Annotated in this window: 51 protein-coding genes (1 of these 51 running past the window's edge); 16 read left to right on the forward strand and 35 right to left on the reverse strand. The window is 61.5% G+C overall.

Features of this window, described 5'->3' with window-relative positions:
• Positions 1-1,601, reverse strand: a 1,601-nt coding sequence (gene tkt / locus ACJ8OK_RS17935; RefSeq protein ID WP_442530779.1) for a transketolase, incomplete at its 3' end; no start/stop codon positions are given.
• Positions 1,602-1,839: 238 nt separating this feature from the next.
• Between tkt and ACJ8OK_RS17940 the strand changes: the two genes are divergently transcribed.
• Positions 1,840-2,592, forward strand: coding sequence for a M48 family metallopeptidase (locus ACJ8OK_RS17940; RefSeq protein ID WP_004937650.1), 753 nt, complete (start codon positions 1,840-1,842; stop codon positions 2,590-2,592).
• 41 nt (positions 2,593-2,633) lie between these two features.
• Here the strand turns inward: ACJ8OK_RS17940 and ACJ8OK_RS17945 are convergent, their stop codons facing one another.
• The 14 genes from ACJ8OK_RS17945 to ACJ8OK_RS18010 all read right to left on the reverse strand — a co-directional run bounded on the left by ACJ8OK_RS17945 (position 2,634) and on the right by ACJ8OK_RS18010 (position 15,604).
• Positions 2,634-4,274, reverse strand: a complete 1,641-nt coding sequence (locus tag ACJ8OK_RS17945) for a thiamine pyrophosphate-binding protein (RefSeq protein WP_021504733.1) — start codon at positions 4,272-4,274, stop codon at positions 2,634-2,636.
• Positions 4,275-4,326: 52 nt separating this feature from the next.
• Positions 4,327-5,796 (reverse strand): aldehyde dehydrogenase, encoded by a 1,470-nt coding sequence (locus tag ACJ8OK_RS17950; protein WP_442530780.1) that lies wholly within the window; start codon positions 5,794-5,796, stop codon positions 4,327-4,329.
• 16 nt (positions 5,797-5,812) lie between these two features.
• Positions 5,813-6,607, reverse strand: a complete 795-nt coding sequence (locus tag ACJ8OK_RS17955) for an aspartate dehydrogenase (RefSeq protein ID WP_033632125.1) — start codon at positions 6,605-6,607, stop codon at positions 5,813-5,815.
• A 15-nt stretch (positions 6,608-6,622) separates the two neighbouring features.
• Positions 6,623-7,417 carry an SDR family oxidoreductase gene (locus ACJ8OK_RS17960; protein WP_004937639.1) on the reverse strand — a complete coding sequence of 265 codons (795 nt, stop codon included), beginning with the start codon at positions 7,415-7,417 and terminating at the stop codon, positions 6,623-6,625.
• Complete coding sequence (locus ACJ8OK_RS17965) at positions 7,414-8,232, reverse strand: alpha/beta fold hydrolase (RefSeq protein ID WP_060560212.1); 819 nt, start codon at positions 8,230-8,232, stop codon at positions 7,414-7,416. Before ACJ8OK_RS17965 ends, ACJ8OK_RS17960 begins: the two co-directional genes overlap by 4 nt.
• Entirely contained in the window at positions 8,232-8,756 is a 525-nt protein-coding gene (locus tag ACJ8OK_RS17970) for a cupin domain-containing protein (RefSeq protein ID WP_004937634.1), read from the reverse strand. The genes ACJ8OK_RS17965 and ACJ8OK_RS17970 overlap by 1 nt, the downstream gene beginning before the upstream one ends.
• Positions 8,757-8,788: 32 nt before the next feature.
• Positions 8,789-10,045, reverse strand: coding sequence for an MFS transporter (locus tag ACJ8OK_RS17975; protein ID WP_015379009.1), 1,257 nt, complete (start codon positions 10,043-10,045; stop codon positions 8,789-8,791).
• Between the two features lie 23 nt (positions 10,046-10,068).
• Positions 10,069-11,280 (reverse strand): NAD(P)/FAD-dependent oxidoreductase, encoded by a 1,212-nt coding sequence (locus tag ACJ8OK_RS17980; protein ID WP_060560214.1) that lies wholly within the window; start codon positions 11,278-11,280, stop codon positions 10,069-10,071.
• Positions 11,277-12,218: a VOC family protein gene (locus tag ACJ8OK_RS17985; protein ID WP_033632122.1), complete on the reverse strand. Its 942-nt coding sequence runs from the start codon at positions 12,216-12,218 to the stop codon at positions 11,277-11,279. Before ACJ8OK_RS17985 ends, ACJ8OK_RS17980 begins: the two co-directional genes overlap by 4 nt.
• Before the next feature lie 109 nt (positions 12,219-12,327).
• Positions 12,328-13,122 carry an IclR family transcriptional regulator gene (locus ACJ8OK_RS17990; RefSeq protein ID WP_004937625.1) on the reverse strand — a complete coding sequence of 265 codons (795 nt, stop codon included), beginning with the start codon at positions 13,120-13,122 and terminating at the stop codon, positions 12,328-12,330.
• 37 nt (positions 13,123-13,159) lie between these two features.
• Entirely contained in the window at positions 13,160-13,915 is a 756-nt protein-coding gene (locus ACJ8OK_RS17995) for an SDR family oxidoreductase (RefSeq protein ID WP_015379012.1), read from the reverse strand.
• Complete coding sequence (locus ACJ8OK_RS18000) at positions 13,912-14,955, reverse strand: aromatic ring-hydroxylating oxygenase subunit alpha (RefSeq protein ID WP_033632121.1); 1,044 nt, start codon at positions 14,953-14,955, stop codon at positions 13,912-13,914. Before ACJ8OK_RS18000 ends, ACJ8OK_RS17995 begins: the two co-directional genes overlap by 4 nt.
• 20 nt (positions 14,956-14,975) lie before the next feature.
• Positions 14,976-15,284: a recombinase-like helix-turn-helix domain-containing protein gene (locus ACJ8OK_RS18005; protein WP_004937617.1), complete on the reverse strand. Its 309-nt coding sequence runs from the start codon at positions 15,282-15,284 to the stop codon at positions 14,976-14,978.
• A gap of 2 nt (positions 15,285-15,286) precedes the next feature.
• Positions 15,287-15,604: a non-heme iron oxygenase ferredoxin subunit gene (locus tag ACJ8OK_RS18010; protein ID WP_033632120.1), complete on the reverse strand. Its 318-nt coding sequence runs from the start codon at positions 15,602-15,604 to the stop codon at positions 15,287-15,289.
• Positions 15,605-16,001: 397 nt separating this feature from the next.
• On the opposite strand from ACJ8OK_RS18010, the gene ACJ8OK_RS18015 reads away from it, so the two are divergent.
• Positions 16,002-17,243, forward strand: coding sequence for an MFS transporter (locus ACJ8OK_RS18015; RefSeq protein WP_033632119.1), 1,242 nt, complete (start codon positions 16,002-16,004; stop codon positions 17,241-17,243).
• Between the two features lie 110 nt (positions 17,244-17,353).
• Here the strand turns inward: ACJ8OK_RS18015 and ACJ8OK_RS18020 are convergent, their stop codons facing one another.
• From ACJ8OK_RS18020 to speA, 3 genes are all read right to left on the reverse strand, one after another.
• Positions 17,354-17,506, reverse strand: coding sequence for a Hok/Gef family protein (locus ACJ8OK_RS18020; protein WP_033633582.1), 153 nt, complete (start codon positions 17,504-17,506; stop codon positions 17,354-17,356).
• A gap of 336 nt (positions 17,507-17,842) precedes the next feature.
• Positions 17,843-18,763: an agmatinase gene (gene speB, locus ACJ8OK_RS18025; protein ID WP_004937606.1), complete on the reverse strand. Its 921-nt coding sequence runs from the start codon at positions 18,761-18,763 to the stop codon at positions 17,843-17,845.
• Between the two features lie 193 nt (positions 18,764-18,956).
• A complete protein-coding gene (gene speA, locus ACJ8OK_RS18030; protein ID WP_004937600.1) occupies positions 18,957-20,933 on the reverse strand; it encodes a biosynthetic arginine decarboxylase in 1,977 nt (658 codons plus the stop codon).
• An 897-nt stretch (positions 20,934-21,830) separates the two neighbouring features.
• Between speA and metK the strand changes: the two genes are divergently transcribed.
• Positions 21,831-22,985, forward strand: coding sequence for a methionine adenosyltransferase (metK, locus tag ACJ8OK_RS18035; RefSeq protein WP_004937596.1), 1,155 nt, complete (start codon positions 21,831-21,833; stop codon positions 22,983-22,985).
• Between the two features lie 124 nt (positions 22,986-23,109).
• On the opposite strand, the gene ACJ8OK_RS18040 is transcribed toward metK, so the two are convergent.
• The 7 genes from ACJ8OK_RS18040 to hrpB all read right to left on the reverse strand — a co-directional run bounded on the left by ACJ8OK_RS18040 (position 23,110) and on the right by hrpB (position 34,815).
• Positions 23,110-23,262, reverse strand: coding sequence for a Hok/Gef family protein (locus ACJ8OK_RS18040; protein WP_004937610.1), 153 nt, complete (start codon positions 23,260-23,262; stop codon positions 23,110-23,112).
• Positions 23,263-23,574: 312 nt separating this feature from the next.
• On the reverse strand, positions 23,575-25,563 hold the full coding sequence (fhuB, locus tag ACJ8OK_RS18045; RefSeq protein WP_033632118.1) for a Fe(3+)-hydroxamate ABC transporter permease FhuB: 1,989 nt from the start codon (positions 25,561-25,563) through the stop codon (positions 23,575-23,577).
• Positions 25,560-26,468: a Fe(3+)-hydroxamate ABC transporter substrate-binding protein FhuD gene (gene fhuD, locus ACJ8OK_RS18050; RefSeq protein ID WP_021504740.1), complete on the reverse strand. Its 909-nt coding sequence runs from the start codon at positions 26,466-26,468 to the stop codon at positions 25,560-25,562. Before fhuD ends, fhuB begins: the two co-directional genes overlap by 4 nt.
• A complete protein-coding gene (gene fhuC / locus ACJ8OK_RS18055) occupies positions 26,468-27,265 on the reverse strand; it encodes a Fe3+-hydroxamate ABC transporter ATP-binding protein FhuC (protein WP_033632117.1) in 798 nt (265 codons plus the stop codon). Before fhuC ends, fhuD begins: the two co-directional genes overlap by 1 nt.
• Before the next feature lie 47 nt (positions 27,266-27,312).
• Entirely contained in the window at positions 27,313-29,505 is a 2,193-nt protein-coding gene (gene fhuA, locus ACJ8OK_RS18060) for a ferrichrome porin FhuA (RefSeq protein WP_048325337.1), read from the reverse strand.
• 251 nt (positions 29,506-29,756) lie between these two features.
• Positions 29,757-32,258, reverse strand: a complete 2,502-nt coding sequence (mrcB, locus tag ACJ8OK_RS18065) for a bifunctional glycosyl transferase/transpeptidase (RefSeq protein WP_060560219.1) — start codon at positions 32,256-32,258, stop codon at positions 29,757-29,759.
• A 118-nt stretch (positions 32,259-32,376) separates the two neighbouring features.
• The gene (gene hrpB, locus ACJ8OK_RS18070) at positions 32,377-34,815 is read right to left on the reverse strand and encodes an ATP-dependent helicase HrpB (protein ID WP_180994921.1); all 2,439 of its coding nucleotides are present in this window, start codon (positions 34,813-34,815) and stop codon (positions 32,377-32,379) included.
• Positions 34,816-35,004: 189 nt separating this feature from the next.
• On the opposite strand from hrpB, the gene thpR reads away from it, so the two are divergent.
• The 6 genes from thpR to folK all read left to right on the forward strand — a co-directional run bounded on the left by thpR (position 35,005) and on the right by folK (position 39,983).
• Complete coding sequence (gene thpR, locus ACJ8OK_RS18075; protein WP_060560221.1) at positions 35,005-35,547, forward strand: RNA 2',3'-cyclic phosphodiesterase; 543 nt, start codon at positions 35,005-35,007, stop codon at positions 35,545-35,547.
• Complete coding sequence (gene sfsA / locus ACJ8OK_RS18080; RefSeq protein ID WP_004937572.1) at positions 35,544-36,251, forward strand: DNA/RNA nuclease SfsA; 708 nt, start codon at positions 35,544-35,546, stop codon at positions 36,249-36,251. The genes thpR and sfsA overlap by 4 nt, the downstream gene beginning before the upstream one ends.
• 183 nt (positions 36,252-36,434) lie before the next feature.
• Complete coding sequence (gene dksA, locus ACJ8OK_RS18085) at positions 36,435-36,890, forward strand: RNA polymerase-binding protein DksA (RefSeq protein WP_004937569.1); 456 nt, start codon at positions 36,435-36,437, stop codon at positions 36,888-36,890.
• 72 nt (positions 36,891-36,962) lie between these two features.
• The gene (gene gluQRS, locus ACJ8OK_RS18090; RefSeq protein ID WP_004937564.1) at positions 36,963-37,874 is read left to right on the forward strand and encodes a tRNA glutamyl-Q(34) synthetase GluQRS; all 912 of its coding nucleotides are present in this window, start codon (positions 36,963-36,965) and stop codon (positions 37,872-37,874) included.
• A gap of 61 nt (positions 37,875-37,935) precedes the next feature.
• The gene (gene pcnB / locus ACJ8OK_RS18095; RefSeq protein WP_071591451.1) at positions 37,936-39,483 is read left to right on the forward strand and encodes a polynucleotide adenylyltransferase PcnB; all 1,548 of its coding nucleotides are present in this window, start codon (positions 37,936-37,938) and stop codon (positions 39,481-39,483) included.
• Entirely contained in the window at positions 39,483-39,983 is a 501-nt protein-coding gene (folK, locus tag ACJ8OK_RS18100; RefSeq protein ID WP_085058861.1) for a 2-amino-4-hydroxy-6-hydroxymethyldihydropteridine diphosphokinase, read from the forward strand. The genes pcnB and folK overlap by 1 nt, the downstream gene beginning before the upstream one ends.
• Positions 39,984-39,988: 5 nt before the next feature.
• Here the strand turns inward: folK and qseC are convergent, their stop codons facing one another.
• Both qseC and qseB read right to left on the reverse strand, forming a co-directional pair.
• On the reverse strand, positions 39,989-41,347 hold the full coding sequence (gene qseC / locus ACJ8OK_RS18105; RefSeq protein ID WP_033632111.1) for a quorum sensing histidine kinase QseC: 1,359 nt from the start codon (positions 41,345-41,347) through the stop codon (positions 39,989-39,991).
• Entirely contained in the window at positions 41,344-42,006 is a 663-nt protein-coding gene (gene qseB / locus ACJ8OK_RS18110) for a quorum sensing response regulator transcription factor QseB (protein WP_004937550.1), read from the reverse strand. Before qseB ends, qseC begins: the two co-directional genes overlap by 4 nt.
• A 166-nt stretch (positions 42,007-42,172) precedes the next feature.
• On the opposite strand from qseB, the gene panB reads away from it, so the two are divergent.
• The 3 genes from panB to panD all read left to right on the forward strand — a co-directional run bounded on the left by panB (position 42,173) and on the right by panD (position 44,371).
• Complete coding sequence (panB, locus tag ACJ8OK_RS18115) at positions 42,173-42,967, forward strand: 3-methyl-2-oxobutanoate hydroxymethyltransferase (protein WP_004937548.1); 795 nt, start codon at positions 42,173-42,175, stop codon at positions 42,965-42,967.
• A gap of 23 nt (positions 42,968-42,990) precedes the next feature.
• Positions 42,991-43,845, forward strand: a complete 855-nt coding sequence (panC, locus tag ACJ8OK_RS18120; protein ID WP_015379028.1) for a pantoate--beta-alanine ligase — start codon at positions 42,991-42,993, stop codon at positions 43,843-43,845.
• A gap of 145 nt (positions 43,846-43,990) precedes the next feature.
• Positions 43,991-44,371 (forward strand): aspartate 1-decarboxylase, encoded by a 381-nt coding sequence (panD, locus tag ACJ8OK_RS18125; protein WP_004937544.1) that lies wholly within the window; start codon positions 43,991-43,993, stop codon positions 44,369-44,371.
• 34 nt (positions 44,372-44,405) lie between these two features.
• On the opposite strand, the gene ACJ8OK_RS18130 is transcribed toward panD, so the two are convergent.
• The 3 genes from ACJ8OK_RS18130 to ACJ8OK_RS18140 form a co-directional block, all read right to left on the reverse strand.
• Complete coding sequence (locus tag ACJ8OK_RS18130) at positions 44,406-45,686, reverse strand: polysaccharide deacetylase family protein (protein ID WP_060560223.1); 1,281 nt, start codon at positions 45,684-45,686, stop codon at positions 44,406-44,408.
• A gap of 177 nt (positions 45,687-45,863) precedes the next feature.
• Entirely contained in the window at positions 45,864-46,634 is a 771-nt protein-coding gene (locus ACJ8OK_RS18135; protein ID WP_004937535.1) for an ABC transporter permease, read from the reverse strand.
• Positions 46,631-47,554, reverse strand: a complete 924-nt coding sequence (locus ACJ8OK_RS18140) for an ABC transporter ATP-binding protein (protein WP_021504747.1) — start codon at positions 47,552-47,554, stop codon at positions 46,631-46,633. The genes ACJ8OK_RS18135 and ACJ8OK_RS18140 overlap by 4 nt, the downstream gene beginning before the upstream one ends.
• Positions 47,555-47,764: 210 nt before the next feature.
• Here ACJ8OK_RS18140 and can point away from each other — a divergent pair, with 210 nt between their 5' ends.
• Entirely contained in the window at positions 47,765-48,421 is a 657-nt protein-coding gene (can, locus tag ACJ8OK_RS18145; protein ID WP_015379031.1) for a carbonate dehydratase, read from the forward strand.
• A gap of 38 nt (positions 48,422-48,459) precedes the next feature.
• Here the strand turns inward: can and hpt are convergent, their stop codons facing one another.
• Positions 48,460-48,996 carry a hypoxanthine phosphoribosyltransferase gene (gene hpt / locus ACJ8OK_RS18150; protein WP_004937527.1) on the reverse strand — a complete coding sequence of 179 codons (537 nt, stop codon included), beginning with the start codon at positions 48,994-48,996 and terminating at the stop codon, positions 48,460-48,462.
• A gap of 98 nt (positions 48,997-49,094) precedes the next feature.
• Entirely contained in the window at positions 49,095-50,762 is a 1,668-nt protein-coding gene (cueO, locus tag ACJ8OK_RS18155; protein ID WP_442530787.1) for a multicopper oxidase CueO, read from the reverse strand.
• A gap of 217 nt (positions 50,763-50,979) precedes the next feature.
• Here cueO and ACJ8OK_RS18160 point away from each other — a divergent pair, with 217 nt between their 5' ends.
• The 3 genes from ACJ8OK_RS18160 to speD all read left to right on the forward strand — a co-directional run bounded on the left by ACJ8OK_RS18160 (position 50,980) and on the right by speD (position 53,138).
• Positions 50,980-51,327: a YacC family pilotin-like protein gene (locus tag ACJ8OK_RS18160; protein ID WP_004937515.1), complete on the forward strand. Its 348-nt coding sequence runs from the start codon at positions 50,980-50,982 to the stop codon at positions 51,325-51,327.
• Positions 51,328-51,452: 125 nt separating this feature from the next.
• On the forward strand, positions 51,453-52,316 hold the full coding sequence (gene speE, locus ACJ8OK_RS18165) for a polyamine aminopropyltransferase (protein ID WP_442530788.1): 864 nt from the start codon (positions 51,453-51,455) through the stop codon (positions 52,314-52,316).
• 27 nt (positions 52,317-52,343) lie between these two features.
• Positions 52,344-53,138, forward strand: a complete 795-nt coding sequence (gene speD / locus ACJ8OK_RS18170) for an adenosylmethionine decarboxylase (protein ID WP_033632106.1) — start codon at positions 52,344-52,346, stop codon at positions 53,136-53,138.
• A 32-nt stretch (positions 53,139-53,170) separates the two neighbouring features.
• Here the strand turns inward: speD and yacL are convergent, their stop codons facing one another.
• The 3 genes from yacL to lpdA form a co-directional block, all read right to left on the reverse strand.
• Positions 53,171-53,533, reverse strand: a complete 363-nt coding sequence (yacL, locus tag ACJ8OK_RS18175) for a protein YacL (RefSeq protein WP_048325353.1) — start codon at positions 53,531-53,533, stop codon at positions 53,171-53,173.
• A gap of 139 nt (positions 53,534-53,672) precedes the next feature.
• Complete coding sequence (gene acnB, locus ACJ8OK_RS18180) at positions 53,673-56,270, reverse strand: bifunctional aconitate hydratase 2/2-methylisocitrate dehydratase (protein WP_004937504.1); 2,598 nt, start codon at positions 56,268-56,270, stop codon at positions 53,673-53,675.
• Between the two features lie 513 nt (positions 56,271-56,783).
• Positions 56,784-57,671, reverse strand: partial view of a dihydrolipoyl dehydrogenase gene (gene lpdA, locus ACJ8OK_RS18185; RefSeq protein WP_004937500.1) — the 3' portion only. Its footprint extends 537 nt past the window's final position; 888 of the gene's 1,425 nt are visible here — the last part of the coding sequence; its start codon lies beyond the right edge, outside the window; the stop codon is at positions 56,784-56,786.

The raw sequence follows: 57,671 nt of genomic DNA on the forward strand, positions 1-57,671 counted from the left end.
GCCAGCTGCTCTGCGGTGCGCGGCTGCTGGGTCAGGTTCTGGCGCGAGAACACCAGGGTGGTCGGGCCGTCGTTACGCTCGATGCCGTACTGCCACGCCACCGCCGATTCCACCTGGTCACACGGGCGCCAGGTGCTCATGTTCGGGGTCACGCGCAGGCTCGCCAACTGCTCCACCGGCTGGTGGGTCGGGCCGTCTTCGCCCAGACCGATGGAGTCGTGGGTGTAGACGAACACGTTGCGCAGCTTCATCAGCGCCGCCATGCGCACCGCGTTGCGGGCGTATTCCACGAACATCAGGAAAGTCGCCGAGTACGGCAGGAAGCCGCCGTGCAGCGCGATGCCGTTGGTGATGGCGGTCATGCCGAACTCGCGCACGCCGTAATGAATGTAGTTGCCCGCCGGGTCAACGTTCAGCGCTTTCGAGCCGGACCACATGGTCAGGTTGCTCGGCGCCAGGTCGGCGGAGCCGCCCAGGAACTCCGGCAGCACCTTGCCGAACGCTTCCAGCGCGTTCTGCGACGCCTTGCGGCTGGCGATGTTGGCCGGGTTGGCCTGCAGTTTTTCCACGAACGCCTTGGCGTCGGCTTTCCAGTCGGCCGGCAGCTCGCCGTTCATGCGGCGCTTGAACTCGGCGGCCAGTTCCGGGAAGGCCCTGGCGTAGGCGGCGAACTTGTCGTTCCAGGCCGCTTCTTTGGCCTGACCGGCTTCTTTGGCGTCCCACTGGGCGTAGATGTCCTGCGGGATTTCAAAGGCGGCGTATTTCCAGCCCAGTGCTTCGCGGGTGGCGGCCACTTCGGCGGCGCCCAGCGCGGCGCCGTGCACGTCATGGGTGCCGGCCTTGTTCGGCGAACCGAAGCCGATAACGGTCTTGCACATCAGCAGCGACGGCTTGTCGGTCACCTTGCGGGCTTCTTCAATCGCCGCCTTGATGGCGTCCGGGTTGTGGCCGTCGACGTTGCGCACCACGTGCCAGCCGTAGGCTTCGAAACGCAGGGCGGTGTCGTCGGTGAACCAGCCGTCGACGTGGCCGTCGATGGAGATGCCGTTGTCATCGTAGAAGGCGGTCAGTTTGCCGAGCTTGAGGGTGCCGGCCAGAGAGCAGACTTCGTGCGAGATGCCTTCCATCATGCAGCCGTCGCCCATGAAGGCGTAGGTGTGGTGGTCGACAATGTCATGGCCGGGGCGGTTGAACTGCGCCGCCAGGGTGCGTTCGGCGATGGCGAAGCCGACGGCGTTGGCGATGCCCTGGCCCAGCGGGCCGGTGGTGGTTTCAACGCCCGGGGTGTAGCCGTACTCCGGGTGGCCCGGGGTTTTGGAATGCAGCTGACGGAAGTTTTCCAGCTCGCGCATCGGCAGGTCATAGCCGGTGAGGTGCAGGAGGCTGTAAATCAACATGGAGCCGTGGCCGTTGGAGAGCACGAAACGGTCGCGGTCAGCCCAGTGCGGGTTAGTCGGGTTGTGGTTGAGGTAGTCACGCCACAGGACTTCGGCGATGTCCGCCATGCCCATAGGGGCCCCCGGGTGGCCGGAATTTGCTTTTTGTACGGCGTCCATGCTGAGTGCGCGGATAGCGTTGGCAAGCTCTTTACGAGAGGACATGTTTTACTCCAGGTCGGATAAAAAAAGCAGTCAAGTTCCCTATTTTCTCAGACTCCACATCACAACGGCAATCCCTAATGCCAAATGAGAGCGAGTTCACCACTTATTAGCACGATTGGTCGCTTTTTCGGAATAACACTATTCTCGCTCCGGCTGGCGTACACTAGGCTCTTGCGACAAGATTTCCTCCAGGCAAAATGACTCTTTTACCTTGTTACCTTCACAGGAAGATGGCGTTATGAAAATTCGTACCTCTTTGATTGCGTTGGGCATTGCCACCCTGGCAACCGGCTGTCAAAACCTGAATACCGAAACCCTGATGCAGTCCGGCGCGCAGGCGTTCCAGGCGGCGACCCTGAGCAACAACGACGTTAAGGCCCTGAGTGATAAATCCTGCGCCGAGATGGACAGCAAGGCACAAATCGCGCCGGCCGACAGCACCTATGCCAAGCGCCTCAACAAAATCGCTGCGGCGCTGGGCGACAACATCAACGGCACCCCGGCCAACTACAAGGTCTACGTGACCAAAGACGTCAACGCCTGGGCGATGGCCAACGGCTGCATTCGCGTCTACAGCGGCCTGATGGACATCATGAACGACAACGAAGTGGAAGGCGTGTTGGGCCACGAAATGGGCCACGTGGCGCTGGGCCACACCCGTAAAGCGATGCAGGTGGCTTACGGCACCGTGGCGCTGCGCACCGCGGCGTCCTCCGCCGGCGGCGTCATCGGCTCGCTGTCGCAGTCGCAGCTGGCGGATATCGGCGAGAAGCTGGTCAGCGCCCAGTTCTCGCAGAAGCAGGAAAGCGAAGCGGATGATTACTCGTTCGATCTGCTGAAAAAACGCGGTATCGATCCGAACGGCCTGGCCACCAGCTTCGAAAAACTGGCCCAAATGGAAGCCGGTCGTCAGAGCAGCATGTTCGACGATCACCCGTCTTCCCAAGCGCGCGCACAGCACATTCGCGATCGCATCGCGGCAGAGAAATAACCACGAGAACGCCCGGCAATCGCCGGGCGTTTTTTATCGTCTCAATACAGCGTTTTCTGCGGCGGCCCGGCGAAGGTCAGCGGCCCGACCTGCTTCATGTCCACCTCGACCACCGACGGCCCCGGGTAATTGATCGCCTCGGCCAGCACGCCGTTGAACTGCGACGCCGCGTCCACCTTCCAGGCTTTCAACCCCATCGCTTCGGCGATCTGGGTAAAGGCAGGCGTATGCAGCTCGTTGTAATACTGGCGCCCGGCGAAATACTTGTCCTGAATGCCACGCATTACGCCATAACCGCCATCGTTCATGATCAGCAGAGTGATGTTCACCTGTTCCTGCGCCATGGTCGCCAGCTCCCCCAGGCCCAGCGCCAAACCGCCATCGCCCACCAGCCCCACCACCTTGCGCTGCGGGTTGGCAATCGCGGTGCCGATCGCCATCGGCAGCCCCATGCCGATAGCGCCGGCCAGCGAGTGAATGTTGCACAGCGGCGAGATCGCACGGAATAGACGGCTGCCCCAGACGCTGCCGGAAACGGTGATATCGCGCACCAACAGCCCGTCCTGCGGCAGTGCGGCGTCGATGGCGTCATTGAGTTTGGCGTATTCACCGGACTGCTGGCGCAGCGCGCTCTCCGCCTGCTGCACCGCCCCCGCGATTTCGGCATCCCACTCGGCGTTGACCTTTTCGCCGGGGGCCAACCGCGCCGCCAGCGCCGCCAGCAGCGCCGCGCAGTCGCCGTTGATCTGCTCATCGGCCAGGTAGTTGCGGTTGGCCGCCGCCGGATCGATGTCAATCTGCACCAGCGGGCGCGGCAGCGGCAGCGTCCAGGTGCGGGTTTCATTACTGCGCAGGCGCGAACCGGCCACCAGCGTCAGATCGCACTGCGTCAGGATCGCCTCGATGCTCGGCGAGTTGTGGAACGCCCGCAGGCTGCGCGGATGGCTGTCCGGCAGAATGCCGCGCCCGTGGGTGCTGGAGATCACCGCCACGCCGGCGTCCGCCAGCTTGCGCACCGCATCGCCGCAGGCCAAGGCGCCGCCGCCTAACCAAAGCAGCGGACGCTTGGCCTGTTTCAGCCGCTGATGCAGCCGTTCCACCGCCGCATCGTCCGCCTTCGGCAATGGCGCCGGCGCCAACGGCTCGGTCAGCACCGAACGGGACACCAGGCTGCTTTGAATATCGATCGGGATCTCGACCGCCACCGGGCCGCAGGGCACGGTTTGCGCATCCAGGATCGCTCGCTGGATCACCGCCACCGCCTGCTCCGGCGAATTGACACGGTAAGCGCGCTTGGAGCAGGCGCGCAGGAAGCCGAGCTGATCGCGGGTTTCATGAATAAAACCGGCGTCGGCATCCAGATAGGCTTTTTCCACCTGGCCGGTGATATGCAACAGCGGCGTGTTGGCGTTGAGCGCCTCAATCATCGCCCCCACCGCGTTGCCGGCGCCGGCGCCGGTGCTGGTCAACGCTACGCCCAGGCCGGAGAAGCGCCCGTGCGCGTCGGCCATGGTGACCGCCCCCGCTTCGCCGCGCGCCGGCACGAAGCGAATTTTATCGCGCTGCCCCACCGCATCGGCGATCGGCAGATTATGAATCGAAATGATGCCGTACATCGCCGACACCGCGTACTGTTCCAGAGTCCGGGCTATCGCCTCGCCAACCGTGATTTTATCGCTCATCATCTGCCTTCTTAGGGTAATCGTTATTAGGGTTATGCGTAGAGGTGTCGGCCTAGTCGCTCCAGCGGTTCACCTGATGGCTCAGCGCCAGATACACGCTTTTCTGCTGCATGTAGGCCTTGATGCCGTTCAGGCCCTTTTCGCGGCCCAACCCGCTCTCCTTGAAACCGCCGAACGGCGTGGAAATCGAGAACGTTTTGTAGGTATTGACCCAGACGGTGCCGGTTTCCAGCCGCTCCGCCAGCGCCATCGCGCGAGGGAAGTCGCGGCTCCAGATGCCGGCCGCCAGGCCATACACCGAGTCGTTGGCCTGCTCGATCAGCTGTTGCTCGTCGTCGAACGGCAGCGCCACCAGCACCGGGCCGAAGATCTCTTCCTGGCACACGCGGGCGTCGTTGTTCAAGCCTTCAATAATGGTCGGCAGGTAATAGCTGCCGCTCGCCAGTTGCGGATCGGCCGGCGCTTCGCCGCCGATGACCACCCGGCCGCCCTCCTGCCGCGCCAGCGCCACGTAGTCCGCCACGCTTTGCCGATGTTTGGCGCTGATCAGCGGGCCAAGATGCACGCCCGGCACCAGCGGGTTGCCGATACGCAGCCCCGCCGTCAGTTCGGTCAAGCGCGCCAGCAGCAGCTGATACAGCGAACGGTGTACGAACAGGCGCGAGCCGGCGATGCACGCCTGGCCGGCGGAGCTGAAAATGCCGTAGCAGATGCCGCGCGCCGCCTGTTCCAGATCGGCGTCCTCCAGCACTATGGTCGGCGATTTGCCCCCCAGCTCCAGCGAGGTGGGGATCAGCTTATCGGCGGCGATGTGCGCCAAATGACGCCCGGTGCTGGTCCCGCCGGTAAAGGAAATCTTCTTCACCAGCGGATGGCGCGCCAACGCCTCGCCGATCACCGAACCTTTGCCCGGCAACACGCTGAGCAGCCCGGCCGGCAGCCCCGCCTGTTCGAACAACTCGGCCAGCTTCAGCGCCATCAGCGGCGTGGCTTCGGCCGGTTTGAGCACCACCGCGTTGCCCGCCGCCAGCGCCGGCGCCACCTTCTGCATTTCGCTGGCGATCGGTGAGTTCCACGGCGTAATGGCGGCGATCACTCCCATCGGTTGATACTGGCTGAGGGTCATCACCTCGGCGCTGCGCGGGGTCGGCAGCTCGCCTTCCAACACCTCGCAGGCGGCGGCGAAATAGCGCGCGGTCGCCGCCGCGCTGGCCACCAGGCCGCGGGTTTCCGCCAGCGGTTTGCCGTTGTCGCGAGTCTGTAGCTCGGCCAGCTGTTCCTGCTGCGCCAGGATCAGGTTGCTGACGCGGTAGAGAATCGAGGCGCGTTGGTGCGGCACCAGCCCGCGCCACTCCGGCGCGCGCCAGGCGCGTTCCGCCGCTTCCACCGCCTCGTTCACGTCCTCGACGTTAGCGGCGCGCAGCCGCGCGTTGACGCTGCCATCGGCCGGGAATACCGAAGCCATCTCTTCGCCACGCCCTTCACGCCAGCGCCCGGCGACAAAAATATTCAATCGTTCCATGCTCCGCTCCTGCCGTTCAGGCAATAAAACCGCCGTCCACCAGACGGCGGCAGGCTTGTACCGCGCTCAGCGCCGCCAGGGTTGATGTTTTGGGATTGCTCGCCAGCGGGTTACCGCTCAGCTCAATGTGAAACTCGCCAAAGTCGCCGCACACCTGCAGGCGATGGGTATTGCGCCGGGTGGCGGGATCGACCAGCAGACGCACCCGGGTGGCGTCCATACCCAGACCGTTGAGCGCAACAGTGGCCGCCACGTTGGCATTGGCCGGGAACAAACGCGCCGCTTCGCGCGCCGAGCCTTCAAAAAATACCTGCGCCTCGCGCACCGCATCGAGGTCGATCAGTTGCTCCGCCGGGCTGCCGCGCCAGCTGGCCGGGCTCTTGCTGGCCTGATAGGTCACGCTCTCCAACCCGCCTTCACGCGCCGACGCCAGCCCGTCCATCCCCGCCACCGCGCCGGACAGCACGATCAGTTGCCCGTGATGGCTGCGGCAAACCTGCTGCAGCCGCTGTTGCAATGCGGCGTCCGCCAGCGCGCCGGTCGAGATCACCGCCAGCGGCCAACCGCGCTGCAGCACCGCCTCGCCAAACTCCGCCACCGCCTGCTGGCTGGCGCACTCCAGCACCAAATCCGGCCGCTGCGAACACTGCTCCGGATGGGTCAGCGCCTGCACCCGCCCGCCAAAGGCCTCGGCGATCGCCGCATGATGAGCTGCACGCGCCAGGATCCAGCCAACCTCCACGCCTTCCGGCAGACGGGCGATCACTTCCTTCGCCATTGCGCCGTAGCCAATCATCATGATCTTCTTCATCTTTCTCGGCCCCTGCTACACATGGCGGTTAAAGCCGCCGGAAACGTCCAACGCCGCGCCGGTGGTAAAGGAAGCCAGCGGCGAAGCGAGGAACAACAGCGCCTGCGCCGGCTCCTGCGGCTTGCCGAGGCGTTTCATCGGGATGCCGCGGCGTTCGGCGATCGCCGCCGTCCACTGCTCCCAGCTTTGATCTTTGTCGCTGCGATCGTCGAAACGGCGGCGCCACTGGCCCGACTCCACCATCCCCAGCAAGATCGAGTTAACGCGAATACCTTTGCCCACCAGCTCTTTCGACAGCGTCAGCGTCATGTTGAGCAGCGCGGCACGCGCCGCCGAGGTGGCGATCATGTGCTCTTCCGGCTGCAGCGCCAGCAGCGAGTTGACGCAGGTGATAGACGCGATCGCCGATCGTTCCAGCGCCGGTAAGAACGCCTGCACCGGGTTGATGACGCCGAACAGCTTCAGCTCGGCCTCATGCAGCCAGGCCTCGCGCGGCGTCTGGTCAAAATGGGCGACGAAGCCCTGACCGGCGTTGTTGATCAGCAGATCCACGCCGCCGAAATGCGCCGTCACCTGAGCGGCGAACTGCGCCACCTGCTGCGCGTCCAGTACGTCACAGCGCAGCGCCAGGATATCCGCCTGCGGGAAGTCCGCGCGCAGGCTGGCTGCTGCGCCGGCCAGTTTGTCCGGATCGCGGCCGCAGAACGCCACTTTCGCCCCTTCGGCCAGCAGCAGCTTCAGGGTTTCGAAACCGATGCCCGACGAGCCGCCGGTCACCACCGCCACCCGATCCTCAAGCTGAAAATTCATCGTTGGATTGCTCCCGTAAAGTCCCGCAGATAGCGGTTGAAACACGCCGGCGCATCGAGGTAGCTGGCATGACCCGCGGCGGCGATCAGACGCAGCGCCGCGTCCTGCTCACCCGCCAGCTCGGCCGCCTTCTCCGGTGGCGTAATGCGATCCTGTTCGCCGCACCACACCTCCAGCGGGCCGCGATAGCGCGCCAGATAGCGGCCGATATCATCGTTGGCCAGCATCCAGGCGGCACTCAGAAAACCGTCGGGATCGAGCTGCTGCATGCCATTGCGCACCCAGGCGATATCCTGCGGATCCGCCCCTTCACGCAGCAAGGCCGCCGCCCGCTGCTCGCCGTAGCCCACCGGCCCCAGCGTCTCTATCATCTGCTGGCGCTGGCCGTACACCTGCCGACGCTTTTCCTCCGGCGCCGTGGCATAGCCCTGCGCCGGATCCGCCAACACCAGCCCGCACAGCCCATCCGGATAGCCGGCGGCATAGGCGCTGCCGATCAGCGCCCCCAGCGAATGGCCGACGATCAGCGGCTGCACCAGCTGCAGCTCATCAATCAGCGCCGCCAACGCCGCCGCATAACCGGCGGCATCGGCCTGCGGCTCCGCCAACGGCAGGCTGCCGCCGTAGCCCGGCGCGTCCCATGCCAACAGACGGTGGCCGTCCGTCAGGCCGTTATCGTTGAACTGCTTGATCCACGAGGCGGATCCGGAGCTGATGCCATGCAGCAACACCACCGGCCGCCCCTGCCCGGCCTCGCGCCAGCTCAGGGTGTACGCCCCGCAGCGCGCCCGTTGGCGTTGCGCCAGGCCGTTCATCAGTTGCGCTTCACTTTGGACAGCGGGTGATCCGCCGGATAGGTCGGGATCTCCGGCTTGGCGGTGCCGAGCATCACGCACATCAGCGCCTCTTCCTCGCCGTGGTTGAACAGGCCGCGATACACCCCCGCCGGCACCGAGATTAGATCGCGCTCTTTCAGCCTGGTTTCGTAATACTCTTCGCCATCCTGAATCATCAGCGTGATGCTGCCTTTCAGCATGAAGAACACTTCTTCCACGTCATCATGCAGGTGCAGCGGGCCCTCGCACTTCGAAGGCAGCACCATGGTGGAGAAGGTGAAGTTGCCTGCCGGAATGGTGTTGGCATCGCTGGCCACGCCGGTGGCGCCGGTGCCGATGTAGCGCATCTGCGCACGGCGGTATTTCGGGTCGAAGTCGGCCTGGAATTTCAGCGCGTTCCAGTCATATTTGCGGCCCTCGAAACGGGCGATGCGCGACTCCACCCAGTTTTCCATCGACAGATCCTGCGGCTTGACGCCGGCTTTGTTCTCAACCTGAGACATGTTGTCACTCCTCTGTTGAATCGATTGATTAATCAGTACTTTCTCAGCAACGGCAGCAGAATGAGGCAGCCGACGAAAGCCATCACCACCAGGAACAGCAGGCCGTTATCCATATTGCCAGTGGCGGCGATCAGCGCCCCCATCAGCACCGGCGCCAGCGCACCGGCAAAATTGCCCAACCCGTTGAAGATGCCGCCGGCGGTGGCGCTCACCTTGCTGCTGGTGGCCTTCGCCAACAGCGCGAAAATATTCGGCGCGCCGGCGCCCCACATAAAGGTGCTGAAGGCCATGGCGGCGATCACGCTGTAGGTGCCCTGCAGGTGCAACACCACCGCCAGACCAAGGCCGGCGCCGCACAGCGACAGGAAGCAGGCCAGCGCGCGGCGATCCAGCTTGTCCGACAGCCAGGCGCCCAGCACTTCGCCGAGCAGCATGGCGATGAACGGCAGCGAAGAAAGGTAACCGGCATGTTCCAGATGAATGCCTTTGCCCTTGATCAGGTAGCTCGGCAGCCAGCCGTTCATGCCCCACAGGTAGGTCAGGAAGGCGATGTTGAACAGGCAAATCATCCAGAAATGCGGGCTGCGCAGCAGCTCGCGGCGATGCTGTTTGCGTTCGGACACCGCCGGCTTGGCCGCCGCCGCCGGACGCGCGACGTTCAGGTGGCGCATGCCGAACAGCACCAGCAACATCACCGGCAGCGTCAGAAACGCCATAAAGAAGAAGGTGGCCTGCCAGTCGAAGGTATTGAGGATGTACAGGGTGACCGGGAAGCCGAGCGCGGCCCCCAGCGGCGTGCCGAGCAACCACAGCATGGTGGCGCGCGCCTGCAGCTGCGGCGGGAAAGCCTGACGAATAATGGCGTAGGCCATCGGCAGCAGCGGCCCTTCGGCGATGCCGAGCAGGATGCGCAGCGTCATCATGGCGTGATAGGAACGCACCAGCCCCATCAACACCATCAGCACGCCCCATACCACCATCATGCCAATCAATACCTTGACCGGATTAAGCCGATCGCCGATGCCGCTGAGCAGCATGGAGGAAATGCCGTAGGAGAACAGAAACGCGCTCATCAGCAAGCCCAGCCGCGCCGGGTCAAAACCGATGCCCAACGCCTGCTGAAACTCGGCGTCGGAAAACAGCGCCGCGATGCTGATCTTGTCGAAAAACGCCAGCAGCACGCAGGCAAACAGCGCGATCGGCACCGACCAGCGCACCCGCTGCTGCGGATTTTCGGCAACGGTTTCCCCCGCCCGTCCAGCGCGGGCGTCAATGTCTTGCGTAGTCATAAAACGCTCCCGAGGTTCGGGCGTTATTTCAACGCCATCAAAGAAAACTCCGCATCCGCCAGTTGCTGCGGATCCAGCACCCGGCCACTCGCCAACCAACGCTTGCCGAGCTTGATGGCGCGCGCGTCGTTGAACGCCACCATCTGCACCAGCTGCCGATCGGCGTTCAGCGTGAAGAACACCTGCGACTGCGGCGTGCGGCGCACCACATGGTGCACACCGCCGCTCGGCACGCCGAGGATCTGGATATTGACGTCATATTGATCCGACCACAGCCAGGCCACGTCGTCATACGGGGCGGCGAAGGCGTCGAGCATCGCGCAGGCGGTGCTGATGGCCTGATTTTGCGCGTAGGCCCAGGACTGCAGGCACAGGCCAAGCGTCGGGTGACGCGCCACATCGCCCGCGGCGAAGATCGCCGGATGGCTGGTGCGCCCCTGGCCGTCGACCACAATGCCGGACTCGATCGCCAGCCCTGCGCTGCGCGCCAGTTCGAGATTCAGCTCGACGCCGATCCCCACCACTACCAGATCGAAGGCTTGCGGATCGCTGACTTCGCTGCCGATCCAGGCGGCGCCGTCGCGATCTTCCAGCGAGATCTCACCGCAGCCGCACAGCACCGTGACGCCCTGCCGGCGATGCAGTTCGAGCAACGCCTGTGAGACATCGGCGCCGACGCTGCGCATGCACAGCGCGGGTTGGCGTTCAAACACCGTCACCTCGGCGCCGAGACGGCGCGCGGAAGCGGCGATCTCCAGCCCGATCCAACCGCCGCCGACGATAGCCAGGCGACGGCAGCCCTGCAGCCCCTGCCGCAACCGGGCCGCATCGTCCCAGGAACGCAGCGTCATCACGCGCGGGTGCTGCGCCCAGGCGGCGCTCGGCAAACGCGGCCGCCCGCCGGTGGCGATCAGCAACTGCTCGAACTGCAGCCGCTGCCCGTCGCTGAGCGTAACGATTTGCTGTTCAGCGTCGATGGACTCGGCGCGCAGCGGGCGGCGCCAGTCGATATTCAGCTCCGCCACCGTCTGTTCGCTGAACAGCCGGCTGAGGGGCGCCGCGGCATCCAGCAACGCCGCTTTCGACAGCGGCGGCCGCTCGTAAAAATCGTAGGGTTCGTCGCTGACAACCGTCAGCCGGCCGCTGTAACCGCGGTCGCGCAGCGTCTTGGCCGCCCAGCCGCCGGCCTGGCCGCCACCGACGATGACGATGCCCGCCTGTTCAGCCCGGTTCATAACGCCTCCGCCTTTTTATGCTGGCGGCGCGTGTCGTGATCGATGCCGCCCTCTACCGCCCATTCGGTGAAGGAGACCAGCGAATGTTCCAGCTCGCGCGGCTGCCAGTTTTCCGTCAGATAATCGTCGTTGGTGTAGTACTCGAACGCGCCGCCGGTCGGGCTGTTGACGTACCAGAAATAGGCCGAGGAGATCGGGTGGCGGCCGGGGCCGATAAAGGTGCTCCACTGCTCTTTGTTCATGGCGATGCCGCCGCCGATCACTTCGTGGATATCGCGCACGGTGAACGCCACGTGATTCAGGCCGCGTGGGCGGTTCGGCAACTTCAGCAGGAACAGGTTATGATGGCCGCCGCGCGCCTGGGTACGCAGGAAGACGGCGCGATCGATATAGCGATCGGAAACCTGGAAATCCAACAACTCGCGGTAGAAACGCTCAGTCGCCGCCAGATCGTCGACGAAGAACACCACGTGGCCGATGTTGATCGGCTGCGCCTGCGAATAGACCGGGCTGGGTTGATCGATACGGCGCACGTCGCCCCACTGGTTGATCGGCGTGACCGGCACCTCGACCGCCTGCTGGCGGCTGACGACGAAGCGCAGCGTCATACCGTTGGGATCGAGGCACTCCAGCTCTTCTCCCACCTGGCGGAAGCCGGGCATCAGCGCCAAACGCGGCTGCAGGCGCGCCAGATCGGCGGGCGAGGCCACGCCCCAGGTCATGCGGCGTAGGGTGGAACCGCCTTCAAACGCCGCAGGCAGCGCCGCGCTTTGCAGCGGATGCAGGACAACCCGCGCCCCGCTCAGGGTAGTGAATTCGCGCTGCGCTTCGCCCCAATGTTGCGTGGCGGGCTGCAGGCCGAAGTCTCGCATGAATTTTTCGCAGGTTGGCAGATCTTCGACGCCAAATTCCAGTTTTTCGATTCCGATTACGCTCATTGTTCAGCCTCACGTTCTCGCTGCATACGGTTTTCAGGCATGAGTGAACCCCGGCCCCTGTTTGCTACGGGCCTTATCCCTGCCTGAGTAAAAGAGTCGGTCCTGTCGGTTAGCCGACGTTGGCCTGCGGCGGCGCGCCGAGGAAGCCGGAAATTTTCTCCGCCGCGTCGCGCACTTCCATGCGCAGCCGCTCGCGATCCGCTTTCGGGATCTCATCGGACGGCACCATGATGCTGACCACCGCCTCGACCCGCTGCTCGCGGTTGAAGATCGGGTAGACGATCGAGGAGATGCCGTGGCGGAAGAACGATTCGCCGATCACATAGCCGCGCGCCTTGTCTTGCTGCACCATTTGCCACAGCGTTTCGCGATCCGCCGGGGTGCCCGGCGCATTGCCCGGCAGCTGCGCGTCTGGATACAGTTGTTCGAACTCGCTGCGAGTCGCGCTGGTCAACAACATGCGGCCGAGCGAGGTTTGGTGCACCGGCAAGCGGGTGCCGACGCTGACCTGATTGATCTGCGAACCGGCGGCGCTGACGCGGGCGATATAGATCACGTCACGCCCGTCGCGGATCGCCAGATGGCTGCTGCACTGGCTGCGATCGCGCAGCTGCTCGATCACCGGCTGGCCGGCCTGCGCCACGTCCAGCGACGCGATATATTCGAAGCCGAGGCGCAGCACCTTGATGCCGAGCGCAAAGGTGTTGGTGCGCGGATTGCGCTCCAGAAAGCCGAGGTGTTCGAGCGTCTGCACCACGCGATAAGCGGTGGCCTTCGGCATATCGACCAGGCGATGCAACTCGGCGAAGGTCATCTCCTTATGCTGCTCGCCAAACGCCAGCAGCAACTGCAACCCGCGATCCAGCCCCGGGATCAGATATTTACATGCTTGCTCGTCCGCCATCTCTCGCTCCTGCGCTGTGCGCCTGCCCTGCGGGCCGTCAGTTGAATACGAAGCCGCCGTTGACAGGCAGCAGTTGACCGGTGACGAAATCCGCCAGCGGCGACAGCAGATAAAGCACCGTACCGTTCACATCGTCCGGATGCTGCGCCCCGGCCAGCGCGCGCCCCTGCTCATACAGTTGATGGCGCTCGGCGGGCACATACTCGGTAGCTTCCACCCGCGTCAGGCCCGGCGCGATGGCGTTGACGCAGATCCCCTGCGGGCCCAGCTCACGCGCCATCGATCGGGTCATCGCGATCAGCGCGCCTTTGCTGGCGACATAGGCCATCAGGCGCGGCGCGCCCCACAGCGCGGTGTCCGACGCCACGTTGACGATCTTGGCGTGCGGGTTGCGCGCCAGCAGCGGCACCGCCGCCTGGCTCACCAGCCAGGTGCCGCGCACGTTGACCTGCATCACCCGATCCCACAGTTCGATATCGTATTCCATCATGGTTTTGCCGCCGACGCCGGTCGCCAGCGCCGCGTTGTTCACCAGGCCGTCGATCCCGCCGCCTGCGGCGATCTTCTCGAACGCCGAACGGATCGAATCCGGTGACGCCAGATCGATGGTTTGCGTTTCCACCTGAGCGCCCTGCTCGCGCAGCGCGGCGCCGCTCGCCGCCAGCTCATCCGCCAAAATATCGCACATCACCACCTGCGCGCCGGCAGCGGCGATGGCGGCGGCAAAGCTGTAGCCCAGGCCGCGCGCCGCGCCGGTGACCACGATGCGTTTACCGTTCAGCAGGCCGTTCACTGCGCCGCCTCCCGCTCGCGCAGCGTCGCCAGCTGTTTTTGCGCCTCTTTCTGCATCAGGCGGCGCAGGCGAGAAAGACCGACGTCGTGCTGGTACAGATATTCGCGGCCGCGGGCGTTAGGCGCCATGTTCTCAAGCACGATGCGATCCTGCTCGAGCACGTCCCAATGCAACGATTCCAGGCGGTTGCGGTACATGAAGCGCCACATGTCGCGCTGCCAGTCTTTGACCTTACGAATGCGCCAGAAGAATACCCGGCAGTGATCCTTGTCCTCCGGCACCACCATGCCGATGATCCAGAAGTGACCGCCCGGCCCGAAGCGCTTCTTGTACGGGATCGACAGGCGCATCCAATACGCGCCGCTGTTGCCGAATTCCACCCAGTCGAAGTTGACGCCGATCTGGCCGTTTTTCTTGAAGATGAAACCGCTGTCGGTCGGCTCCAGCGCCATGTCCGCCTTGCGATCACCTTCCGCCATCGAGTGTGAAGAGGAGTGCAGGTAGGTGCCGTGCATCGGATCCATCACGTTTTCCAGGGCGTACTGGTAGTTGCAGTTCCAGCTGGCGGTGCACAGAAAATGACTGTACGACGCTTCGTCCGCCAGCTCTTGCGGGAAAGTCAGCTCCGCCGGCGCTTCATCCGCCGTCACGCCGAAATAGAGGAACACCGCGCCATAGGCTTCTTTGGCCGGGTAAGATCGCAGGCATTTTTGCCCCACCAGCGGGCAGCGATCCACCGCCGGCACGTCTTTCACCGTCCCGTCGCCGCCGACTTCCACCCCGTGATACCAACAGGCGATGCGATCGCCGAGGTTCCACCCCATGGAAAGCCGCGCGCCACGGTGCGGGCAGCGGTCTTCCAGCGCGTGGATCTGGCCTTCAGCGTCGCGCCACACCACGATTTGCTGCTCCAGGCGGGTGATGCCGACCGGGTTGTTGCCCACTTCCCAGCTGGCCAGCACCGGATACCACATGCCGCGCAGCCCCTGGTCAAGATAGTCCTGCAAGCTCTGTTCGGAGGATGTTGTGTTTGCTGTCATTGTCTTCTCCCGGGTGTCGCTCAGAAACCGTTAACGTGAAGGAATTCGCGGAACGTCGCCTCATTCCACGGCTGGCCGCTGCGATCGAACAGACGACGCTGATTCAACGCGCTGACGATCTGCTCCAGCTCTTCCGCCCCCTGATCGAAGATCGTTTCCAGCGCCGCCACCAGGGCGGTTTCGAAGCCGTCCGGCACCCGGGCACGGTTTTGCCAGATGACATTGCGGAACTGGCCCGGCTGATGGATTTGACCGTTGCCGCCTTCGCGGGCCGGCGTCACCTGTTGGGTGTCCGGCAGCCAGGGATTGAAATCGGTGATGTGCTGCATGATTACTCCTCCGCGATAAAGGTGATCTGGATTTGGTTGTCGACCACCCGGGTGGGATAGGTTTGCAGATCGCGGCCGCCCGGCTCGCGCAGGCACTGGCCGGTACGCACGTCAAACAGCGCTTCGTGCAGCGGGCACTCAACCTTGCCGTCGTCTACAAACCCCTGGCTGAGCAAGGCATAAGCATGCGGGCAGACGTCTTCCAGCGCGTAGTAGTTACCGTCGAGCAGGTACACCCCGATCTCCTTTCCTTCCACATTGCCGGAGAAAGGAAAATCTTCTTTCACCTGAGACACTTCGCACACATTCTTCCAGCTCATTGCTTTTATCCTCTATCTGATTGTTTCATATATGAAACTCAGTTTCTTATTTAATACAGCCACTATAAGTCTGGCGAAACTTTCGTCAAGCGAGCGGAACGGCAAATGTTAATGAAAGGTTGTTTAAAAATGACAAATGCGGGAAAGATCACGAAATCATGCACCGATATGAAAAACCTATGTCAGTTGTGCGCTCCCTCGCTAATTTATGGCAAAAAATGCGTTGATCCCGGCGGCGCATTGCGCGTAAAAGTGTTTTTTCGCTGTCTTTTACACCCTATTTGATAACAATAAATTTACATCAATCAGCCCCATCCCCGCGTTTGCGCCAAATGGCATCCCCGGGTGAGTTTACTGCTGCCTGAATTCGTCAACCGCTCGCACTGAGGAACGCGCCGTGCAACAACGTCAACGCTGGTTTGGGGTGATCGCCCTGCTGTTTCTGATCGTTATCGCCTATGCGGATCGAGTTAATATCGCCGTGATGTTGGTCAATCCCGACTTCCTGCAACACTTTCAACTCGGCGGTGACCGCGCTCACCAGGGCACGCTGATGACGGTGTTTTTACTCGGTTACGGCCTGTCCGCCATGTTGCTGACGCCGTTTCTGGAAACGCTGATGGGTTACCGCCGCGCGCTGACGCTGAGCGTGGTGCTGTGGGCGCTGCTCACCGCCGCCTCGCCGCTGGCGGGATCGCTGCTGTTGCTGTGCGTGGTGCGCGCGCTGCTTGGCGTCAGCGAAGGGCCACTGTTCTCGCTGAAAACCATGTACATCAGCGATCATTTCACCGCCGACGAGCGTGGCAAGCCCAACGCGGTCAGCGCGCTGGGCGTCTCGTTGGGGCTGGTGCTCGGCTTTCCGCTGGTGAGTTTTCTGATGGCGCACTTCGGCTGGGCGATGTCGTTTCACCTGCTGGCGCTGCTCAACCTGCTGCTGGGCCTGGCGCTGGTGCGGTTGTTCGTTCATCCGCTCGCCTTATCTTCATCTTCACGCCCCGCCGATCCGCAACCGGTGCTAAGCCGCGTCTGGCACACCTTTGCGCTGGCCTGGCGCACGCCGATGCTCGGCTGGATCCTGCTGATCGAGATCGCCACGCTCAGTTACCTGTGGGGCTCCAGCGCCTGGCTGCCGGCTTACCTGACCGATGAAAAGGGGTTCTCCATCAAGCAAATGGGCTGGATGGCCGCGCTGCCTTTCATCGTCAGCATCGCCTCCAAATACCTCGGCGGCGCGTTGCTCGATCGCATCCGTCCTTATCAGGCGCCGCTGGTCTTCGTCTTTGGCGGCGCGGCGACCGCACTGTGCATCTATGGCGTAATGAACAGCCATCAGCTTGGCTGGATCGCCTTCTTCCTGCTGGCGGCCAATGCCTGTTGGGGCGCGCAGGGCGCGGCGATCCCCACGCTGCTGCAGCATTATGCGCGGCCGGAGGCGGTCGGCAGCGCCTATGGGCTGATTAACGGCATCGGTAATCTATTCTCGGCGTTCGTGCCGATGGCGATGGGCATGGTGATGGCCAGCCAGGGCAAGGTGTCCTCGGGCTTTGCGGTGCTGATTGCCTCACAGCTGCTGACGCTGCTGGCGGGCGGCGCGCTGTTTAGCCGTATGTTGCTGGCGCGACAGGTTAAACGGGCATAAACCCGTTTCTCTCTCCTTTGTGACGAGAAACCGAATGCTGTGAGTGGGTGCTCAGGGATCTGGACGCCACCAACCAGCAGACGGGGGACATCCCCCGTCGCCAGGTTGCCTTACCGTTCGGATTCGTAAGCCAAAATGGCCGCAACCTCCGTAGTGCCCGATCGGATACGCAGCTCACACAGCGAGCTGCGGGTTATCCATGCCAGTGATATTACCGTGGCACAAATAACCACCAATTTTAACAGGCCCCGTTTGTTCGGCATCATGCCTTCTTCTCCTTGCCTCGCGGCGGGTAAGAGGCTAACTTAACGTTGCTGGCGTTAGAGTAGGCCTCGGGTTTATGAATATCGACTCGGGGCTTTTCTCTTTGTACCTTTCACGCAGGCTCCAGATACAAAGATCCAGAGCACCCGCGCGCAGTATATTCATCCTCTCCGTTGTCGCGGTTCCTTTTTACTGGCTCAGTTTCATTTCTGCGCAGGCTTGCGCAAAGGCGTTGCAACAGACTGAAAATCGCCGCGCGGATGGCTACAAACGAAATAAAAAAAAGCGGCCCCCATACGATGGGAGCCGCTTTTTCAGCGAGGCGTGGCCTGGCGTCACGCGTGTTTCTTGGCCGCCTGCAGGTACAGCATCTCCAGACCCAACGTCGCCGCAGCCAGCGCAGTGATCTCGGACTGGTCATAAGCCGGCGCCACTTCCACTACGTCCATGCCGACGATGTTCAGCGACTGCATGCCGCGCACCAGTTTCAGCGCGCGATCGGAGGTCAGCCCGCCGATCACCGGCGTGCCGGTGCCCGGTGCGAACGCCGGATCCAGACAGTCGATGTCGAAGGTCAGGTATACCGGCATATCGCCGACGATGCCTTTGATCTGCGTCAGCAGGTCGTCCACGCTGCGATCGTTCACCTGCGCGGCGTCCAGTACGGTAAAGCCGTTGTCATGATCGAACTCGGTGCGAATGCCGATCTGCACCGAGTGATGCGGATCGATCAGACCTTCGTTCGGCGCATGATAGAACATGGTGCCGTGGTCGAACTTGCTGCCGTTGGCGTAGGTATCGGTATGGGCATCGAAGTGCACCAGCGCCAGCTTGCCGAAATGCTTGGCGTGCGCGCGCAGCAGCGGCAGAGTGACGAAGTGGTCGCCGCCGAACGAGAGCATGCGCTTACCTGCCTTCAGCAGTTTCTCCGCGTGCGCCTGCAGCTTGTCGCTCATGTCCTGCGCATCGCCGAAGTTGAACACGATGTCGCCGCAGTCAACCACATTCAGGCGATCGCGCAGATCGAAGCTCCACGGCCAACGATTGCCTTCCCAGGCCAGGTTGGTGGACACCTGACGGATAGCCGCCGGGCCATGACGGCCGCCGGCGCGGCCGGAGGTCGCCATGTCAAACGGAATGCCGGTGATGACCCACTCTGCATCGCTGTCGTAAGGCATGAAGTTCAGCGGAAAGCGCAGGAAACCAAAGGCGTTGGACACTAATGAATTATCGGACTGATGGCCTAAGGTGCTCATAGTAAACCCTCGTAGTTCAACAAGTTGCCGGGCGCAGACGCCGGGCCGTTACAAAAAAAAATCCCTCCCGCGTCGTTAGCCCGACGAGAAAGGGATTTATTCGATGTGTGTTTCGGTGCTACCGATACGGCAGATTATGGCCGCATTTTGCTCATGCTTCAAGAGGGCCGACATCGCCCCCTGAAGAGGGCGGTTACTCGTCTTCCAGATACGTGTAACCGTACAGGCCGGCCTCAAACTCTTCCAGGAACTGCGCCTGCAGCTCGCTGTCCAGATCGGTTTCTTTGACCTGATCGCGGAATTTGGACAGCAGCGCGCTCGGATCGAGCTGCACGTACTCCAGCATGTCCGCCACGGTGTCGCCCTCGTCGGACAATTCGGTCTCGACGCTACCGTCCGGGAACACGTACACGTCAACCGAGGCGGTATCGCCGAACAGGTTGTGCATGTTGCCGAGGATCTCCTGATACGCACCGACCATGAAGAAGCCCAGCGCCGGCGGGTTCTCCGGATCGTACGGCGGCATCGGCATGGTGGTCGCCACGCCGTCGCCGTCGACGTAATGGTCGATGGTGCCGTCGGAATCGCAGGTGATATCGAGCAGCACCGCACGGCCTTCCGGCGGCTTGTCCAGCCCTTCCAGCGGCAGCACCGGGAACAGTTGATCGATACCCCAGGCATCCGGCATCGACTGGAACAGTGAGAAGTTGACGTAGAACTTGTCCGCCATGCGCTCTTGCAATTCGTCGATGATCGGGCGGTGCGCGCGGTTGCTCGGATCGAGCTGCTGCTGGATCTTGTTGCAGATGTTCAGATACAGCTGCTCGGCCCAGGCGCGCTTGGTCAGGTCCAGCATGCCGTGCGCATATTGGGTATGCACGTCGTGCAGATCCATCTGGCTGTCGTGCAGCCATTCGCGCAGCGAGCGGCGGTTTTCCGGCTCGTTCATTTCCAGCCAGGTTTCCCACATGCTTTCCAGCGCGCGCGGGGCGTCGGCTTCCGGCGGCTGCGGTTCGCTGAATTCGTTGCGCTCTACGCCGATCACGTTGGAGACCAGCACCGTGTGGTGCGCGGTCACGGCGCGGCCGGACTCGGTGATCACCGTCGGGTGCGGCAGGCCGTGTTCGTTACAGGCGTCGCCGATGCCCCAAATCACGTTGTTGGCGTATTCGTTCAGGCCGTAGTTGACCGAGCAATCGGACTGCGAACGGGTGCCTTCGTAGTCGACGCCCAAACCGCCGCCCACGTCGAAGCACTGAATGTTGACGCCCAGCTTGTGCAGCTCAACGTAGAAGCGCGCCGATTCGCGCACGCCGGTGGCGATATCGCGAATGTTGGCCAGCTGCGAGCCCAGGTGGAAGTGCAGCAGCTGCAGGCTGTCGAGACGGCCCGCTTCGCGCAGGGTCTCCACCAGCTTCAGCACCTGCACCGCCGCCAGACCGAATTTGGATTTTTCGCCGCCGCTCGACTGCCATTTGCCGGAGCCTTGCGATGCCAGACGCGCACGCACGCCCAGGCGTGGTATGACGTTCAAGCGTTCGGCTTCTTCCAGCACCAGGTTGATCTCGGACATCTTCTCGATCACCAGGTACACCTTGTGCCCCAGTTTTTCCCCGATCAGCGCCAGGCGAATGTATTCACGATCTTTATAACCGTTACAGACGATCACCGAGCGGGTCATGCCGGCATGCGCCAGCACCGCCATCAGCTCGGCCTTGGAGCCGGCTTCCAGCCCCAGCGGTTCGCCGGAATTCACCAGCGATTCAATCACGCGGCGATGTTGGTTCACCTTGATCGGATACACCAGGAAATAGCCGCCCTGGTAACCGAAGGACTCGCGCGCGCGTTTGAACGCGGCGTTGATCGAACGCAGGCGATGCTGAAGGATCTGCGGGAAGCAGAACAGCGCCGGCAGACGTTGGCCGTCTTGCTGGCGCGTTTTCACCAGTTCTGCCAGATCGACGCGCGCCTGCGGGACATCCGGATCCGGGCACACGCTGATATGGCCCAGCTCGTTGACGTCATAGTAATTGTTGCCCCAGTAGGCGACGTTATAAGTACGCAGCATCTTGCTGGCATTACGATCATTCATGGCAACCTCCTGCATGGAGCGCAAAGATAAAGACTCGCCCGCAACCGGCGGACGGTGAATCAACAGATCATCAGACATGGTTCGCCTCACATTCCGTACTGACGAAACCGCCAGCCACTATCGCAGCTACAACCCGCGAGAACAACCCAACAAGCCGCGCCGGCGGCAGCGAAGAGAACTGCCGTTCGCGGTCAGCGATCGGTTTATCACTCATATAATTGTAAGACACCCTGTTCAAACCTCGTGAATCGGGCCAAGAAACATCCCACAGGAAGGCTGCAGGCTACCCTTGTTCAGTTCTTCAGACGACCGTTAGCCGGCCCGAGAATCCTGAGTAGCGGCCAAGTGTTTATCGCACCTGGTAAGTGACAGAGAGACAAGACGGGAAATAGCAGAAGAATGTGCGCCAGAACGGCACTGCTGTTGGGAACCAACAACCGGTAGACAACGGATCATTAATCCAACCACCTCCACGCGCGCCGTTCGGAGTGAACGACCCAGCCTCTAAAATAGTGTAAGAACGTGACCGTTCGATGAAGCGGCGAACGCCCGCGACGGATAATAGCGCAATGCCGGCGAATGCAAAGCGGAAGTTTAACGTACCTTCTCCCACGCCAGACCGCCGTACTGTGCAGCAAATGAACCGCGCGCGCAGTTTATACCGGTAAGCAGGTGAAAAAGCAAAATGAAAATTCGCCGAAAACTGTTTCAAGCGATGAAAATGGCGCCAACCCGTTTGCGCAAAAGAGCGAAAGCGCAAAAAATTACTGGCAATCTGGCTAAACCCTGACCTAAAATAGACGTCCAGATGTTAATCCATCTATACTGGTTAACTGATAAACTGCTTAACGGCTTTGCCTGAGGGGCGTTGCAGGATGCATCTCGCGCCATCAGCGGAAGACCCTTCGCTTCGATGCCGGATCTCCAGCGCTGTGCAGTAATTTCTAACCCGTCTTATGCAAGGTAAAGAACACAATGGCTAAACACCTCTTCACGTCCGAATCCGTCTCCGAAGGACATCCAGATAAAATCGCCGATCAGATCTCTGATGCCGTCCTCGACGCCATCCTGGAACAAGATCCGAAGGCGCGCGTCGCCTGCGAAACCTACGTGAAAACCGGCATGGTCCTGGTCGGCGGTGAAATCACCACCAGCGCTTGGGTCGATATCGAAGAGATCACCCGCAAGACCGTGCGCGAGATCGGCTACGTTCATTCGGACATGGGCTTTGACGCCAACTCCTGCGCAGTATTGAGCGCCATCGGCAAACAATCCCCGGATATCAATCAGGGCGTTGACCGTACCGATCCTCTCGAGCAGGGCGCCGGCGATCAGGGCTTGATGTTTGGCTACGCCACCAACGAAACCGACGTGCTGATGCCGGCTCCGGTGACCTACGCACACCGTCTGGTGCAGCGCCAGTCCGAAGTGCGTAAAAACGGCACCCTGCCGTGGCTGCGCCCGGACGCGAAGAGCCAGGTGACCTTCCAATACGACGACGGCAAAATCGTCGGCATCGACGCCGTCGTTCTGTCCACCCAGCATTCCGAAGACATCGCACTGAAAGATCTGCAAGAAGCGGTGATGGAAGAGATCATCAAGCCGGTACTGCCGGCGGAATGGCTGACGGCGGGCACCAAATACCACATCAACCCGACCGGCCGTTTCGTTATCGGCGGCCCGATGGGCGACTGCGGCCTGACCGGCCGTAAGATCATCGTCGACACCTACGGCGGCATGGCTCGCCACGGCGGCGGCGCCTTCTCCGGTAAGGATCCGTCCAAGGTTGACCGTTCCGCGGCTTACGCGGCGCGCTATGTGGCGAAAAACATCGTCGCCGCCGGCCTGGCCGATCGCTGCGAGATCCAGGTTTCTTACGCTATCGGCGTAGCGGAACCGACTTCCATCATGGTGGAAACCTTCGGTACCGAGAAAGTGCCAACCGAACAGCTGACGCTGCTGGTGCGCGAATTCTTCGATCTGCGCCCATACGGCCTGATCCAGATGATGGATCTGCTGCAGCCGATCTACCGCGAAACCGCCGCCTACGGCCACTTCGGCCGCGAGCACTTCCCGTGGGAAGCGACCGACAAGGCTGAGCTGCTGCGCGATGCTGCCGGCCTGAAATAAGCCCCGACATCAACATGAAAAACGGCGAGCCAAGGCTCGCCGTTTTTTTTGAGCGGATGGGTGCTCCCGGATCAACGCATCGACTGCCAGCAAGCGGAGGCAAAGCCCCCGCCGCCGGGTTGCCTTACCGTTCGGATTCGTAAGCCAAAATGGCCGCAACCTCCGTAGTGCCCGATCGGATACGCAGCTCACACAGCGTGCTGCGGGTTATCCATGCCAGTGATATTACTGTGGCACAAATAACCACCAATTTTAACAGGCTCCGTTTGTTCGGCATCATGCCTTCTTCTCCTTGCCTCGCGGCGGGTAAGAGGCTAACTTAACGTTGTGATGCGTTAGAGTAGGCCTCGGGTTGATGAATATCGACTCGGGGCTTTTCTCTTTGTATCTTTCGCTCGGGCTCCAGAGACAAAGATCCAGAGCACCCGCCCGCAGTATATTCATCTCACCACCACACCCCGTGTTCCTTTTCGCACGCAATATCATTTTTGCGCAGCCGCTCGCAGCGCCTTACAACACCATGAAAAATAAAAAAAGGCTCAGCGACGCTGAGCCTTTGATGGCAGAAAAAGCATGGCCGAGATGCCGATTACGACGTCTGCTTGCGCAACAGATAAACGAAGTACGGCGCGCCGATAAAGGTCGCCAATAACCCGGCGGGGATCTGATACGGGAACAGCAGCATCCGCCCGCACCAGTCGGCAAATACCATCAGCAAACCGCCCAACAGCGCGGCGATCACCATCTGCGACAGCGCGCGGCGGAAGCCCAACATGCGCGCCATGTGCGGCGCCATCAGTCCGACAAAGCTCAGCGGCCCCACGGTCAGGGTCGCCATGGCGGTCATCGTGGCGGCTAACAACAGGATGGTCAATCGCGCCGGCGTCAGCGCAATGCCTACCGAACGGGCGGTAGCCCCGCCGAGCGGCAGGATGGTCAGCCAGCGGCGGCACAGCGGCGCCAATACCATCAGGCCGGCGGCCACCAGCGCGGTGCGCAGCGCCTGCGCCGGCTCCACTGAATAGGTCGAACCGGAGAGCCAGGTCAGCAAGCCCCCCATACGCGGATCGCCGCTGGCCAACAGCAGGAAGATAACGGTGGTAAAGGCGGTGCTGAGCGCGATACCGGCGAGCAGCATGCGTTCCGTCGAGAAACCGCCGCGGCCTGCGGCGATCATGATGATCAGCAGCGTCGCGGCCGCCCCCAGACTGCCGGCGGGCAGCAGCCAAACGAAGGCGTCGCCCGGCACCATAAACAGCATCATCACGACGCCAAAAGCGGCGCCGGAGCTGATGCCCAACACTTCCGGGCTGGCCATCGGGTTACCGGTCAGTTTCTGAATCAGCGTGCCAGCGACCGCCAGCATCATACCCGCGGCCAACGCCGACAGCACCCGCGGCCAACGCCACGGCAGCAAGGCGTCCAGCTCCGCCCCCAGGCTCCAGTGCCAGCCGCCGGCATTTTTACCCAGCATCAGCGCCAGCGTCAGGCCAATCAGCAACACGACGCCGGCCAGGCCAATCCAGCCCGCCAGATGCCCGCGCTCGGCAGGCACCTTGTCGCCCAGGTTCATCGGCGGCGGCGTGGCGGCGCTGCGCAAACGCGGCAGCAGCCACAGCAGCAGCGGCGCGCCGAACAGCGCGGTGGCCGCGCCGGTCGGGATCTCGCGCCACACCTGCGTGACCCCGAGCATCACCTGATCGGTCAGCCACAGCAACAGCGCCCCCAGCAACGGCGCCAGCATCATGCGGTGCGCCAGACGGCGCGCGCCCAGCATCTTCGCCATCAGCGGCGCAAACAGGCCGATAAAGCCGATAACGCCCACCGCGCTCACCAGCATGGCGCTGAAGATAATGGCCAACCCCAGGGCGCAGAAGCGCGCCATCGACAGCCCCAGCCCCAGGTTGCGCGCCACGCCGTCGTCCAGCCCCAGCAGCGTCAGCGGGCGCAGCAATAGCGCCGCCAGCGCACCGGCCACCAGCAAACGCGGCAGGAGGAACCGTACTGCGCTCCAGTCCTGTTGGTTCAGCGCGCCGGTGCCCCACAGGAACATGCCCTGCAGTTGATCGTAATGAAACAGCGCCAGCAGGCTGTTGACCGCGCCGCAGTAAAGTCCCAGCACCAGCCCGGCCAGAATCAGCGTCACCGGCGACATCCGCTTGCCCCAGGCGACGCCAAACACCAGCCCGCCCACCACAATCGCCCCCACCATAGCGGCCAGCTGGCGGGTGAACTCGCCCCCCGGCAGCACCCACAGCGTGGCGATGGTCAGGCCGAGCTGCGCGCCGGCGGCCACGCCGAGCGTCGACGGTTCCGCCAAAGGATTGCGCAACACCTGCTGGAACAGCACGCCAACCAACCCCAGACCGGCGCCGGCCAACAGTGACACCGTCAACCGCGGCAGCAGGCTGTAATGGAACAGCATTTGCCGCACGTCGTCGATGTCCGGCGCGCTGAGCGCCCGCACCCATTGCGCCGGCGGCAGCTGCTGCACTAGGTTATATATCGTCAAACCGCCTGCCGCCGCCAGCAACAGCAGGATCAGCGTCAGCGGCAATTTCCGGATGCCCGCATTCATGACGCACTCTCCTGAGCCTGCGCCAACAGGCGGCAGAAACGCATCGTCGACAGCGTAGCGCCATAGAACCACACCGCCGGCACCTGCCGCAGCTGGTTTTGTCGCACGAAGGGCAACGACTGCCACAAAGGCGTCGCGCTGACCTTGTCCATCATCGCCTGATTGCCGTGATCGAGATAAATGACCCGGGCGTTACGCACCGTGGCCAACCGTTCAATCCCCACCACCGCCGTGCCCCAAAAATCGGTTGGCTCCTGCCAGGCGTTGCGGATGCCGAGTTGATCCATCGCTTCCTGGAACAGACTTTTCTGGCCGATGATCAGCGCATGGCGCGTGTCGATCAGGGAAAACAACAGCAGCGGTTGCCGGGTGTAGCTTTGCAGGCGCTGACGCGCGTCCTGCATAAAGCTGTCGAACTGCGCCAGGTGGTTTACCGCCCGGCTTTCTATGCCCAACCGCTGGCCCAGCGCCAGCAGCGACTGGCGAGCGACGGTCAGCGGTTTGCCGCTGCCGTCGTTGAAGCCGAAGCTCATGGTTGGCGCGATGGGTTGGATTTTGCGCGGCGTCGGGCCATAGCCTTGCGACAACAACACCAGCGAAGGCTGCAGTTGCTGCAGCAGTTCGAGGTTCGGTTCGGTGCGCTGGCCGACGTCGACCACCGTCGCCGGCAGCTTTGGCTCCGCCACCCACAGGTTATAGTTATGGACATCGGCCACCGCCAGCGGCGTCACGCCCAATGCCAACAGCAGCTCGATCGGCAACCATTCCAGCGCCGCAACGCGCGCAATATCCGGCGGCGCATCCGCCGCTCGGCCGGGCAACGAACCCAACAGCGGCGACAGCGCCAGCGCCATCAACAAACGGCGGCGCAGCGGATCGTGAGAAGAAGTGAATGCAGAGGACATCAGTAGACAAAACTCACCGGCGCGCCGCCGCTCGGATGCGGCAACGTACCCATAGGAATACCGTAAATTTGCTCCAGCACCGGCCCCTGCATCAGCTCCAGCGGGCCGCCCTGGGCGATCATTTCACCGCCGCGCAGCGCCACCAAATGGTCGCAGTAGCGCGCCGCCATGTTGATGTCGTGCAGTACGGCGATCACCGTAAGATCGCGTTCGCGGCTCAGGCGCTGGATCAGCGCCAGCACCTCGACCTGGTGCGCGATGTCCAGCGCCGAGGTCGGCTCGTCGAGCAGCAGGCAGCGGCTGTCCTGCGCCACCATCATCGCCAGCCAGGCGCGTTGGCGCTCGCCGCCGGAAAGGCTGTCCACCAGCCGGTGGGCGAACGGCTTCAAGCCCACCAGCGCGATGGCCTCTTCCACCTGTTGACGATCGTTGGCGCCAAAACGCCCCAGCGCGCCATGCCACGGATAGCGGCCGACGGCCACCAGCTCGCGCACCGTCATGCCTTCCGCCGCCGGCAATTGCTGCGGCAGGTAGGCCACCTGGCGGGCGAAGGATTTGCTGTCCCACTGCGCCAACGGCTGCCGATTGAGCAGTACCTGGCCGCCGCTGGGCGCATGGTGCCGCCCGAGCAGTTTCAACAGGGTGGATTTACCGGAACCGTTATGGCCGATCAGGCCGCAGACTTTGCCCTGGGGAAAACTGAGCGACAGCGGTTGCAGCAGCACCCGGCCGGGGACGGCGAAACTGGCGTTATCCAGCGCGAAGGTCGCGCCGGGATTAAGAAGTTTGTCCTGCATAGATCCTGCTTTGTCCGGGGCGACGCGGCGCCGCCCCGGCTATCCGGTTAGAAACGGAAGGTTGCGGTGGCGACCACCTGGCGTTCTGCGCCCCAGTAGCAGGCGTAGTCGCGGTAGCAGCTCGACACGTAGGTCTTGTCGAACAGGTTGTTGATGTTGACGCCCACGGACGAACCCGGCAGGCCAAAGCGCGCCAGATCGTATTTAATGGTCGCGTCCACCAGCGTGTAGTCCGGCACCTTGAAGGTGGAGTTATCGCTGTTGAAGCTCGAGCTGGAGCCGACGTAACGCACGCCGGAACCCAGCGTCAGGCCGCTCACCGCCGTTTCGTGGAAGGTATAATCCGCCCACAGCGACGCCATGTGTTTCGGCACCTCGACGGTCGGTTTGCCCTGATAGGTATTGTCCTTGGTGTACTTCGCATCGGTATAGGTATAGGAGGCGATCAGGTTGACGTTGGCATTCAACGCCGCCTTGGCTTCCAGCTCCACGCCGCGCGAACGGATCTCGCCGCTCTGCACGCTGAACTGCGCGTTATCCGGATCCGGCGTCAGGTTGTTGTTCTTGGTCAGCTGATACAGGGCGCCGGTCAACACGATTGGGCGATCCTTCGGCACGTATTTCACACCGGCTTCATACTGCTTGCCGATCGAGGGCTTAAAGGTCTGGCCGTTGATTGACGTATCGAGGGTCGGTTCAAACGACTCACTGTAGCTGAAATACGGCGTCACGCCGTTGTCGAACAGGTAATTCAATCCGCCGCGCCAGGTAAACTGCCCATCGGAGCGTTCGTTGGTATACCCGAGAACGCGGTTATTGGCCGACGTTTTCGCCCAGTCATAGCGCCCGCCCAGCGTCAACAGCCACTGGTTCCACTCCCCTTGCTCCTGCACATACAGGCCGGTTTGCTCCTGACGGTTCAAATACTTGTATGGGAAGTTGATATTGACCACATCATTGCCATACTGCGGCTGGGTCATGCTCAAGCCGTCTGCGGAACCATAGTCGGAATTGATATCGTTGCGCATACGCGAATAATCTACGCCAAACAACAGCGTATGGTCGATATCGCCGGTTTTCACCTTCGCCTGCGCCTGAGTATCAACCGCAAAATTGTTCAGGTGCTCTTTCGACTGAACGTAAGCGCGATTGATCGTCGTCGGTGATGACAAGCCAAATCCGTAGATGCTCTTCATATCGGTGTCCACCTGCATATAACGCAGGTTCTGGCGCACCGCCCAGGTATCGTTGAAGGCGTGTTCGAAACTGTACCCGATCATCCGCTGCTTGCGCGCCATATAGTTGCTGGCTTCGCCTTCGTTGAAATCGGTCGGCAGTTTGCTGCCGTCCGGCAACGGGATCAGCGTGCCCTGCTTCGGCAACCAGCCGTAATAACCGGTATAGGGATCGTTTTGAATGTTGGCCAGCAGCGTGAAGTTGGTTTTGTCATCCGGGCGCCAGCTAAAGGACGGCGCGATCGCATAGCGCTTCTCTTTGCTCATGTTCTGCTGCGTATCGCTGTCTTTCGCCAGGCCGGTCAGGCGATAGGAATAGATGCCCTGATCGTCCAGCGCGTCGCTGAAATCGAAACCGGTCTGGAACAGGTTGTCACTGCCCATCTTGAACTGGATTTCGCGCAGCGGCTCGGTGGTTGGTCGCTTGCTGACCATCGAGACCAAACCGCCCGGGTTGCTTTTACCATACAGCACCGAGACCGGGCCGCGCAGCAGCTCGGCGCGCTCGAGGAAATAAGGATCGATGGACGCTTCGCTGTAGTTGTCGCCCAGCAACCGCAGGCCATCCAGATACTGGGTGGTGTTGGTGGCCGGGAAGCCGCGGATTGCCACCGCGTCATAGGTCGTGGAGCTGCCGCGGCTGGCGAATACGCCCGGCGCATAGGCCAGCGCGCCCTTCACCGTATCCGGTTGGCGCATGTCCATCTCTTCACGCGTCACCACGGAAACGGATTGCGGGTTCTTCTCGATCGGCGTATCGGTTTTGGTGCCGGTGGCGCTGCGTTTGGCGACATAGGTGCCGACCGGCCCCCAGGCGCTTTCCTGCTGGGCGGTATTGCTACCGCCCACAACGGTAATCGTGTCTTCCTTGGCGGCCGATTTGGCGTCGGCGGAAAAGGCCGGCATCGCCAGCGTGCCCAGCGCCGCGGCGACGGTGATCGCTAACGCGCTGACGGGGAGGCGGCCCTGCTTGGCCGCGAATGATGGAAGACGCTTGGTCGGCATAGTTGATTTCTCTGATGAATAATTAAATGACGAATGTAAACGATAATAATTATTATAAGCGTCGCATTTTATGCAGAAGCCAAATTAAACTGCAAGCCGAATTCATAGGGCAAATAGGTTAAGGATTAGACGCTTAGCCTTGCGGTTAGCAGGGAAATAAAACAAGCAGAAAAATAAAAAAGCCCGCAACCAAGGTTACGGGCTTAATAACAAAGAAAAAACTTTCACCGGGGCCGACGCCCCGGTAGCGATTACTGGCCGAACATATCCTTGATCCAGCCGGCGACGCCATCGCCATCTTTTTGCTCACCCGCCGCCGGTTGTTGCTGTTGCTGTTGCTGCTGCACCGCCGCCTGGCTGGCCTGGCACAATCCCTGCGGATTGTCGGTCCAGACCGGGATGGTGCGCCAACTGCCGCCGCCGCAGATAAAGTTGCCGGCAGAGTCGATGCTCATCTGGTTAATGCCCTCCGGCGGCTGCAACATCAGCGGCAGCGGCGTCTGATTTTCCAGATAGCGGCGATAGAGGGTCAACGCGCCGTTGGCGCCGGTCAGCTTGGCCGGACCGTTGTTATCGCGTCCCACCCAGGCGATCGCCACTTCCTTGCCGTCGATGCCGGCGAACCAGCTGTCGCGCAGATCGTTGGTGGTACCGGTTTTCGCCGCCAGGTTGTAGTTCGGGAACTTCACCGACAGCGAGCGGGATGTTCCGCGCGCCACGCCCTGCTGCATCGCGTACAGCGTCAGGTAAGCGGCCTGCGCCGGCACCATGCGCTCCGCCTGCGGGAAGCTCTGGTACAGCACCGTGCCATCTTCGGCGATCACCGAACGCACCGCCGACAGCGGCGCACGGTTACCGCCGCTGGCGATGGTCTGGTATTCCTGCGCCACTTCCATCGGCGTCAGGCCGATTGCCCCCAGCAGCATCGAAGGCACCGGGTTGATCTCCGCTTTCGGGATCCCGAGGCGTTGCAGCGTGGCGCTGATCTGATCCAGCCCGACCGACAGGCCGAGGTTCACCGTCGGCACGTTCAGCGAGTTGGCCAACGCATCCACCAGCATCACCTGACCGCGGAATTTGCGATCGTAGTTGTTCGGCTGCCAGACGGCGCCGTTCGGCTGTTTCAGCGACAGCGGCGCATCCGCCAGCCAGGTGTTGAGGCGGTATTTATCCGGTTCGGACAGCGCGGTCAGATACGTCGGCGGCTTGGCCAGCGAGCCGACCAAACGGCGCGCCTGCATGGCGCGGTTGAAACCGGCGAACTGCGGATTGGCGCCGCCGACCATGGCGCGCACTTCACCGCTGAAACGATCGACGATCACCATCGCCGCCTCCAGATCCTGCAGGTGACGCGCGGCGCGCAGCGCCGGGATGCCGTCTTCGACCGCTTTTTCCGCCGCGTCTTGCGACACCGGATCCAGCGTGGTGAAGATCTTCACGCCGGACAGGTCATTGACCTTATCGCCCAGCTTGCTCTGCAGTTCCTGGCGCACCATCTGCATAAACGCCGGCTGTGGCGTAATGACGCCGCCTTTCGGCTGTACGCCCAGCGGACGCGCGCTCAGCATGTCATACAGCTCGCCGTCGATCACACCCTGGTTCTGCAGCAGTTTGAGCACCAGGTTGCGGCGTTCCAGCGCCAGTTTCGGGTTACGCCACGGGTTGTACAACGACGCGCCCTTGACCATGCCGACCAGCAGCGCCTGCTGATCGAGGCTCAGCTCGTCCACCGGGCGGCCGAAGTAATACAGGCTGGCCAGCGGGAAGCCGCGGATCTGGTCGCCGCCGCTCTGGCCGAGATACACCTCGTTCAGATACAGCTCCAGAATGCGATCCTTGCTGTAACGGTAATCGACCAACAGCGCCATATAGGCTTCGTTGGCCTTACGCCACAGCGAACGTTCGTTGGTCAGGAACAGGTTCTTCACCAGCTGCTGCGTCAGAGTACTGCCGCCCTGCACCGCACGGCCGGCGGTCAGGTTGGCCAGCACCGCGCGGCCGATGGAGTACGGGCTGATGCCGTCATGCTCATAGAAGTGGCGGTCTTCCGTGGCGATCAGCGTATCCACCAACAGATCCGGGAAACCGGAGCGCGGCACGAACAGGCGCTGTTCACCGTTCGGCGACTGCAGCATGGTGATAAGACGCGGATCGAGGCGGAAGAAGCCGAAGCTGCGGCCGCTGTCCAGGTTTTCGATCTTCGCCAGGCGGTTGTTCTGGAAATCGAGGCGGGCGCGGATCTGCCCTTCTTTACCATCCGGGAAGTCGAACGGGCGACGCAGCATCTCGATGCTGTTGGCCTGTACGGTAAACTCGCCCGGACGCGTCATGCGGCTGACCTGGCGATACTGCATCCCTTCCAGCAGGTTGACCATCTCCTTCTTGCTGTACGGCATGCCCGGTTCCAGGTTGACCATGCGGCCGTACACCGCCGCCGGCAATTGCCAGACTTTGCCGTCGATGCGGCTGCGGATCTGGGAATCCAAATAGACGCCGTAGATCGCCAACAGGACGGCGAGCACCAGGATCAGTTTGATAATCAGGCCGAGCCAGCGGCGTTTTTTACGCGGCGGAGTCGCTTTTACCTTACGCGGCATGCGTTCCTCCTCCTCTTCATACTCATCATCGTCATACTCGTCTTCTTCGTAATCGTCATAATCGTCGTCTCGGCGACGGCGCGGCGGCTTGCGCGACGCGGTGCTTTTTGGTTGTTTTCCTTTGCGCCCGATGGGCTCGCGGTCATCCCCAGCCATGGCTGTTGTTCTCCGAGCTTGCCGACACTGCCGGCCATGATTAGTCGCTTAATCTGTGCCGACGCCGCAGCGCTGACCAGAAGAAACATCTGAATTCCAAACCTTGAATGATCGCGGCCTACTGATATTTCTTCGTTCGGCGCGTCGGTACCGCCGTGGCCGGATCGTCCGGCCACACGTGTTTCGGGTAGCGGCCCTTCATCTCTTTTTGCACCTCGCGGTAGGCGCCTTGCCAGAAGGCCGCCAGATCGCCGGTGATTTGCAACGGCCGGTGCGCCGGTGAGAGTAACTCAAGCACCACCGGGATGCGACCCTCCGCCAACATCGGGCTGCGCTGCTCGCCGAACATCTCCTGCAAACGCACCGCCAGCGCCGGCGGTTTGCCGGCCTCATAACGGATCGGCAGGCGGCTGCCGGTCGGCACAGTGTAATGAGTGGGTAGCGCATTATCCAGCCGCTGCTTTTGCTGCCAGTCCAGCAGGCGGGATAGCGCCTCGGCGAGGTTGACCTGCTTCAAGCCGCGCAGATCGCGCACGCCGTTCAGCGACGGCAGCAGCCACTGATCCAGCGCCGCCAGCAGCGGTTCTTCATCCATCGCCGGCCACTCCGCCTCCGGCAGCCAGGCTTGCGCACACTGCAGGCGCACCCGCAATTGTTCGGCGGCGCCCTCCCAGTTAAGCACCGACAGCCCCTGCGCGCGCACCCAATCGAGCAGCGCCTGCTGAAGCTCTTCGTCCGCCGGCTTGGCCAGCGGCTGGGCACGCAGCGTCAGACGGCCGATCTGCTGGCGCTTCCAGGCGCGCAGCGTGCCCTTCTCTTCATCCCATTCCACCGCCGTGCGCTGCATGACCATCGTCGGCAGCTGCGCCGCCAGCGCTTCGATGTCCACCGGCAACGCCAACAGGATACGCGCATCGGGGCTGTTGTGGCCCTGCAAAAGGCTGGGGACGATCAGCCAGGGCGCGCGCGACAGCGCCTCATCCTGGTTCATCGCCGCCCCCATGCCGTTAGCCAGCAAGTAGCGGCCGTCCTGGCCACGGCGCTGGGCGATGCGATCGGCAAATGCCGACGCCAACAGGCGCGGCGCCAACTCGACGTCGACTTGCCCCGCACGTTGCGGCAGGCGTTTGGCCAACTGCGCGGCGCGCTGCCGCCAGTTCGCTTGCGGGCGGCTCAGCCAATAACCGATATCCATCTGCCCGCCGCGCGGCGGTTCTTCCAGCAACGCCGCCAACAACGCCGCCGTCGCCAGGCCGTCGGCGCTCAGCGTCGCGCCGGCGACCAGCATCGCCGCCAGCCGCGGATCGCATCCCAACGCGGCCATCTGGCGCCCCGGCGCGGTGAGTTTGTCGCCGTCATCCGTAGCCCCCAACCGGCGCAACAACGCTCTGGCCGCCGCCAATGCCGCCGCCGGAGGCGCATCAAGCCAGGTCAGCTGCGCCGGATCGTGGCAACCCCACTGCAACAGTTCGAGCCAAAAGCCGGTGAGATCGCTCTGTAAAATATCCGGTTCGGCATGTTCCGCCGCGCGTTCCGCCTGTTCTTTGGCGAACAGATGCCAGCAAAGGCCCGGCTCCAGGCGCCCGGCGCGCCCGGCACGCTGCACCATCGAGGCCTGACTGATGCGCTGCGTCGCCAGCCGCGTCAAACCGTTGCGCACGTCGTAACGCGCCACGCGCTCCAGGCCGCTGTCCACCACCAGCCGAATGCCCTCGATCGTCAGGCTGGTTTCGGCGATGTTGGTCGCCAGCACCACCTTGCGGCGGCCAGGCGCCGCCGGTTGAATCGCTTTTTGCTGTTGCGCCAGAGGCAAGGCACCATACAGCGGGCAAAGATCGGTATCGCTCGCCACCTCGCCGGTCAATCGCTCCAGCACCCGATTGATCTCCGCCACGCCCGGCAGGAACAGCAGCAAAGATCCCGGCTGTTCGGCCAGCAACCGCTTCACCGCCGCCGCTACGCCGTCCTCCAGCCGCTGATGGCTGGCCAACGGCTGATACTGGCGTTCAACCGGGAAACTGCGCCCCTCAGACACCACTACCGGCGCTTCCGGCAGCAACTGCGACAGGCGAGCGTTATCCAAGGTGGCCGACATGATCAGCAGCTTCAGATCGTCGCGCAGCCCTTGCTGCACGTCGAGCAGCAACGCCAGCGCCAAATCGGCCTGCAGGCTGCGTTCATGGAACTCATCGAGGATCACCAACGACACGCCCTGCAGCTCGGCATCCTGCTGCAGCATGCGGGTGAGAATGCCTTCCGTCACCACTTCCAGTCGGGTTTGCGGCCCGCTTTTACTTTCGGCGCGCATGCGGTAGCCCACGGTCTGGCCAGGCTCCTCCCCCAGCTGCTGCGCCAGGCGATAGGCGACGTTTTTCGCCGCCAGCCGCCGCGGCTCCAACATGATAATGCGCCCCGGCAACCCGGCCTTAGCCAGGATCTGCAGCGGCAACCAGGTGGATTTACCGGCGCCGGTCGGGGCGTGCAACAGCACCTGCGGGGCAGACTGCAGCGCAGCCAGCAACTCATCGAGCACCGCGCTGACGGGCAATGAAGACACTGAATTCTCCGTAGTGGTTAGCGTTAAACGGCGTACAGTGTAGCATTAGCTTTGTCCCCGTAGCCTTTCAAACTGCGGCGTCGTTAGCTATAGTACGGAGCTCATTCGTGCGCCGCGCCGCTCGCGGGGCCGCTGCCAGTAACGTTACCGCTGTTCCCGACCGTTTTGTCATGCATTTGCCGAGTCCTTATGTCCAATTCGCGCCGCCTGTTTTTCGCCCTGTCCTTGCCTGACGCCCTGCAACAGCAGGTGATCCGCTGGCGCGCCGAGGCGTTTGCGCCGGAGGCCGGCCGGCCGGTGGCGGCGGCCAATTTGCACCTGACGCTGGCGTTTCTCGGCGAGGTCAGCGCGCAGAAAGAGCTGGCGCTGCGCAAACTGGCCGGCCGCATCGTGCAACCCGGCTTCAGCATGCGGCTCGACGATCTCGGCCATTGGCCGCGCCCCGGCGTGGTCTGGCTCGGCACCCGCCGCGCGCCGCGCGGGCTGCTGCAGTTGGCCGAGCTGCTGCGTTCGCAGGCCGCACGCAGCGGCTGCCATCAAAGCGCGCTGCCGTTCCATCCGCACATCACGCTGCTGCGCGCCGCCACCCAGCCGGTGGCGCTCCCGCCGGCGACGCCGGGCTGGGCGTTCAGCGCCGACGCCTTTTCCTTATATGAGTCGGTGTTCGAAAACGGCCGCACCCGCTATCAACACCTCGAACAGTGGCCGCTGGCCAAACAGGCATCCGCATGATTTTCTCTCCACCGCTGCGTTCCGCTACGCTGATCAAACGTTACAAACGCTTTCTGGCGGACGTGATCACCCCGGAAGGGGAAACCTTTACGCTGCACTGCGCCAATACCGGCGCCATGACCGGCTGCGCCACGCCCGGCGACACCGTTTGGTACTCCACCTCGGACAATCCCAAGCGCAAATACGCCCACAGTTGGGAGTTGACCCATACCCAACAGGGGCACTGGATCTGCGTCAATACCCTGCGCGCCAACGCGCTGGTGCGCGAGGCGATTGAACATAATTTAATCAATGAATTATCCGGTTACAGTAAAATCAGCGGCGAGGTGAAATACGGCGGTGAAAACAGCCGTATCGATTTGTTATTACAGGCAGAAAATCGGGTTAACTGCTATATTGAAGTTAAGTCAGTCACATTACTGCAACAACAACGTGGTTACTTTCCTGATGCGGTAACGCTCAGAGGGCAAAAGCACCTGCGTGAGTTGCTCAGCGTGGTTGAAAGCGGGCAACGGGCGGTGTTGTTCTTTGCCGTGTTACACAGCGGTATTGAGCAGGTCGCACCGGCACATCATATAGATGAGCGCTATGCGGCGCTGTTGGCACAGGTCCGGCAGTTGGGAGTGGAAGTGGTTTGCTACGGGGCAAAGTTATCACCTGACGGTATTTATCTCTGCGATAAGCTGCCGTTTTTTATCGATTAGCGCAGTCGGGTCCCTATAAATAGACAACCGGCCAGCACGATCGCCAAATACGCCCTCCTTCACACGATTGTCAAGCGGGCGACAGGAATAATTGCCAACCTACCTTCCTTCTGTTATTTATAGCGGCCTGTTTTTCCCCCGCATTGGGGATTCGATAGTGCGTGTGTATGTAGGAGAAGCAACATGCAAGAAGGGCAAAACCGTAAAACCTCGTCCTTGAGCATTCTCGCCATCGCTGGGGTGGAGCCGTACCAAGAGAAGCCGGGCGAAGAGTACATGAACGACGCCCAGTTGTCGCATTTCAAGCGCATTCTTGAAGCGTGGCGCAACCAGCTCAGGGACGAAGTGGACCGTACTGTATCGCATATGCAAGAAGAGGCAGCCAACTTCCCTGATCCGGCCGACCGTGCCACTCAGGAAGAAGAGTTCAGCCTTGAACTGCGTAACCGTGACCGTGAACGCAAACTGATCAAAAAGATCGAGAAAACGCTGAAGAAAGTGGAAGACGATGATTTCGGCTACTGCGAATCTTGTGGCGTGGAGATCGGTATTCGTCGCCTCGAAGCGCGTCCGACCGCCGATCTGTGCATCGACTGCAAGACGCTGGCTGAGATCCGCGAAAAGCAGATGGCCGGCTAATACCGTTGTTATCGCTGCGGCGTGCGCACCCGCGTGCGCCGCACAGAGAAAAGGGAACCTCTCCCCTCTGATATGCAAGAAAGTCATTATGTGGGGCGCTTTGCCCCATCGCCTTCCGGGGATCTGCATTTCGGCTCGCTGATTGCCGCTCTGGGAAGCTACCTTCAGGCTCGCGCCCAACGCGGGCAGTGGCTGGTTCGCATCGAAGATATCGACCCGCCGCGCGAAGTCCCCGGCGCCGCCGCTCGCATCCTGTCCGCGCTGGAACATTATGGTCTCCACTGGGACGGCCAGGTCATCTATCAATCCCAACGTCACGACGCCTATCGCGCCGCGCTGGATCTGTTGCAGCGCCAGGGGCTCAGCTATTACTGCACCTGCACCCGCAGCCGCATCCAGCACATCGGCGGATTGTACGACGGCCACTGCCGCGATTTGCAGCTCGGCCCGCAGGGTGCCGCTATCCGCTTGCGTCAGACCGCCCCTGTTTACCGGTTCCACGATCGCCTGCAGGGAGAATTGCACGCCGATCCGGCGCTGGCGGGGGAAGACTTTATCATTCGCCGCCGCGATGGGCTGTTCGCCTACAACCTGGCGGTGGTGATCGACGACCATTTTCAGGGCGTGACCGAGATTGTCCGCGGCGCCGATCTGATCGAACCGACGGTGCGCCAAATTGCCCTCTACCGCCAGCTGCAGGCGCCGGTGCCCGCCTATGTGCATCTGCCGCTGGCTCTGGGCGCCAACGGCATCAAGCTGTCGAAGCAAAATCATGCGCCGGCGTTGCCCGCAGGCGATCCGCGGCCGGTGCTGATCGCCGCACTGAAATTTCTGCGCCAACCGCTGCCGGAAAGCTGGCAAGATCTTGACCTGCCATTATTATTGAGCTGGGCGATCGAACACTGGCGGTTGGAAAACGTGCCGCGTCAGGAGGCTATCCCTCTGGATGAAAACACGCCGGCATTCTCAAAGGAGCCATGGTGAGCTATGATTAGCCGCTATTTTTTGTTAGCTCCATTTTTATCAGTCACTATCGAGGTGTACCATTTTTACCCGAGTAGCCAACTTCTGTCGTAAGGTACTGACCCGCGATGACAAGCTGCCCCGCGACGACGCGGCGGCCGGCGATAAAAACGTAGTCCGCGAAGAGCGTGCCGCGGCGCCAAGCCGCCCTGCGCCGCAGCCGCGCGCCGCCGATAACGGCAGCAACGCCCCTGCCCGCCGCTCAACGCCGCGCAAGCGTCCGCCTTTTCCTATCGCCGAGAGCAACGACTCGATGACCGTGATCCCGCGCGAACAGCACTCGATTTCGCGCAAAGACATCAGCGAAAATGCGCTGAAAGTGCTTTATCGCCTGAACAAGTCCGGCTACGAGGCTTATCTGGTCGGCGGCGGGGTGCGCGATCTGTTGCTCGGCAAAAAGCCGAAAGACTTCGACATCACCACCAACGCCACGCCGGAGCAAGTGCGCAAGCTGTTCCGCAACTGCCGCCTGGTCGGCCGCCGTTTCCGCCTGGCGCACGTGATGTTCGGGCCGGAGATCATCGAAGTGGCCACCTTCCGCGGTCACCACGAACAGAATCAGGAATCCGACAAGAATTCCTCCCAGCAGGCGCAAAACGGCATGCTGCTGCGCGACAATATCTTCGGTTCGATCGAGGAAGACGCCCAGCGCCGTGATTTCACCATCAACAGCCTGTACTACGGCGTGGCGGATTTCACCCTGCGCGATTACGTCGGCGGCCTGAACGATCTGAAGCAAGGCGTGATCCGCCTGATCGGCGATCCGGAAACCCGCTACCGCGAAGATCCGGTGCGCATGCTGCGCGCGGTGCGCTTCGCCGCCAAGCTGGACATGCGCATCAGCGAAGAGACCGCCGAGCCGATCCCGCGCCTGGCCTCGCTGCTGCATGAGATCCCGCCGGCGCGCCTGTTCGAAGAATCCCTCAAGCTGCTGCAGGCGGGTTACGGTTTCCAGACCTACCTGAAGCTGTGCGAATACCAGCTGTTCCAACCGCTGTTCCCGCTGATCGCCCGTAACTTCACGCCGAACCACGATACGCCGATGGAGCGCATTCTGGTGCAGGTGCTGAAGAACACCGATCACCGTCTGCAGAACGACATGCGCGTCAACCCGGCGTTCCTGTTCGCCGCCATGCTGTGGTACCCGCTGCTGGAGCACGCGCAGAAGCTGGCGCAGGAAAGCGGCCTGGCCTACTACGACGCCTTCGCGCTGGCGATGAACGACGTGCTCGACGAGCAGTGCCGCTCGCTGGCCATCCCGAAACGCATCACCACGCTGGTGCGCGATATCTGGCAGCTGCAGCTGCGCCTGTCCCGCCGCCAGGGCAAACGCGCGCACAAACTGATGGAGCATCCGAAATTCCGCGCCGCCTATGATTTGCTGGCGCTGCGTGCGGAAGTGGAAGACAATCAGGAAATGCTGCGTCTGGCCGAGTGGTGGGGCGAGTTCCAGGACGCCACGCCGGCGCGGCAGAAAGCCATGCTGAGCACCCTGGGTGACGATCCGGCGCCGCGCCGCGCGCGCCAACGCCGCCCTCGCCGCCGGGCACCGCGTAAAGAAGGGGCATAATGATCCGCGTTTATATCGCGCTGGGCAGCAACCTGGCGCAGCCGCTGCAACAGGTTAACGCCGCGCTGGAGGCGCTGGAGCATCTCCCGCGCACCCGGCTGGTCACCTGTTCTTCGTTTTACCGCACCAAGCCGCTGGGGCCGCAAAACCAGCCGGACTTTCTCAATGCGGTGGTGGCGATGGATACCCTGTTGCCGCCCGAACAGCTGCTCGACCATACCCAGGCGATAGAACGCAATCAGGGGCGCGTGCGCAAGGATGAACGCTGGGGGCCGCGCACGCTCGATCTGGACATCATGCTGTACGGCGACAAGGTGATCCATACCGATCGCCTGACGGTGCCGCATTACGGCCTGAAAGAGCGCGAATTCATGCTCTACCCGCTGGCGGAAATCGCCCCCGATCTGATTTTCCCCGATGGCGAACCGCTCGCCAGCTGCCTCAAGCGCGTGCCGGAAAACGGCATGGCGCTGTGGCACTCGCCAAAACCGCAATCCTGACCCGCCTACAGCGCCAACCGCGCGACAAATCCCCCCGCCGGGCGATTGGCGAAACTGATCTGTAAACCATGCAAGCCGGCAATACGCTGTACGATCGAGAGCCCCAGCCCGCTGCCGGTTTGTTCCTGCCCCGGCGGGCGATAGAAGCGCTCTCCGAGCCGCGCCAGATGCTCCGTGGTGACACCCGGACCGTCGTCCTCCACCGTCAGCGAACGTTCGCTCAACGTCACGGTGACGACGCCGCCCTGCGGGGTATAGCGCACCGCGTTGTCCAGCAGATTGCGCAACAGCAACGACAGCAGCAAGGTTTCTCCCTGACGCGGCGGCGGCGTTCCCTGCTGTTCATAGCGAAGCGTCACGCCCGCCGCATGCGCCTGCCGGTCCTGTTCCGCCAGGGTCATCGTCACCAGATTGTTCCAGTCGATCGGCGCCAGTTCGGCCAGATCCGACAGCGAATCCAGCCGCGACAGCGTCAACAGCTGATCCACCAGCCGGGTGGCGCGATCGATGCCGAGCGTCAGATTGTCCAGCGCGTGCTCGCGCATCGGCGCATCGTCCCCCGCCAACTGCACCACTTCGGTCTGCACCCGCAATGCTGCCAGCGGGCTGCGCAACTCGTGTGCGGCATCGGAGGTGAAGCGTCGCTCCCGCACCAGCAAAGCGTTGATGCGGGCAAACAGCGCGTTGAGCGCATCCACCAGCGGGCGCACCTCGGTCGGCACCTGGCGCGCGTCCAGCGGCGTCGCATCATCGGGCGCGCGCCGGCGCAAACCGGCGGCTACCGTGCGCAACGGCCGAAGCTCGCGCCCGACCATCAGCGCGATCAGCAGCATCAGCACCGGCAGCGTCGCCAGCCAGGGCACCAGTTGGCCGGTCACCATGCCCAGCGCCATATCGCGCCGGTAATCCCACTCCTGGCCGACCACGATGCGGTAGCGCCCGTCCGGGCTGGTCAGCCACACCAGGCGCCAGCTGTCGTCATCGCCTTTGCGCTCGCCGTCGGTAAAACCCTCACGCTCCCCGTCAAACAGGAAGTCGGCACCGTTCTCGCCGTCGTTGAGCAGCATCTTGCCCTGGCGATCGAAGATGGCGAACGCCAGCGCGTCGTCGTCCTGCTCGCCGCGCTTGCCGTGATGCACCAGCTTCTTGGTTTTCGGCAGGCTGCGCGCGCTTTCATCGGCCAACAGATCGCCGAGGTTGGCGGTCGCCAGCCGTTTGGCGAACAGCATCTGTTGGGTGTCGAACACTTCGTTGATGGTGTTGCGCGACATCACCCAGGCCACCACGCTGGCGGTGCTCCAGGTCAGCAGCGCCAGCAGGCTGAAGATCAGGATCAGGCGCAGCCGCAGGCTGAGATGCTTCACGGCGCATCCCCCAGCGTGTAACCCACGCCGTGGATGGTACGGATGAAGCCGTTGCCCAGCTTGCGCCGCAGGTGGTGAATATGCACCTCCACCGCGTTACTGCTCACCTCGTCGTCCCAGTTGTACAGTTTCTCCTGAATCAACGGCCGCGCCAGCACCCGCCCTTTGTTGTGCAAAAACAGCTCCAGCACCGCCAATTCGCGCGGCGTCAGCGTCACCGGTTCGCCGTTGCAGCTCACGCTGCGGGTGGCGCTGTCGAACACTACGTTGCCGTGCGTCAGCTGCGGCATCAGTTGGCCGTGGCGACGCCGGATCAGCGCCTGCAGGCGCGCCGCCACTTCGGCCAGCGCGAACGGCTTGCACAGATAATCGTCGGCGCCGCTTTGCAGCCCGCTGACCCGCTGCTCCAGCGCATCGCGGGCGGTGAGGATCAGCACCGGCACGTCCTGCCCGGCCTGGCGCCACTGGCGCAGCAGATCCAGGCCGTCGAGGCCCGGCAGGCTGAGATCGAGGATCACCGCGTCGTACGGCGCGCTGTCCAGCGCATTTTTGCCGACGGCGCCGTCGGTGAACCAGTCCAGATTGAAGCCGAGTTTGGTCAGCCCGGCCTTGATGCCGTCCCCGATCAGTTTGTCATCTTCGATCAACAGAATTCGCATGAGTATCCCTTTTGAGTCTTGGCGCCATTGCACCACAAGGTTCTTAAGAACCGCTTAAGCATGGCGATCCGCGCTACCCACCCCGATCGGGTTACAGTAGAATGACTGCACTTTTTTGCAGCCTGGGCCTGCGTACGCCGCACGGCCCGTTTCAGGAGACGTTGTGATGAAACCCACCACCGTGACCCACTTGCGCCAGTGGAAACAGGAGCAACGCAAGTTTGCTACCCTTACCGCCTACGATGCCAGCTTTGCCAAACTGTTTGAAGAGCAAGGCATCAAAGTCCTGTTGGTGGGCGATTCGCTGGGCATGACGCTGCAGGGCCACGACTCCACGCTGCCGGTCACCGTCGCCGACGTGGCCTATCACACGCGCGCCGTGCGCCGCGGCGCGCCGGCCTGCCTGCTGTTGGCCGATCTGCCGTTCATGAGTTACGCCACCCCGGAACAGACCTTCGCCAACGCCGCCGAGCTGATGCGCGCCGGCGCCAACATGGTGAAACTGGAAGGCGGCAGCTGGTTGTGCGACACGGTGAAAATGCTCGCCGAACGCGCGGTGCCGGTATGCGGCCACCTGGGCCTGACGCCGCAGTCGGTCAACGTGTTCGGCGGTTATAAGGTGCAAGGGCGCGACGAACTGGCCGCCAAACAGCTGCTGCAGGACGCGCAGAATCTGGAACTGGCCGGCATTCAGCTGCTGGTGCTGGAATGCGTGCCGACCGAGCTGGCGCGCCAGATCACCGAAGCGCTGTCCATTCCGGTCATCGGCATCGGCGCCGGCAACGGCACCGACGGCCAGATCCTGGTGATGCACGACGCCTTCGGCATCACTGGCGGCCACACGCCCAAGTTCGCCAAGAACTTCCTGGCGCAGAGTGGCGATATCCGCACGGCGGTGCAGCATTACATTCAGGAAGTGGAGCAAGGCCTCTACCCGGCGGCTGAACACTCTTTTAACTAAGCGATGGTTCCAGGAGTCACTCAATGATTATTATCGAAACCCTGCCGATGCTGCGTCAGCAGATCCGCCGCTGGCGCCAGGAAGGCAAACGCATCGCGCTGGTGCCGACCATGGGCAACCTGCACGACGGCCACATGACGCTGGTCGATGAAGCGCGCGCCCGCGCCGACGTGGTGGTGGTGAGCATCTTCGTTAACCCGATGCAGTTCGATCGCCCGGACGATCTGGCGCGCTACCCGCGCACGCTGCAGGAAGACAGCGAAAAGCTGACCCGCCGCGGCGTCGATCTGGTGTTCGCGCCGGCCCCGGCCGCGGTTTATCCGCAGGGCCTGGAGCAGCAGACCTACGTCGACGTACCGGGCATCTCCACCATCCTGGAAGGCGCCAGCCGGCCGGGCCACTTCCGCGGCGTTTCCACCATCGTCAGCAAGCTGTTCAACCTGGTGCAGCCTGATTTGGCCTGTTTTGGCGAGAAGGATTACCAACAGCTGGCGTTGATCCGCAAAATGGTGGCGGACATGGGTTACGACATCGATATCGTCGGCGTGCCGACCGTGCGCGCCAAAGACGGCCTGGCCCTCAGCTCGCGCAACGGCTACCTGACCGCCGAAGAGCGCAAGGTAGCGCCGCAGCTGAGCAAGATCATGAACGCGCTGGCGCAACAGCTGGCCAATGGCGAGCGTCAGATCGAAGCGCTGCTGGAGCAGACCGCTGAGCAGCTGCGCGCCGCCGGCTTTACGCCGGATGAGCTGTTTATTCGCGACGCCGACAGCCTGCAGCCGCTGACGGTGGACAGCCAGCGAGCGGTGGTGCTGATGGCAGCCTGGCTGGGCAAGGCGCGTCTTATCGACAACCAGCAGGTCGACCTGACGCTGTAAGCCGTTTTTTATACTATCGTCACCCAGAAAACCTGACCATTGGTAGACAATGGCTGAGCAATCGGTGACGATAGAGATTGCAGGGATGCAGGAGAGATGTTCAACCCCAGCGCCTGTGAAGGCCGATATTCAGTTAGGTAAAGCTATGATACGTACTATGCTGCAAGGCAAGCTGCATCGCGTCAAAGTCACTCAGGCTGACTTGCACTATGAAGGCTCCTGCGCCATCGACCAGGATTTCCTGGAGGCCGCCGGCATTCTGGAATATGAAGCGATCGATATTTACAACGTGGATAACGGCCAGCGCTTCTCCACCTACGCCATCGCCGCCGAGCGCGGTTCGCGCATCATTTCGGTCAACGGCGCCGCCGCGCGCTGCGCCTGCGTGGGCGACAAACTGATCATCTGTTCCTATGTGCAAATGACCGACGCCGACGCCCGCCAACACCACCCGAAAGTCGCCTATTTCGAAGGTGACAACAACCTGCAGCGCAAGGCGAAAGCCGTGCCGGTTCAGGTCGCCTGACAATAAAACGGGCGCCTTGCGCGCCCGTTCTTCCTTATTGCACCACCACCGTGCCCGGCTTGTTGGCTATCCGATCCGCCATGGTCTGGATCGAGTCGGTGCGCAGAATATACAGCCGCTTCAGCGTATAGGGGTTATCCCCCGGCTTTACCTTGCCCTGCACCGTGGTCACCGCCAGATGGAAACCGGCGTCCTGCGCCGCCTGGATCGCCCGTTGGTTATAGCCGCCGAACGGGTAAGACAGATACAGCACGTGCGGATTGAACTGCGACAGCGCGCGGCGTGAGCGCTCAAAATCGAACTCGATATTGTGCAGCGAACGGCTCAGCAAAATCGGCTGGCGATTACCGTCGGTGCGGTGCAGGAAATGGGTATGCGACTGCACGTCGAACACGTCCTGAATCTGCTTGAGCTCCGAGACGCTCATAAACTGCAGCGAGTCCGGGTTCCATTTCTGCGGGTAGCGTTTGATGCGCGAAGAGATGATGAACGCCGTGGCGCGGAAACCGTAATCCTTCAGCACCGGGTAAGCGTAGCGATACACCGATTTCAGCCCGTCGTCGAAGGTCAGCACGACCGCCTTGCCCGGCAGGTTGATCTGATTTTTCAGGTAGGCTTCCAGCTGGTACAGCGAAATAGTGTCGTAGCCCGCCTGCTTCAGGTAGGTCATCTGGTTGCTGAACGCCACGTCTGAAGTGGTGGTCGAGGTGTGGCGGAAGCGTTTGTTCTCTTCGTTTTTCAGCAGGTGGTGGTAAGTCAGCACCGGTATGCCGTTATCGATCTCGCAGTCCAACTCATTAATGAACCCCAGCCGCTCGCCGATGTTGACCTCGTACCAGGTGTTGTTCAGGCGATCCTTCAGCTTGCCGATGATCGGATAGCGCAGGTTGCCTTCCAGCGTGCCCAAGACCTCGCTGTCCTTGTCCGCTGCGGTGTATACGTCGATCGTTTTTTGCGTGATCAGATTCTGGTTGGTCAGCGGTTTGTTCAGCTCGCCCAGATCGTCTTGCACCTTGCGCGACTTCTTCAATTCACGCACGTCGTCTTTATCGATAAAGCCGGTACCGTGCCCGAATTTGAATTCGTAGTATTCCGCATCCGCCGGGAAGACTTGGATCAGTTGCCCGCGCTTCACTTCCCCTACCGGGATCACATGCTCGCCCACCAACGCATAGACTTCGCTATCGCGCTGCGCTTCCATGTATTCAGATTTAACCGCGCTGTCTTCCGACAGCAGACTAGCCAGGCTCACAGGGGAAACCAACGACATCAGAATGCCGAGCAACCCAGCCGTTAACGTGTATTGAGACCGCATGATGATGTTCTGCTTACGAGTGCGTAATGACAAAAGTGGAGGAAATGTGGAGCGCCAGCATAGCACGATTTGAACAGCGGGGAACTAGCGGTTATTTGAGCAATTCTATTGATTTACGCGCCGCCTGCGCCAAATCAAGAAAAGCGCCCCCGCCGGGAAAGCGAGGGCGCAATACGATCAGCTGCGCAGGCCGCGGCCGCGCTCGATCAGGTACCAGGACAGCAGGTAAAACACCGCGATAAACGCCACCAACACCGCCATGGTGAACGCCAGCGGCACGTCGTTGATGCCGAGGAAACCATAGCGGAAGCCGCTGATCATATAAACGATGGGGTTCAGCTTGGACACCGCCTGCCAGAATGGCGGCAGCAGCGACAGCGAGTAGAACACCCCGCCCAGGTAAGTCAGCGGCGTCAGCACGAAGGTCGGGATCAGGCTGATGTCGTCGAAAGTAGTGGCGAACACCGCATTGATCAGCCCCGCCAGCGAGAACAGGATCGCCGTCAGCAACAGCGTCAGCGCAATCACCCACCAGGCGTGCACCTGCAGCGGCACGAAGAACAGTGAGATGATGGTCACCAGCACGCCGACGCAGATGCCGCGCGCCACGCCGCCGCCGACATAGCCGGCGATCACCACGTGGGTCGGCACCGGCGCCACCAGCAGTTCCTCAATGTTGCGCTGAAACTTGGCGCTGAAGAACGACGAGGCGACGTTGGCATAGGAGTTGGTGATGACCGCCATCATGATAAGGCCGGGCACGATGAACTGCATGTAGCTGAAGCCGTGCATATCGCCGATGCGCGAGCCGATCAGGTTACCGAAGATGATGAAGTACAGCGTCATGGTGATCACCGGCGGCACCAGGGTCTGGATCCAGATGCGCGCGAACCGGTTTACCTCTTTGGCCCAGATGCTCTGTAAGGCCACCCAATACAAACGCGTCATGCTTTCTCTCCATTGCCGTTAACCAGGGTGACAAACAGCTCTTCCAGGCGGTTCGCCTTATTGCGCATGCTCAGCACCTGCACGCCCTGCGCGCTCAGCTGGGCGAACAGGCCGTTCAGCCCTTGCTCGCGCATCACCTCCACTTCCAGCGTCGAGGTATCCGTCAGGCGGCTGTGGTAACCGTCCAGCTTCGGCAGCGGGCTCTTCGCCGCCAGATCGAGGATGAAGGTTTCCGACTTCAGCTTGGCCAGCAGCCCCTTCATCGAGGTGTTTTCCACCAGTTCCCCGTTCTGGATGATGCCGATGTTGCGGCACAACATTTCCGCCTCTTCCAGATAGTGGGTGGTGAGGATAATGGTGGTGCCCTGGGCGTTCAGATCTTTCAGGAAGCCCCACATCGAGCGACGCAGCTCAATATCCACCCCGGCGGTCGGCTCATCGAGGATCAGCAGCTTCGGCTGATGCATCAGCGCGCGGGCGATCATCAGGCGGCGCTTCATGCCGCCGGACAGCATGCGGGCGCGCTCGTTGCGCTTGCCCCACAGATCCAGCTGATTGAGGTATTTTTCGGCGCGCGCCATCGCTTCACGCCGCGTGACGCCGTAGTAACCCGCCTGGTTCACCACGATCTGCAACACGGTCTCAAACGGATTGAAGTTGAACTCTTGCGGCACCAGGCCGAGCTGGCGCTTGGCGTTGACGATGTCTTTATCGATGTCGTAACCGAATACCCGTACGCTGCCGGCCGTTTTGTTCACCAGCGAGCTGATGATGCCGATGGTGGTGGACTTTCCGGCGCCGTTTGGCCCCAGCAGGGCATAAAAGTCCCCCGCTTCGACGCTCAGGTCGATGCCGCGCAGCGCCTTGACGCCACCGGCGTAAGTCTTGGTCAGCTGCGCTAATTCCAGTGCATAATTCATATGTAAAATAGTACCTTATAACGATGAGTATGCCGCCACTCCCCTGTTTGCCAGGCTTGAAACACTAACGATAATCCTAGCATCGGCGACGTTTTCACTGCGTCGAATCCGTGCGCTAAATGAGGCTGCACCACTGTTCCGATTTCCAAATTGTGACGCTTACCCTATATTACCCCAACGCAATCTGTCCGTTACGGGTCAATCACCTCCATGAAAGAAATCGAAGAGCTTATCGCCAACAACCAGGCCTGGTCGGCCAATATCAGTCAGGAAGACCCGGATTTTTTTGAACGTTTAGCCCAGGCGCAAAAGCCCCGCTTCTTATGGATTGGATGCTCTGACAGCCGCGTTCCCGCAGAACGCCTGACCGGCCTCGAGCCGGGTGAACTGTTCGTCCATCGCAACGTGGCGAACCTCGTTATCCACACCGATCTTAACTGCCTGTCGGTGGTGCAGTATGCGGTAGATGTGCTGGAAGTCGAACACATCATCATCTGCGGCCACCTGGGCTGCGGCGGCGTGCAGGCGGCGGTGGAAAACCCGGAGCTGGGTTTGATCGACAACTGGCTGCTGCACATTCGCGATCTGTGGTACAAGCACAGCTCGCTGCTGGGCGAGCTGCCGCCGGAACAGCGTTTCGACATGCTGTGCGAGATCAACGTCATTGAACAGGTGTACAACCTGGGCCACTCCACCATCATGCAGTCCGCCTGGAAGCGCGGCCAGAAGGTGATGATCCACGGTTGGGTGTACGGCATTCAGGACGGCCGCCTGCGCGATATGGAAGTGCTGGCGACCAGCCGCGAGAGCCTGGAGATGGGCTACCGCAAAGCGATAGCCAAACTGAAGCAGGATAAAGGCGTATAACCCCGCCGCGGGCGCGGCTTGCCGCGCCCCACATCCAATTACTCGTCCAGCAGCACCACTTTGCCGACGTACGGCAGGTGACGATAGCGCTGAGCGTAGTCGATGCCATACCCCACCACGAACTCATCCGGGATCGAGAAGCCGACATATTCAACCGGCACCTGCACTTCACGGCGCTCAGGTTTGTCCAGCAAGGTGCAAATCGCCAGCGATTTCGGCCCGCGCAGCGCCAAAATCTCGCGCACTTTGTTCAGCGTGTTACCGGAATCGATGATGTCTTCCACGATCAGCACGTCTTTGCCGCGAATGTCTTCGTCCAGATCCTTGAGGATCTTCACGTCGCGGGTGGTGGACATGCCGCTGCCGTAGCTGGAGGCGGTCATAAAGTCGACTTCGTGCGGCACCTCGATCGCGCGGCAGAGATCGGCCATGAACATGAAGGAGCCGCGCAGCAGCCCGACCAGCACCATGTCGCTGCCGCTGTCGCGGTAATGTTCGGTGATCTGGCGGCCAAGTTCGGCGATACGGGTCTTAACTTCCTGCTCGGAAATCATTACGTCTACAGTGTGTTTCATAGTATTCAGGTCAGTTGCCGGAAGAAAGGCGCAGAGTTTAGCATAGCCTTTCGCCGGTGGCGACGCGAGCGCGCCGCCACGTGAGCGCCGGACCGCGATCATTCGTCGACGGTGAAGCCCATCATCATGCCGGTATCTTCGTGTTCCAACAGGTGACAGTGGGCCATATACGCATGTTCGCTGCTTGCCGGATGATCGAAGCGCACCAGCACTTCGCTGCGCCACCCTTCGACGCGCACCGTGTCCTTCCAGCCGCTGCGATGCGCCGCCGGCGGTTTGCCGTTTTCCGACAAGATACGGAACTGGGTGCCGTGAATGTGGAACGGGTGCAACATCATGTCGCCCTCACCAGAAATGGTCCATTTCTCATACTGGCCACGTTTGGCGGCGAACATCGGCTTGGTCATGTCGAAGGCCTTGCCGTTGATCATGTTGCCGTGGCTGAAGTCGAACGGTTTGGCTTTGCCCTGCGCGCCGCCGTGATCCATCCCGGCCATCTTGCCATGATCCATGCCTTTCATGTTGCCGTGATCCATGCCCTGCATGCCGCCCTTCTCCATGCCTTTCATGTTACCGTGGTCCATGCCTTGCATGTCTGCGCCACCCGTCGCGCCATGATTCATGCTCATGCCAGCCATCGCCTGGTGGCCATAGCGATCCATCAGCGCCTGCATGCCCAGCATATCCAGCTGCGGATCCATCATCAGCTGTAGCCAGCGCTCCTGGATACCGGTGATAGCAGGCAATGCCGGCAGCTTCACCAGGCTATCCGGCATGGTTTTAATGCCCTGCGCCAGCGAGGGCTGAATGCGCAGCACCGGCAGCGGTTGATCGAACGGCGCCAACGTCATGCCCATCTGCTTCACCGGCAGCGTCACGATATCGAATGCTTTCCCATCCGAGGCATCGACCAATACTTCAAAGCGTTCGCCCATCAGCATCGGCAGCTCGGTCAGCTTCACCGGCTCCGCCAGGAAACCGCCGTCGCTGGCGATAACGTACAGCGGACGGTTGTCACTGGCCGCCAGATTCAGCGAGCGGGCGTTACAACCGTTGAGGAAACGCAGACGCAGCCAGCCGCGCGGCGCCAGATGTTGCGGATACTGCGCGCCGTTGGTGAACATGCGATCGCCAAACCAGCCCACCGCCGCGCTCATCACGTCCAGGCGGTATTCGATCTGCGCGTCTTTGCCCAGCCGCTTATCCTGCAGGATCACCGGAATATCATCCTGCCCCCAGGTTTTCGGCAGCGGCAGTTTGGCGCTTTCGTCGTCTTCCAGCAGCACCAGCCCCGCCAGCCCCATCATCACCTGGCTGCCGGTTTTACCGTGCGTATGCGGGTGGAACCAGCAGGTGGCCGCCGGTTGATCAACGGTGAAATTCACCGTGCGCGTCGCGCCGGGATGGATCAGCGCCTGCGGGCCGCCATCGACGTCGCCGGGAATTTCCAGACCGTGCCAGTGGACGGTACTGGCCTCCGCCAGGCGGTTTTTGATATCGACCGTCACCGGCTGGCCACGCTGCAGCTTCACCGCCGGCCCGAGCAGCGCGCCGTTGAATCCCCAGGTTTTGGTGGCGGCGCCCGGCAACCAGCGGGTTTCCCCCGCCTGCAGCGCCAGCGCAATCTTTCCCTGCGCGTCGGGCGTCAACAGCGGCGGTACCGGCAGGGCCGGCCTATCGGCCGCCCAGGCGGCTCGGCTCCATAACGGCAATGCGCTCGACGCGCCCAGCACGGCGGTTAATTTAATAAAATCACGGCGTAACATCGCTGACTCCCTTTTCTCAGTGATATAACTCAATGCCGCCAGCCTAAACCTTCCCCCAGGCGGAAGGTCAAGCCTTTCCTGGCGGTATTTTAAGCTATGCCTCACAATCAAGAGAGTGTGACTGGCAAGCGCGACGCCGGCCCGCCGGCAATAAAATTTGGTGCCTTTACAGACAAGTGTGGTAACGTCAGCAGACGACAAACAGGCCTATTTCATGATGAAAAAAACAACGTTATCGATGCTGTTGCTGGCGATGCTGGGCTTCTCCAACGCCAGTCTGGCGCTGAATGAATCCGAGGCGGAAGATCTGGCCGATCTGACGGCGGTATTTATTTATTTGAAAAATGATTGCGGCTACAACGATTTGCCAAACGCGCAAATCAAACGCGCCATTGTCTATTTCGCGCAACAAAACCGCTGGGATTTGAGCAACTACAACAGTTTCAATATGAAGGCGCTGGGCGAAGACAGCTATCGGGATCTCAGCGGCATCGCCATTCCAACGCCCAAGAAGTGCAAATCGCTGGCGCGCGACTCGTTGAGCCTGCTGGCCTACGCCAATTAATTCTTTCCCCTTCTCCCATCCGCTTAACGCTCTCTCTGTCTGAAATTCAACCGTGCATCGCCAGGCAGAGTTAGCTATGATGTTGCGCCGATTTTTCATGGCTGTTATTACGGAGTTTCCCGCACATGACCCAGAAAGAAATTTGGTACGAAACGCTGCATACGGGCTTCGGCCAGTACTTCTCGGTAGAGAAGGTGCTGTACCGCGAGAAGACCGATCATCAGGATCTGGTGATCTTCGAGAACCCGGAGCTGGGGCGCGTGATGGCGCTCGACGGCGTGGTGCAAACCACCGAGCGTGACGAGTTCATCTATCACGAAATGCTGACCCACGTGCCGCTGCTGGCGCACGGCCGGGCGAAGAAAGTGCTGATCATCGGCGGCGGCGACGGCGGCATGCTGCGTGAAGTCAGCCGGCACCCTGGCGTGGAGCAGATCACCATGGTCGAGATCGACGCCGGCGTCGTCGAGTTCTGCCGCCAGTACCTGCCCAACCACAGCGCCGGCGCCTATGACGATCCGCGCTTCAAGCTGGTGATCGACGACGGCGTCAACTTCGTGAATCAAACCGACAAAACGTTCGATGTGATCATCTCCGACTGCACCGATCCGATCGGCCCCGGCGAAAGCCTGTTCACCTCGGCGTTTTATGAAGGCTGCGCCCGCTGCCTGAATGAGGGCGGCATTTTCGTCGCGCAGAACGGCGTCTGTTTCCTGCAGCAGGACGAGGCGGTCAACAGCCACGCCAAACTGAGCCGCTACTTTAGCGACGTCAGCTTCTATCAGGCGGCGATCCCGACCTATTACGGCGGCATCATGACCTTCGCCTGGGCGAGCCAGAACCCGGCGCTGCGCCAGCGCGATCTGCCTGCCCTGCAACAGCGCTTTAACCAAAGCGGCCTACACTGCCGTTATTACAACCCGGCAATTCACGTCGGCAGCTTTGCCCTGCCGCAATATTTACTCAATGCCCTGAACGTAACACGTTAAGCGAGAAGATAAAGGAGGTGGCCCAAATTGCATAAGCTAAAACTGCACGGCTTCAACAACCTGACCAAGAGCCTGAGTTTTTGTATTTACGATATTTGTTACGCCAAAACCGCGGACGATCGCGATGGCTATATCGCCTACATAGACGAACAATATAACGCCAACCGGTTAACCGAGATCCTGAGCGAAACCTGCTCGATCATCGGCGCCAATATTCTGAACATCGCGCGTCAGGACTACGAGCCGCAGGGCGCCAGCGTCACCATCCTGGTCAGCGAAGAGCCGATCGATCCGAAAGACGTCGATACGTCGGAACACCCCGGTCCGCTGCCAAATACGGTCGTCGCGCACCTGGACAAAAGCCATATCTGCGTACACACCTACCCGGAAAGCCATCCGGAAGGCGGGCTGTGCACCTTCCGCGCCGATATCGAGGTTTCGACCTGCGGCGTCATTTCGCCCCTCAAGGCGCTGAACTATTTAATTCACCAGCTGGAATCCGACATCGTCACCATGGACTATCGCGTGCGTGGTTTTACCCGCGACGTGAACGGCGTGAAACATTACATCGATCATGAGATCAATTCGATCCAGAACTTTATGTCGGAAGACATCAAGGCGCTGTACCACATGATGGACGTGAACGTTTACCAGGAAAATATCTTCCATACCAAGATGTTGCTGAAGGATTTCGATCTGAAGCACTACCTGTTTAACGCGCAACCGGAGGCGTTGAGCGCCGCCGAGCGCAAGCAGATCACCGATCTGTTATGGAAAGAGATGCAGGAAATCTATTACGGCCGCAATATTCCGCATCTGTGATGGAAAGGGCGCGGCACGCCGCGCCCTGATGCTTAGTACTTCAGCATGAAAGAACGATAGGCTTTCAACACCCGCAGGAAATCCTCAACGCCGCAGAATGAGAGGCTTTCTTCGTCGTAATAGTTCATCCCCTCTTCCATTTCATCGCCCTCGAACTCCAGCTGATTGGCGCGGATCATCACTTCTTCACCATCCATCAGCAGCGTATATTCATGGCCTTCCAGCTGCCATTGACGCTCGCTGCCTTTGACCTCGGCCGCACCGGCTTCAATGCGGTCCAGCAGGTTGAAATCGCCTTTGACTTCTTCGTTGATCCAGTGGCCAATCGCTTCATGCCCCATCGAAAATCTGACGAGCACCTGACCGGTGACGTCACGCAGAAATTCGTAATCCATAGCATGCCCTCCTGAGCCCTTTTTCTTAGTGTAAACATAAATGGCTGACTAACTCAGTGAGCGCTCGCAAAGTTGGCAACTGAGCAAAATAAAACGGGAGGCCAAGGCCTCCCGTTAAACAGCTGCGCAATATAGCGGCTTACACGGCGGTTTGGAAGATCACGCCGTCGGCTTTTTCGGTGTACTGCCCCAGCTGGTCAAAGTTCAGGTAGCGGTAGGTATCCGCCGCCGTCTTGTCGACCTGCGCCATATAGGTCTGGTACTCGTCCGGCGTCGGCAGGCGGCCCAGCAGGGACGCTACCGCGGCCAGTTCGGCAGACGCCAGATAGACGTTAGCGCCGGTGCCCAGACGGTTCGGGAAGTTACGGGTCGAGGTGGAAACCACCGTCGCGCCGTCCGCCACGCGCGCCTGGTTGCCCATGCACAGCGAGCAGCCCGGGATCTCGATACGCGCGCCGCTCTTGCCGAAGACGCTGTAGTAGCCTTCTTCGGTCAGCTGAGCCGCATCCATCTTGGTTGGCGGCGCCACCCACAGACGGGTCGGCAACTGGCCCTTGTGCTGATCCAGCAGCTTGCCCGCCGCGCGGAAGTGGCCGATGTTGGTCATGCAAGAGCCGATGAACACTTCATCGATCTTGCTGTTGGCCACGTCGGACAGCAGGCGCGCGTCGTCAGGATCGTTCGGCGCGCACAGGATCGGCTCTTTGATCTCGTTCAGATCGATGTCGATCACCGCTGCGTATTCCGCATCCGCATCGCCTTCCAGCAGTTGCGGATCCGCCAGCCATTTTTCCATGCCCTGAATACGGCGCTCCAGCGTACGGCGATCGCCGTAGCCTTCGGAAATCATCCACTTCAGCAGCACGATGTTGGAGTTCAGGTACTCTTCGATCGGCGCCTTGTCCAGCTTGATAGTACAACCGGCGGCGGAACGTTCGGCGGACGCATCGGTCAGCTCAAACGCCTGCTCGACCTTCAGATCCGGCAGGCCTTCGATCTCCAGAATGCGGCCGGAGAAGATGTTTTTCTTGCCCTTCTTCTCGACGGTCAGCAGACCTTGCTGGATCGCGTAGTAAGGGATGGCGTGCACCAAATCGCGCAGGGTGATGCCCGGCTGCATTTTGCCTTTGAAGCGCACCAGCACCGACTCAGGCATATCCAGCGGCATCACGCCGGTCGCGGCGGCAAACGCCACCAGGCCGGAACCGGCCGGGAAGGAGATGCCGATCGGGAAGCGGGTGTGGGAATCGCCGCCGGTGCCGACGGTGTCAGGCAGCAGCATGCGGTTCAGCCAGGAGTGGATCACGCCGTCGCCCGGGCGCAGCGAGACGCCGCCGCGGTTCATGATGAAATCAGGCAGCGTGTGGTGCGTGGTCACGTCGACCGGTTTCGGGTACGCAGCGGTGTGGCAGAACGACTGCATGACCAGATCGGCGGAGAAGCCGAGGCAGGCCAGGTCTTTCAGCTCATCGCGGGTCATCGGGCCGGTGGTGTCCTGAGAGCCGACGGAGGTCATCTTCGGTTCGCAGTATTCGCCAGGGCGAATGCCGGCGACGCCGCAGGCGCGGCCGACCATTTTCTGCGCCAGCGAGAAGCCTTTGCTGCTGGCGGCAACCGGTTTGGCGATGCGGAACACGTCGCTGTGCGGCAGGCCCAGCGCTTCGCGCGCCTTGGTGGTCAGGCCGCGGCCGATGATCAGCGGGATACGGCCGCCGGCGCGCACTTCATCCAGCAGCACGTCGGTTTTCAGCTCGAAGTTGGCGATCAGCGCGCCGGTCTCGTGGTTGCGCACTTCACCTTTGTACGGGTAAACGTCGATCACGTCGCCCATGTTCAGCTCGGACACGTCCACTTCGATCGGCAAGGCGCCGGCATCTTCCATGGTGTTGAAGAAGATAGGCGCAATCTTGCCGCCCAGCACCACGCCGCCGCCGCGCTTGTTCGGCACGTGCGGGATGTCGTCGCCCATGAACCACAGCACCGAGTTGGTGGCGGATTTACGGGAGGAACCGGTGCCGACCACGTCGCCGACGTAGGCCAGCGGGAAGCCTTTCTTGTTCAGCAGCTCGATCTGTTTGATCGGGCCGACGCTGCCAGGCTGATCCGGCACGATGCCTTCACGTTCGTTTTTCAGCATCGCCAGCGCGTGCAGCGGGATGTCCGGGCGCGACCAGGCGTCCGGCGCCGGAGACAGGTCGTCGGTGTTGGTTTCGCCGGTGACTTTGAACACGGTGACGGTGATCTTTTCCGCCAGCTCCGGGCGCGACAGGTACCATTCGGCGTCGGCCCAGGACTGCATGATCTGTTTGGCGTGCGGGTTACCGGCCTTGGCCTTCTCTTCCACGTCGTAGAAGTTGTCGAACATCAGCAGCGTGTGGGACAGCGCTTTGGCGGCGATCGGCGCCAGCTTCTCGTTGTCCAGCGCTTCGATCAGCGGATGAATGTTATAGCCACCCTGCATGGTGCCTAACAGTTCAATCGCTTTCTCGGGGGTAACCAGGGGGGATGTCGCTTCACCTTTGGCGATGGCCGCCAGGAAACCTGCTTTGACGTAGGCGGCTTCGTCGACGCCCGGTGGAACACGGTTAATCAGCAGGTCTAACAGGAATTCTTCTTCGCCTTTTGGCGGATTCTTCAGTAGTTCGACCAGCGCGGCCATTTGGGTGGCGTCTAGCGGCTTAGGGGCGATGCCCTCAGCAGCACGCTCGGCTACGTGCTTACGGTATTCTTCTAGCACGACGTTCTCCTCGCTCTCATTGTCATTTATTGTGCCTGGCGTATATGCAAACCGGGTTTATACCCTTTGGGTTTCACTCTGTGGCTAGGCGATCGGCCCGTAAAGGCCCCGAAACGGTGATTGGGGCAAACAAGCACGGTCAAACAGCGTTACAGCATGAAAGACTGATGGGTAGAGCGCACGGCGATATTGATGCCATCTATCCTGACGGGGCACTGCTGTCGATGTCCTGGACTGTAAGGTACAGTGCCCGGTTCCGCTCAGCCAGCATATCAGGATTTGAAACGGTTGTTAATTCGTTCACATAAAAGCAACATTAAATCTTTGCTGAATCGTTGAGCGCAGCGTAATCGGCTGCCGGACTAGCAGGACATTATACCCATATAATTAGAGTGGATATAAGCATGAGGATCGGAATTTGGCGCAGCGGCCACAAAAAACCGCGTTCTGCATCTGAGCAAAAAAAACGGCCCCTTTTCAGGAGCCGCTTGATGACCAGTCAAACCAGCAGAATTACTTCTTCTTGGCTTTCGGGTTAGGCAGATCGGTGATGCTGCCTTCGTAGATTTCCGCCGCCAGGCCCACGGATTCGTGCAGGGTCGGGTGAGCGTGGATGGTCAGCGCGATGTCTTCTGCGTCGCAGCCCATCTCGATAGCCAGACCGATTTCACCCAGCAGTTCGCCGCCGTTGGTGCCGACAATCGCGCCACCGATGATGCGGTGAGTTTCTTTGTCGAAGATCAGTTTGGTCATGCCGTCTGCACAATCGGAAGCGATCGCACGGCCGGAAGCCGCCCACGGGAAGGTGGAGGTTTCGTAGCTGATGCCTTTCTCTTTCGCTTCTTTCTCGGTCAGACCCACCCATGCCACTTCCGGCTCGGTGTAAGCGATGGATGGGATCACTTTCGGGTCGAAGTAGTGCTTCATGCCGGCGATAACTTCTGCGGCGACGTGGCCTTCGTGCACGCCTTTGTGCGCCAGCATCGGCTGACCGACGATGTCGCCGATGGCGAAGATGTGCGGCACGTTGGTGCGCAGCTGTTTGTCGACGTTGATGAAGCCACGCTCGTCAACTTCCACACCGGCTTTGCCGGCATCCAGCAGTTTGCCGTTCGGCACGCGGCCGATCGCCACCAGCACCGCGTCGTAACGCTGTGGTTCTGCCGGCGCTTTTTTACCTTCCATCGTGACGTAAATGCCGTCTTCTTTGGCTTCTACCGCGGTCACTTTGGTTTCCAGCATCAGGTTGAACTGCTTGCTGATACGTTTGGTGAAGACTTTCACCACGTCTTTATCTGCCGCGGGGATAACCTGATCGAACATTTCAACGACGTCGATCTGTGAACCCAGCGCATGGTATACGGTGCCCATTTCCAGGCCGATAATGCCGCCGCCCATAAC

Source organism: Serratia sp. CY71090 (genome assembly GCF_052166845.1).
In the GTDB taxonomy this organism is placed as follows: Bacteria; Pseudomonadota; Gammaproteobacteria; order Enterobacterales; family Enterobacteriaceae; genus Serratia; species Serratia nematodiphila.

Bases quoted from the DNA above. Each gene is read 5' to 3' on its own strand.
- ACJ8OK_RS18140 (WP_021504747.1), bottom strand. From the start codon at position 47,554: ATGAATTATGCACTGGAATTAGCGCAGCTGACCAAGACTTACGCCGGT.
- ACJ8OK_RS17940 (WP_004937650.1), top strand. From the start codon at position 1,840: ATGAAAATTCGTACCTCTTTGATTGCGTTGGGCATTGCCACCCTGGCA.
- hpt (WP_004937527.1), bottom strand. From the start codon at position 48,996: ATGAAACACACTGTAGACGTAATGATTTCCGAGCAGGAAGTTAAGACC.
- ACJ8OK_RS17985 (WP_033632122.1), bottom strand. From the start codon at position 12,218: ATGAGCGTAATCGGAATCGAAAAACTGGAATTTGGCGTCGAAGATCTG.
- metK (WP_004937596.1), top strand. From the start codon at position 21,831: ATGGCTAAACACCTCTTCACGTCCGAATCCGTCTCCGAAGGACATCCA.
- thpR (WP_060560221.1), top strand. From the start codon at position 35,005: ATGTCCAATTCGCGCCGCCTGTTTTTCGCCCTGTCCTTGCCTGACGCC.
- folK (WP_085058861.1), top strand. From the start codon at position 39,483: ATGATCCGCGTTTATATCGCGCTGGGCAGCAACCTGGCGCAGCCGCTG.
- fhuD (WP_021504740.1), bottom strand. From the start codon at position 26,468: ATGTCCTCTGCATTCACTTCTTCTCACGATCCGCTGCGCCGCCGTTTG.
- qseB (WP_004937550.1), bottom strand. From the start codon at position 42,006: ATGCGAATTCTGTTGATCGAAGATGACAAACTGATCGGGGACGGCATC.
- ACJ8OK_RS17945 (WP_021504733.1), bottom strand. From the start codon at position 4,274: ATGAGCGATAAAATCACGGTTGGCGAGGCGATAGCCCGGACTCTGGAA.
- ACJ8OK_RS17955 (WP_033632125.1), bottom strand. From the start codon at position 6,607: ATGAAGAAGATCATGATGATTGGCTACGGCGCAATGGCGAAGGAAGTG.
- ACJ8OK_RS18020 (WP_033633582.1), bottom strand. From the start codon at position 17,506: ATGCCGAACAAACGGGGCCTGTTAAAATTGGTGGTTATTTGTGCCACG.
- panC (WP_015379028.1), top strand. From the start codon at position 42,991: ATGATTATTATCGAAACCCTGCCGATGCTGCGTCAGCAGATCCGCCGC.
- fhuB (WP_033632118.1), bottom strand. From the start codon at position 25,563: ATGAATGCGGGCATCCGGAAATTGCCGCTGACGCTGATCCTGCTGTTG.
- ACJ8OK_RS17980 (WP_060560214.1), bottom strand. From the start codon at position 11,280: ATGAACCGGGCTGAACAGGCGGGCATCGTCATCGTCGGTGGCGGCCAG.
- sfsA (WP_004937572.1), top strand. From the start codon at position 35,544: ATGATTTTCTCTCCACCGCTGCGTTCCGCTACGCTGATCAAACGTTAC.
- ACJ8OK_RS17970 (WP_004937634.1), bottom strand. From the start codon at position 8,756: ATGTCTCAGGTTGAGAACAAAGCCGGCGTCAAGCCGCAGGATCTGTCG.
- ACJ8OK_RS17965 (WP_060560212.1), bottom strand. From the start codon at position 8,232: ATGAACGGCCTGGCGCAACGCCAACGGGCGCGCTGCGGGGCGTACACC.
- ACJ8OK_RS17990 (WP_004937625.1), bottom strand. From the start codon at position 13,122: ATGGCGGACGAGCAAGCATGTAAATATCTGATCCCGGGGCTGGATCGC.
- fhuC (WP_033632117.1), bottom strand. From the start codon at position 27,265: ATGCAGGACAAACTTCTTAATCCCGGCGCGACCTTCGCGCTGGATAAC.
- gluQRS (WP_004937564.1), top strand. From the start codon at position 36,963: ATGCAAGAAAGTCATTATGTGGGGCGCTTTGCCCCATCGCCTTCCGGG.
- can (WP_015379031.1), top strand. From the start codon at position 47,765: ATGAAAGAAATCGAAGAGCTTATCGCCAACAACCAGGCCTGGTCGGCC.
- fhuA (WP_048325337.1), bottom strand. From the start codon at position 29,505: ATGCCGACCAAGCGTCTTCCATCATTCGCGGCCAAGCAGGGCCGCCTC.
- ACJ8OK_RS18000 (WP_033632121.1), bottom strand. From the start codon at position 14,955: ATGACAGCAAACACAACATCCTCCGAACAGAGCTTGCAGGACTATCTT.
- ACJ8OK_RS18005 (WP_004937617.1), bottom strand. From the start codon at position 15,284: ATGCAGCACATCACCGATTTCAATCCCTGGCTGCCGGACACCCAACAG.
- ACJ8OK_RS17960 (WP_004937639.1), bottom strand. From the start codon at position 7,417: ATGAATTTTCAGCTTGAGGATCGGGTGGCGGTGGTGACCGGCGGCTCG.
- ACJ8OK_RS17950 (WP_442530780.1), bottom strand. From the start codon at position 5,796: ATGGAACGATTGAATATTTTTGTCGCCGGGCGCTGGCGTGAAGGGCGT.
- mrcB (WP_060560219.1), bottom strand. From the start codon at position 32,258: ATGGCTGGGGATGACCGCGAGCCCATCGGGCGCAAAGGAAAACAACCA.
- cueO (WP_442530787.1), bottom strand. From the start codon at position 50,762: ATGTTACGCCGTGATTTTATTAAATTAACCGCCGTGCTGGGCGCGTCG.
- ACJ8OK_RS18135 (WP_004937535.1), bottom strand. From the start codon at position 46,634: ATGACGCGTTTGTATTGGGTGGCCTTACAGAGCATCTGGGCCAAAGAG.
- ACJ8OK_RS18130 (WP_060560223.1), bottom strand. From the start codon at position 45,686: ATGCGGTCTCAATACACGTTAACGGCTGGGTTGCTCGGCATTCTGATG.
- ACJ8OK_RS18010 (WP_033632120.1), bottom strand. From the start codon at position 15,604: ATGAGCTGGAAGAATGTGTGCGAAGTGTCTCAGGTGAAAGAAGATTTT.
- panB (WP_004937548.1), top strand. From the start codon at position 42,173: ATGAAACCCACCACCGTGACCCACTTGCGCCAGTGGAAACAGGAGCAA.
- ACJ8OK_RS18160 (WP_004937515.1), top strand. From the start codon at position 50,980: ATGAAAAAAACAACGTTATCGATGCTGTTGCTGGCGATGCTGGGCTTC.
- ACJ8OK_RS18040 (WP_004937610.1), bottom strand. From the start codon at position 23,262: ATGCCGAACAAACGGAGCCTGTTAAAATTGGTGGTTATTTGTGCCACA.
- dksA (WP_004937569.1), top strand. From the start codon at position 36,435: ATGCAAGAAGGGCAAAACCGTAAAACCTCGTCCTTGAGCATTCTCGCC.
- speE (WP_442530788.1), top strand. From the start codon at position 51,453: ATGACCCAGAAAGAAATTTGGTACGAAACGCTGCATACGGGCTTCGGC.
- speB (WP_004937606.1), bottom strand. From the start codon at position 18,763: ATGAGCACCTTAGGCCATCAGTCCGATAATTCATTAGTGTCCAACGCC.
- panD (WP_004937544.1), top strand. From the start codon at position 43,991: ATGATACGTACTATGCTGCAAGGCAAGCTGCATCGCGTCAAAGTCACT.
- ACJ8OK_RS17975 (WP_015379009.1), bottom strand. From the start codon at position 10,045: ATGACTACGCAAGACATTGACGCCCGCGCTGGACGGGCGGGGGAAACC.
- yacL (WP_048325353.1), bottom strand. From the start codon at position 53,533: ATGGATTACGAATTTCTGCGTGACGTCACCGGTCAGGTGCTCGTCAGA.
- speA (WP_004937600.1), bottom strand. From the start codon at position 20,933: ATGTCTGATGATCTGTTGATTCACCGTCCGCCGGTTGCGGGCGAGTCT.